Raw genomic sequence first — 57,235 nt, 5'->3', positions numbered from 1 at the left:
CCGCAAGCAGGCTCGCAGCCGCTACGGCGCGAAGAAGGAGAAGTAATGCCCCGCAATGGCCCCGCCCCGCGGCGCCCGGTGATGGTCGATCCGGTTTACGGTTCGCCGCTGGTCAGCCAGCTGGTGAGCAAGGTGCTGGTCGACGGCAAGAAGACCATCGCGCAGAACATCGTCTACTCGGCCCTGGAGGGCACCCGGGCCAAGACCGGTGTCGATCCGGTGCAGACGCTGAAGCGGGCCCTGGACAACGTGCGCCCCGCGCTCGAGGTGAAGAGCCGCCGGGTCGGTGGCGCCACCTACCAGGTGCCGATCGACGTGAAGCCGGGTCGGTCGACGACCCTGGCGTTGCGCTGGCTGATCACCTTCTCCCGGCAGCGGCGTGAGAAGACGATGTCCGAGCGGCTGATGAACGAACTGCTGGACGCCTCGAACGGCCTGGGAGCCGCGGTCAAGCGCCGCGAGGACACCCACAAGATGGCCGAGGCGAACCGCGCCTTCGCGCACTACCGCTGGTAACGAGGACTGCGGGTGCGGCCCGCCCGCCCGAGCTCGTCTCGGGCGGGGCCGCACCTACCGGCCGGTGAACCCGGCATCACCACCCCGCCCCCGAAGCCGGAAGCTTCTGAGGGGCATCGCATGTTTAGACACAGATAGAGGTTGAACGCTTTCGTGGCCGTCGACATCAAGACCGACCTGGGCAAGGTCCGCAACATCGGGATCATGGCCCACATCGATGCGGGCAAGACCACCACCACCGAGCGGATCTTGTTCTACACCGGCATCAACTACAAGATCGGTGAGGTCCACGACGGCGCGGCCACGATGGACTGGATGGAGCAGGAGCAGGAGCGCGGCATCACGATCACGTCCGCCGCGACGACCTGCCACTGGAAAGATCACCAGATCAACATCATCGACACCCCCGGTCACGTGGACTTCACCATCGAGGTCGAGCGCAACCTGCGCGTCCTCGACGGTGCCGTCGCCGTGTTCGACGGTGTCGCCGGCGTCGAGCCGCAGAGCCAGACCGTGTGGCGGCAGGCCAACCGGTACGGCGTGCCGCGGATCTGCTTCGTCAACAAGCTGGACCGGACCGGCGCGAGCTTCGAGTTCTGCGTGAAGACGATCAAGGAACGGCTCAACGCCGTCCCCGCCGTGATGCAGCTGCCGATCGGCGCCGAGGGCGACTTCATCGGCGTGATCGACCTGGTCAAGATGCAGGCCCTGACCTGGCGCGGCGAGACCGCGATCGGTGAGGACTACGAGATCGAAGAGATCCCGGCCGACCAGAAGGAGCAGGCGGAGCAGGCGCACGCCGAGCTGGTCGAGCTGGTCGCCGAGCACGACGACGAGCTGATGGAGGTCTACCTGGAGGGCGAGGAGCCCACCGCGGAGCAGCTCCAGCATGCCGTCCGGCGGGCCGTCCTGGCCAGCACGATCACCGCCGTGTTCTGTGGCTCGGCGTTCAAGAACAAGGGTGTCCAGCCGCTGCTCGACGCGGTGATCGCGTACCTGCCGGCCCCGCTCGACGTCCCGGCCATCGAGGGCTTCAAGCCCGGCGACGAGTCGGTCGTGATCGAGCGGCACCCGACCGACCAGGATCCGCTGTCGGCGCTGGCGTTCAAGATCGCCTCGGATCCGCACCTGGGCAAGCTGACGTACGTCCGGGTCTACTCCGGGCGGCTGGAAGCCGGCACCCAGGTGATGAACAGCACCAAGCTGCGCAAGGAGCGCATCGGCAAGGTGTATCAGATGCACGCCAACAAGCGTGAGGAGATCGCCTCGGTCGGTGCCGGCCAGATCGTCGCCGTGATGGGTCTGAAGGACACCACCACCGGCGAGACGCTGTCCGATCCGAACAACCTGGTCGTGCTGGAGTCGATGGACTTCCCGGCGCCGGTGATCGAGCAGGCGATCGAGCCGAAGACCAAGTCGGACCAGGAGAAGCTGGGTGTCGCCATCCAGCGGCTGGCCGAGGAGGATCCGACGTTCCGCGTGCACACCGACGAGGAGACCGGCCAGACGATCATCGCCGGCATGGGTGAGCTGCACCTCGAGGTGATGATCGACCGGATGAAGCGCGAGTTCAAGGTCGAGGCCAACATCGGTAAGCCCCAGGTGGCCTACCGGGAGACCCTGCGGCGCAAGGTCGAGAAGGTCGAATACCTGCACAAGAAGCAGTCCGGTGGTTCCGGTCAGTACGCGAAGGTGCTGATCGATCTCGAGCCGCAGGAAGCGGGTTCGGGCTACGAATTCGTGAACGCCGTGACCGGTGGCCGGATCCCGCGGGAATACATCCCCTCGGTGGATCAGGGCATCCAGGAGTCCATGCAGTTCGGCATCCTGGCCGGTTATCCGGTGGAGGACATCAAGGTCACCCTGACCGACGGTGCGTACCACGACGTCGACTCCTCGGAGCTGGCGTTCAAGATCGCCGGCTCGATGGTCTTCAAGGAGGCCGCACGGCGGGCCGACCCGGCGCTGCTGGAGCCGATGATGGCGGTCGAGGTGACCACTCCGGAGGACTACCTCGGCACCGTGATCGGCGACCTGAACGCCCGGCGCGGCCAGGTGCAGGAGATGAAGGAACAGCACGGCAACAAGGTTGTCGATGCGCTGGTGCCGCTGTCGGAGATGTTCGGTTACGTCGGTGATCTTCGTTCGAAGACCTCCGGCCAGGCGAGCTACACGATGGAGTTCCACTCCTACGCCGAGGTGCCCAAGACCATCTCCGAGGAGATCGTTCAGAAGTCCCGGGGCGAGTAGAACCTCGACCGGAATTCCTGTTCTGCGTGACGGTTTGACCTGAACGCTGAAAATCACAAAACTTAGGCCGGGCTGCGTCCGACCTAGCAGTCCACAAGAAAAATAGGCGCCCCGCGACCGCGTGGCGACAAACCCAGAAGGAGCCCAAGTGGCAAAGGCCAAGTTCGAGCGGACTAAGCCGCACGTCAACATCGGCACCATCGGGCACATCGACCACGGCAAGACCACGTTGACCGCGGCGATCTCGAAGGTGCTCCACGACCACGATCCCGTTGGCAACCCGAACACCGAAGCGTTCGAGAACATCGACAAGGCGCCGGAAGAGCGGCAGCGGGGCATCACGATCTCGATCACGCACATCGAGTACCAGACCGAGGCGCGTCACTACGCTCACGTCGACTGCCCCGGTCACGCCGACTACATCAAGAACATGATCACCGGTGCGGCCCAGATGGACGGCGCGATCCTCGTGGTCGCGGCGACCGACGGCCCGATGCCGCAGACCCGTGAGCACGTGCTGCTCGCGCGTCAGGTCGGTGTGCCGGCGATCGTCGTCGCGCTGAACAAGTGCGACATGGTCGACGACGAGGAGATCCTGGAGCTGGTCGAGCTCGAGGTTCGCGAGCTGCTGGAGAGCCAGGAGTTCGACGGCGACAACGCCCCCATCGTCAAGGTCGCGGCCTTCCCGGCGCTGAACGGCGACGAGAAGTGGGCCGGATCGATCCTCGAGCTGATGAAGGCCGTGGACGACTACATCCCGCAGCCCGAGCGTGACGTCGACAAGCCGTTCCTGATGCCGGTCGAGGATGTCTTCACGATCACCGGTCGTGGCACCGTTGTGACCGGCCGGATCGAGCGGGGCATCGTCAAGGTCAACGAGACCGTCGACATCATCGGCATCCGCGAGACCAAGCAGACCACCACGGTCACCGGTGTCGAGATGTTCCGCAAGCTCCTCGACGAGGGCCAGGCGGGCGAGAACGTCGGCCTGCTGCTTCGTGGCACCAAGCGCGAAGACGTCGAGCGCGGCATGGTGATCATCAAGCCGGGCACCACGACTCCGCACACGGAGTTCGAGGCGCGCGTCTACATCCTGAGCAAGGAGGAGGGCGGCCGTCACACGCCGTTCTTCAACAACTACCGCCCGCAGTTCTACTTCCGGACGACCGACGTCACCGGCGTCGTTCAGCTCCCGGAGGGCACCGACATGGTGATGCCGGGCGACAACACCGACATGGTCGTTCAGCTGATCCAGCCGATCGCCATGGAGGAAGAGCTGAAGTTCGCGATCCGCGAGGGTGGCCGCACCGTCGGCGCCGGCCGGGTCACCAAGATCCTGAAGTGATCATCTTCAGCTGATCAACTGATCATCGTCGAAGCCCCGGTCCGCAGCAGCGGGCCGGGGCTTCGTCATGTCCGGGCCACCTCGGCCACCTCGGGCTCGCGGGGACGGGACTCGGGCTTGGGTGCGTTTCTCTACCTGTGGCGAGAAATGCGCGCAGATCACCTGTTTCGCGGGTCTTTCCTCTACCTGTGACGACTAACGTCCGCCGGTCGATGATTCGACGGCGGTCGCGGCCCGACCCGGGAAGAGCCGCGCCCACTCCGCCGGAACCTTTCGCCGCGGAAGGTCGGCCCCTCTGCTGCCCAAGGTCTCGCTGATCCGCGCCAGCACCGCGGCGGGCTCGGTGTAGAACGCCCGCGCGGTGACAACGACCGACCGCCAGCCGGCGCGCTCCAGCTCTTCGCGTCTCAGGATGTCGGCGTTCCATTGGCCCGGATCGTCGGCATGGTGGCGGCCGTCGTACTCGATGATCACCATGTACGCCGGGTAGCAGATCTCGAACCGCCAGCGCCACGATCCATCGGGATAGCGAATGATCAGGTTGACCACCGGCTCGGGAAATCCGGCCAGCACGATCAACAGACGGACCCGGGTTTCCATCGGCGAGTCCACGCCGGTACGCACAAAGCGAGCGGCCCGTCGAGCGACCCGGGACCCTCGACCGGTCCAGTCGGCGGCGGCCTTGATCAACTTCTCGGGGGTGGTCAGCTCCCTCCGGACCAGCGAGTCGCCGAGGACCACCAGGTCGATCAGGCCCACTCTGGCCGACGCCAACTCCAGAAAGGTCTGCTCCGGACTCGAGACGAGGATCCCGTGCCGCGACCGCGGCGCCGCGTCGAACTGGATCCGGTGAGCCACGATTCCGCGGCGAATGCTCCGTGTCAGCGGCGTCGGGGCACTGAGGTGGGTGTCCGTCGTCGCCGGTGCCACCCCGCCCCAGAGCTGTGCTGCGGTGTGATGGCTGGCGTACGAACCCGGCGGCGCGATGTGCAGCGCGGCCATGGCACGGTGTCTGATGTCGAGGGGGACCCGCCGGTCGAGATAGATCCCGTGGAAGATGCGCCGATACTCTGGACCGGCCAACTCCTTCACGCTGATCTTGGCCGCCAGCGCCTCCGCCCGAGTGAACGGGCGCGCAGTTGTAAATGTCATCCCGACAGCCTGAACAAACTCGGCTCGCCGCGGAGCGCCGAACCGGGGTTGTCCACAACCCAGTTTGCACAACTTGCCTTCTGTCCACAGCCTTCCCGACGGTGCGCATCCCTACCTGTGCGGAGAAATCGCCCGGTGACCGGGCCGCGGGTTGGGGCGTTTCTCGCCACAGGTAGAGAAATTCGCCCGGATCAGGCCAGGTCGGTCGAACTTCTCGCCACAGGTAGAGAATTGCGTTCGGATCGGGCTCGGGCTGGTGCGTTTCTCGCCACAGGTAGAGAAACGCATCAGGCCCTGGTCGCGGACCGGGGAGGCGTTGCCCGGGGTCGGTCAGGCGCAGCGGCGGAAGTTGTCGATCCAGGCGTAGCCGCGGCCGGTGGTGCCGTCGGGCCAGGGTTGGACGGTCTCCGGGGCGAAAACGCTGTTGAAGAGCCAGGGGGCCTTGTCGGGACCCCAGTTCTCGGCCATCTCGGGCCCCTGCTTGTAGCCGTAGGTGCCGAGGGCGAAGCGGCCGGTGGCGCGGAACAGGGCGAGCTGGTTGCAGACGTAGTTCTTGCGGGATTCGTACCACGGGCTGGCGGCGAGGAAGTCGTTCCACTTGGCCTGCGGGAACGGGTTCGCGATGGCGGCCTCGACCACCTGCCAGACCTTGAGGTCCGAGGGCAGATCGTATTCGGCGAGGAAGGCGGCCGGGGCGGGGTCGGTCAGGTGCTTCTTCCAGTGGTGCACCAGCGAGAACTCCGTGGCGAGGAAGCGCTGGTCTGGGCGCAGCCGGGCCAGGACGTAGTCGACGAAGGGCTGGGAGTCCTCGATGTACGGCACGTGCGGGTGGATGTCGACGCCGAGGAGATCCGGCTCGCTCGCGGCGAACCGGACCCAGCGGTCGGTCGTCGGCGTCTGTTGCTCGGGCTTCTGCAGGTTGTTCAGTGCGCCCAGATAGAGCTGGGTCGGGCAGTCGGCGCCGCAGTGTCGGCGGCGATAGTCGATCACCTGCCGGGTGATCGTTTCGTAGAAGACGTTGAGGGTTTCGTTCCGGTCCTCCGGCCGGCTCTCGATGAACGGTTCGTTGCCGATGATCAAGATATCGACCCGGCCCAGCACCGCGGTCAGCAGCTTGGTCACGCGCTCCTGCTCCCGCGCCAGCTCGGGGCTGCCGGGTGCCGGGAATGCCTCGTTGTAGAAGGGAAACTTCATGCTCAGCACGGTGCCGTAGCCGCGCTCCCGGGCCATCATCAGCTTGCGGATCCCCGGACCGTCCTCGGGCGCCTGCGCGTCGGCCCACGGCATGGCGTAGAAGCCGCGCACCCACTCGGTCTGGCCGAGCTCCAACTCGTCGAACTCGAGCAGGGGCAGGCGTTCGTTGAAGTTCGCGCCGAGGGCTCCCTGGGGGTCGCGGGCCGCGGTCCTGGTCGGGTCGGTGCTCGGCTCGGCTCCGGCACTGCCGGCTCCGCCGAGGGCGGCGGCCATGATCAAGGTCATTCCGGCGATCAGGGCGGTGGTCCGTCGAGGTGTCGACATGGGCGTGCTCCTTTGCTCGCTTGAAGATCAAGAGGTACGGGCTCGGATCAGGGAGTGGCTTCCATCCGGCTGGCCGACGGGTTGTCCCGGACGTCATCCGTGTCGATCGGATACATGGAGGTCATCCAGTGGTGGAAGTTGTCGCCGCGATCGCGGAGCAGTCGGTAGAGCCGGGCGGTCAGCTCGGTGCGGAGGTCGGCGAAGGCCGGGTCCTCGTGCCGGTTGATCAGCTCGTCGGGGTCGGCGGCGAGATCGTAGAGCTCGTTCACCGAGTCGGGATTGATCACCAGCTTGTATCGCTCGGTGCGCAGCATCCGTTGTGGATAGGGGAAATGGTGCCCGTGGAACTCGCAGACGAGATCGTCGTCCCAGCGCGGCGACTCGCCCCGCACCAAGGGCACCAGGCTCCGCGAGTCGACCGCCGGCGTCGGGTCGCAGCCGGTCAGCTCGAGGATCGTCGCGGTGCAGTCGGTCAGGCTGACGAACTCGTCGCGGACCTGACCGGCCGGGGCACCGGGGATCTTGATCAACCCCGGCGTCCGATAGATGTCCTCATACATGGCGGGGCCCTTGTCGTGCAGCCGGTGGGCGCCGGTGAACTCGCCATGATCGGCGGTGAAGAAGATCGCCGTGTCATCGTCCAGCCCGAGCCGGTCGACCGCGTCCAGCACCCGGCCGAGTTGCTCGTCGATCATGGTCACGTAACCCCAGTAGGCGGCGATCAGCTTCCGGCTGTCCGCGGCCGCCATCGTGTCGAAGGCCCAATGGGCGCTGTAGTTGCGCTGCACCGGTGGCTTGCCGGCGAAGGTCTCCGCCGCCGACGCCGGCAACTCGATGGTCGCCGGATCGTAGAGATCGAAGTAGTGATCGGGCAGCACGTACGGCAGGTGCGGCCCGAAGAAGTTCAGCGCCAGATAGAACGGCTTCCCGTCGGTGTCATGATCAGCGGCGTACCGTTCCAGCAGTTCGATCGTCCGGGTCGCCAGGTAGGCCTCGAAGGTCGCTTCGACGGGCTGATGCAGGCGTGCGGCCAGCAGGTTGCCCGGCCGTCCGTTCGGCATCGTGCCGCGCATCTCGTCGGTGATCTTGTGCGGCGGCAGGTCGCGCTCGGCCAGATAGGCCAGGTAGTCGGCGTGATCGACCGGGTTGTGCCAGCCCGGCAGGTCGGGCCCGTCGAAGCCGAAGTCGGCCGCGGTGAGCCGGGTCCCGGTGTGCCACTTCCCGATCAGGCCGCAGTTGTAGCCGCGCTCGCGCAGCGCCCGGGAGAAGCTGAACGAGTCGGCCGGCAGGTCCTCCAGATAGCCGACGTTGCGCTCGGCGTTGGCCAGCAGCCGGTGTCGGAACGGCGCCTGGCCGGTGAGCAGGCTGGCCCGCGCCGGCGTGCAGATGGCGGTCGGGGTGTACCAGCGGTCGAACCGGGTCCCGCCGGCGGCGAGCCGGTCGAGGTTCGGCGTGCGGATCCGCTCGTTGCCGTAGCAGCCGAGGGTGTCGACCCGGTGCTGGTCGGTCATCAGGAACAGCACGTTGGCGGTCATGATGCATCCCGATCCGTGGCCTGATGATCATCATCGGCCGCCGTACCGGCAGCGGAGTCGGTGGGGTGCGGGTAGTTGGCCAGCAGCGGCGACGTGTGCAGCAGCGCCGCGACCGCACCGAGGGCGCCGTCCTCGTCGCCCAGCGTGGCCAGCCGCAGCTTCAGTTCGGTGCCCGCCATCGGCTGCAGCTCCCAGTTGATCATGGTCTGGGCCTGCGCCAGCAGCTGGGGCGCGAGCTGGGCGAGCTCCCCGCCGACCACGATCTCGGCCGGGTTGAGGGTGATCGCCATGGTGCCGAGCACCCGGCCGAGGGCCTCCCCGGCGTCCCGCAGCACCCGATCGACGAGCGGGTCGGCCTTGGCGACGGCGGTCCGCAGCTCGGCCAGTGAGGTGACCGGGGCGCCGAGCTCCTGACACCGGCCGAGGATCGCCGGCACGGAGGCGATGGTCTCCAGGCAGCCCCGCTTGCCGCAGCGACAGTCGGGACCGTCCAGCCGGACCGACACATGGCCCAGCTCGCCGGCGAAACCGGCCGCCCCGGTCACCAGACGGCCGCCGATCACCAGGCCGCCGCCGATGCCGTCGGACAGCCGGACGTAGACCAGATGATCGGTTTCGGCACCGCCCCAGACCGCCTCGGCCAGGCCGGCCAGCCGAGTGTTGTTGTCGATCATGATCGGCACCGCGTACTGCTCCCGCAGCCGGTTCCGGACGAACTCGCTCGGGGTCGTCTCCGGATGATCATCGGTGTCGAAGGTCGGCATCCGCGGCGAGAACGGCCCGGGAAAACCGACCCCGATGCCGTGCAGCCCGGCCAGCTCCACGTCGTCGCGTCGGCCGAGCTCGCCCAGCAGTTCGAGCGCCTCGGTGACCCGCGCCGGCCAGTCCGACTCGCTCGGATAGCGCCGGATCTCGGAGGCGACCAGCCGGTGCGCGGCGTCGACCACGACCAGGTGCACCCGCCGGTGCCCGAAGTCGATGCCGACCAGCTGACCGGCTCGCGGATTGAGCGCCAACCGGGTGGCCGGCCGGCCCCGGCCGACCGTCGCCGGCCTGGTGGTGGCATCGTCGCCGTCGACCGTGATGATCATGGAACGACCCAGCAGATCACTGGTGATGTCGGACATCGTCGTCCGCGAGATCCCCACCCGCCGCGCGAGCTCCGCCCGGCTCAGCGGCCCGAGGTCGCGCAGGGCGGCGATCACCTTCTCCTCGTGATCGCGGCGCATCGGATGCCCGCCGTCGTGGTTCTGCACCCGCTCACTGTAGGACACCGCACCATTTACGACAATCAAAAGTTCTAACGTTCCATGATTTATGTACAGGACATTGACAGATAGTCCGAGGGCGGCTTAGCGTCGGGGTCATTCGGCGTCGGTACGAGAACAAAGGGGTCCCCGATGAGCCAACTCCCAGCGGCCACCCGGACGAGGCTGAGCCGCCGCCGGCTGCTCGGGTCCGCCGCCGGTCTGGCCGGCGCGGCCGTGGCCGGTTCATTGCTGTCGGGCTGCACCGGTTCCGGCGAGCCGGCCCAGAGCCCGGGGCCGAGCGGCGGTGGCGCGGCGACCGGGACGGTGCAGTGGTGGGACCAGTTCCGCCCGTTGACCGCGCTGTTCACCAAGGACCTGTTCCAGCCGTACGCCGAACGGCATCCGGGCGTGACCGTCGAGCGGCGCGAGCTGGACGCGCCGGCCCTCGGGCAGGCGCTGCAACTGGCCCGGCGCAGCAAGCAGCCGCCGGACGTGCACTCCCTGGCCGGCCTGGACAGCAGCCCGGCCTCGCTGGTCGGCGCCGACTGGTTCCAGCCGATCGACGAGTTCGTCGATCTCGCCGGGTCGCCGATCGCCGATCAGTTGCTGGACGGGATCCATCGGTTCGACGGCCGGATCTACTCGTTCCCGGTCTTCAGCGGCCGGACCCACGACGCGTCGCCCTGGCTCAACACCGCCCAGCTCGAAGCGGCCGGGCTGGATCCGGCCGAATCGCCGGCGAGCTGGGACGACTTCCGGGCCGCGCTGCGCACCCTCAAGGCCAAGCTGCCCGAAGGCTCGTCCCCGATCGTGCTGCCGGGCAAGATCCCCGGCTACCTCGAGGCATTGATCACCCGATTCGCCATGGCGGCCGGAGCGGCCGGTGCGGTCGCCCCGCAGTCCGGCGAGTACGTCTTCCATGATCAACCGTTCCTGGACGCGTTCGAGTTCCTGATGTCGTTGCAGGCCGACGGGTTGGTGCATCCCGCGTCGGCGTCGATGGACACCCGTGACGCCCGGTCCCGCTGGGCCGCCGGCCAGGCGACGGTCTATCCCTGGGGTGCCTGGTTCATCGGCGGTCTGAAGGTCCAGGAGCCGGAGGCGGTCGAGCGCGGTGTCGGGGTCTGGCGGATCCCCACCCCGGGCGGCACACCGCCGGTGATCTACAGCGCCCCGCCCGGTGGCACCTTCTGGGTCTCGGCCCAGGCGAAGCTGCCGAAGCTCGGCGCCGACGTGATGTTCTCCATGCTCGACCCGGAGTTCATGAAGAAGCTGGCCGCCGCGATGGACCAGCCGCCGATCTTGGCCGACGTGGTCGCCGAGGCCGACGTCCACCCCGCGTACCGGACCAACATCGAGAATCTGGCCGAGGACGTGAAGCTCGCACCGCAACCTCAGGTACGCAATCCGGCGGTGGCCCAGGCCCTGGTGGAGATGCGCCCGGTCGACCCCAACCTCGGCACCATCGCCCAGGCGGTGCTGACCGGCGCCAACCGGGACTTTGCCGGCGCGCTGCGGACCCTGTCCGATGCGATGAGCAAGGAGCGGGAACGGGCGGTCAAGGCCGCAGCCGGGAAGGGCGCCGAGGTCAGCCTGGAGGACTGGGTGTTCGCCGACTGGAAGCCGGGAGAGGACTACCGGCAGTGACGATCGGCACCACCCCGCTGGCCGGCACCCGGACGGTCGCCGGCCCCGTCGCCGGCCGCACCGGTCGACGCCCGTTTCTGACCCGGCTGCGGCAGAGCTGGTGGATCTATCTGTTCCTGTTGCCGACCGTGCTCGGCTACGGCGCTTACACGGTCTATCCGCTGGTCGCGAGCTGGTGGTACGCGCTTCTGGACTGGCCCGGTTTCGCGCTCCGCGGCACTTTCATCGGGCTGGGCAACTTCGAGCGGCTGCTGGCCGACGACCTGTTCTGGAGCGCCTTCCGGAACTCGCTGGTGTTCATGATCATCGGCGTCCCGCTCCGGGTCGGTGGGGCGCTGCTGCTGGCCCTGGTGCTGAACAGTCGGCGGACCCCGTTCCGCGGCTTCTTCCGGACGTTGATCTTCCTGCCGGTGGTCACCACCGGCGCGATCATCGGGGTCGTCTTCACGCTGATCCTGGACGCGGGCGGCCCGGTCAACCTGGCGTTGATCAAGCTTGCGCTGCTGGAATCGCCGGTGAACTTCGCCGCCGACACCGACACCTCGCTGGTCACCGTCGTCGCCGTCTGGGTCTGGAAATGGCTCGGGATCACGATGATCTACTGGCTGGCCGCGCTGCAGACGATCCCGCCGGAGCTGGGGGAGGCGGCCCGGGTGGACCGGGCCGGTGCCGTGCGGGAGTTCTGGCACATCACCCTGCCGTTGCTCCGACCGTTCCTGGTGATCATCACCTTGATCGACATCATCGGCGCGCTGAACGTGTTCGACCTGGTCACCACCTTGACCGGCGGCGGGCCGGCGTACTCCTCGGAGGTGATCGAGTTGTTCATCTACCGCACCGCCTACGAAGCGACCGTGCCGCAGCTCGGCTACGCCTCCGCCGCCGCCGTCCTGTTCGGCCTGCTCACCGTGATCCTGGCCGTCGCCCAGGCCGCCGGCATCCGGGCCGTCCGGCGGAGGCAGGCATGAACCGTTGCCGTGGCCGCTGGCTGATCGGGCTGGGTTTGCTGATCTTCTGCGCGATCTGGATCTATCCGTTCATCTGGCTGGTCTCGGCCTCGCTGAAGCGGCAGCCGGAGATCTTCGGCAAGGGCCTGTCGTTGCTGCCGGAGCAGCCGGTCTGGGACAACTACGCCCGGGCCTGGGCCGAGGTCGGCTTCTCCGACTACATGATCAACACCGTGCTGATCACGATCGGGACCGTGGTGCTGATCGTGATCCGCAGCGCACTGGCCGGCTACGTCCTCGGCCGGTGTGACTTCCCCGGCAAGAAGGGATTGATCGCGGTGTTCCTGATCACCTTCTTTCTGCCCGAGGGCTACACGATCATCCCGGTCACTCAGCTGACCGATCAGCTCGGCCTGCTGAACACTCACCTGGGCGTGATCTTCGGCCTCGGTGCCGGCGGGCACGTGGCGGCGACGCTGCTCTACGCCGGCTACTTCCGCAGTCTGCCGAAGGAGCTGGAGGAATGTGCCCGGATCGACGGCGCCGGGCCGCTGACGATCTTCGCCCGGGTGTTCCTGCCGCTGGCCTGGCCGGTCACCGCGACGGTGATCATCCTGCAGTTCCTGGCCGCGTGGAACGCGTACCTGCTGCCGCTGGTGTTCACCCTGAGCCAGCCCGATCTGCGCACCCTCGCGGTCGGCATGACCGCCTTCATCGGCGAATACGGTACGGACTATCCGGGCCTGGCCGCCGCCGCTGTGATCTCCTTGGCGCCGGTGATCGGCGTCTTCATCGCCCTGCAACGCCAGTTCGTCGAGAGCGTGGCGGGGGCCGTCAAACAGTGACCGCATCAGAATCAACTCGAACGCTCCCAGGAGAGATGATCAACACCGTGACCGCCACCGGCCAGTCCCCCCTCGACACCGCCTCCCTCGACACCGCTGTCATCGACGTCGGCACCCGGCCACTCGACCGGCCGGTGGATCAGAACGTCTACGGCCACTTCCTGGAGCAGGCCTTCTACGGCAACATCGACGGCGGGGTCTTCGACGAGGGCTCCGAGTTGTCGATCACTGAACCCGGGCCGTTGCAGGGTTGTCGTACCGACGTGTTGGAGCACTGCCGGGCGCTCGGGGTGCCGGTGCTGCGCTGGCCCGGCGGCAACTTCACCTCGGCCTACTGGTGGCGCGACGGCGTCGGCCCGCGGGACGACCGGCCGCGCCGGCTCGAGTTGGCATGGGGCAACGAGGAGTCCAACCGGTTCGGCACTCCGGAGTTCCTGGCCTGGTCGGCCGCGGTGGGTGCGGAGCCGTATCTGGCCCACTCCTGCCGCAGCGTCGACGACGCCGTCCGCTGGGTCGAATACACCAACCACGCCGGCGACACCGAGCTGACCCGACTGCGGGCCGCCGACGGGCACCCGGATCCGTACCGGGTGCGCTACTGGGGGCTGGGCAACGAGGTCTACGGTCGCTGGCAGATGGGGCATCGCAGCCCGCAGCGCTACGTCGAGGACGCTGTTGAGCACGCGCGCTTCATGCGCAACGTCGATCCCAGCCTGAGCTTTATCGCGGTCGGCCACGAACGGGACTCCTGGCTGGAGCCGGTCGTCGCCGGGCTCGGCTCGGTCGCCGACTACTTCTCACTGCACCTGTACGGGTCGAGCCGGCATCTCGTCGACCCGAGTGCCGAGGAGTTCTCAGCCGTCGTCGGCCAGGCCCTGTTCTTCGAGCAGGCGATCGTCGAGTTCTCCCAGCAACTGCACGGTCTGGCCGCGCGGCACCGGATCGAGCGGCCGCTGGCGATCTCGATGGACGAGTGGAACATGCGGCACGTCGAGCCGCGGAGCTGGCCGGAGCCGCAGCCAGGCGAGGACGGCGGCATCGCGGCGCGCGAGCTGCCGGACCAGGAAGTCGATCATCCGACGCGGGTCAATCGGCACAGCCCGCGGACCCTGGCCGACGCCCTGTTCTACGCGGGGGTGTTCCACGCCTTCCATCGCGCGGCCCAGTTGCCGGCGCCGGTCACCATGGCCAACACGGTCAATCTGATCAACGCGAACGGCCTGATCAACGTACGCCCGAACGGTTCGGTGCGGACCGCGACCTATCACGTCTGGGACCTCTATCAGAACCACTTCGGCCACCGCCCGACGCCGAGCCGGACCCGCTGCGCCGCGACCTGGACCGACACCCGGCTGTCCGATGCCCACCGGCGGCCGGACGGCGGCTACTGGACCATGCCCCGGGCGGTGCCGGACCTGGACGTCTCCTCCGCGCTGACCGAGGACGGACGTCTGACCGTCGCGATGATCAACCGGTCGGCCGGCGCCGACGTCACCGCCCAGTTGAGCTTCGACGGCAAGATCGACTCGGTGCCGACCACCGCCGAGTGCCGGACCATCGGCGTCGGCGGCGCCGACCTGTTCGCGGTGAACATGATCGGCGGACCGGATCACGTCGCCCTCTCCGCGCCGGCGCGGGTCACCCTGGTCGACGGCCAGATCACCCTGCCCGCCCACTCGATCACCCTGCTCACCTTCCCCCGCTGACCCGGGCCTGGTGCGTTTCTCTACCTGTGGCGACAAATGCGCCGCGAAGCGCCCCGCGACTGGTCGTTTCTCGACACAGGTAGAGAAACGATCCCGATTTCGCCCGGAACCAGGGTCATTTGTCGCCACAGGTAGAGAAACGCACCAAAGCCCGGGTCAGTGGACGCGGGAGTGGAGGTAGTTCTCGAGGTTGGTGTAGCCGTCGCCGTTCAGGTCTGCCACGGTGGTCATCGAGGTTCCTCACTGCCGTCATCGGCCATGATCAGAAAACGGTTGCTCGTCGGGATGCAGTTCAGCATTCGTGATCGGTGATGGCCAATGGCCAAAGGTCCGGCCGGATCGGCTCCGAAACGGGGATCGTGACTTGACACCTTGATCATCGCTGCGGAAGTCTGGGAAGAAAGCGATTTCCAGAACGGGAGTACGGGTGATGGCCGACGCGCCGATCGATCGGCAGGCTCTGGTGCGGCGGCACCGGGTGGTGCTGCGGACCGCGGATCCGCGATCGCCGCTGACCGTCGGCAACGGGGAGTTCTGCTTCACCGCCGACCTGACCGGGCTGCAGAGCTTCCCCGACCACTACCCGGTCGGCCCGCGGGACCCGGAGGCGCGGGACGGGACGCTGCTGGGCACGATGAGCCACTGGGGTTGGCATGCGACCCCGGCCGCGGAGCCGTACCGGATCGAAGACGCGATGATCAGCTACCGGACCCCGCGCGGGCCGGTCCGCTACGTCGATCAGAGCGGGGCGGTGCAGGGTGGGACCGAGCACGGCACCAACGACCGGGATCTGTGGCTGCGGGCCAATCCGCACCGGCTGCACCTCGGGATGATCGGCCTGATCCGGACCGATCGTGTCCCGGCCGGTGAGCCGCTGCGTCCGGAAGAACTCGAGGACGCCGAACAGGTGCTGGACCTGTGGCGCGGCGAGCTGCGCAGCGCGTTCACGGTGGCCGGTCACCGGGTCTCGGTGATCACGGCCTGCGATCCGGACCGGGATCTGGTGGGCTTCCGGATCGAGTCGACCGCGCTGGCCGCCGGTGTGCTCGCGGTCCAGCTCAGTTTTCCGTACGGCAGCGAAGACTGGCACCGCTCCGCCGACTGGGAGACGCCGGACCGGCACCGCACCGAGTTGATCACCGAGCCCGACGGCTGGACCGCCCGGCGGTGGGTCGACGGCACCGCCTACCAGGTCCGGCTGGCCGCGACCGCCGGGGCGGCGCTGCGACCGACCGGCCGGCACGCGCTGCGGCTCGACCATGATCATTCCGGGGCGCTGGAGCTGCGCGCCTGGTTCACGCCGGGCCCGGTCGCCGGTCCGGTGCCCGAGTTCGCCGAGGTCGCGGAGCGCGGCGCCGAATCCTGGGCCGCCTTCTGGCGCAGCGGCGGCGCGGTCGACCTGTCCGGCACCGACGATCCGCGGGCCGCCGAGATCGAGCGTCGCGTCGTGCTCTCGCAGTATCTGACGGCGATCAGCGCGGGCTCGCTGCCGCCGGCCGAGACCGGGCTGATCTGCAACTCCTGGCGGGGCAAGTTTCATCTCGAGATGCACTGGTGGCACAGCGCGCACTTCCCGATGTGGGGTCGGCCGGAGCTGTTGCTGCGCAGCCTGCGCTGGTATCACGGCGCCCTGCCGGCGGCGCGCGAGCTGGCCGCGGTCCAGGGCTACGTCGGCGCCCGCTGGCCGAAACAGGTCGGGCCGGACGGCCGCGAGGCGCCGAGCTCGATCGGGCCGTTCCTGATCTGGCAACAGCCGCATCCGATCCATCTGGCCGAGCTCACCCACGCCGCGACCGGTGCCGATCCGGACCGGCAGCGGGCGGTGCTGGAGGAGTTCGCCGACATCGTCTTCGCCAGCGCCGAGTTCATGGCCGACCTGGCGGTGCCGACCGATCGCGGATACGAGCTCGGGCCGCCGCTGATCCCGGCCCAGGAGAGTTACGGCGGGATCCGGGCCCGACTGTGGAACCCCACCTACGAACTCGTCTACTGGCACTGGGCGCTCGACGTCGCGTGCCGCTGGCAGCAGCGGCTCGGCCGGTCGGTGCCGGCCCGCTGGCGCGAGGTCGCGGACAAGATCATCGCACCGGCGCCGCGGGACGGGATCTATCCGGCGATCGAGGTCGACCCGTACACGATCCGCACCGATCATCCGTCGATGCTCTGCGCCCTGGGCGTGCTGCCGCAGACGACCAAGATCGATCCGGTGATCATGGCGGCGACGCTGGACGACGTGCTGGCCGACTGGGACTGGTCCAGCACCTGGGGCTGGGACTATCCGGTGATCGCGATGTGCGCCGCCCGGCTCGGTCGACCGGACGCCGCGGTCGACGCCCTGCTCGCCGACCGGCACAAGAACGAGACCTTGATCAACGGGCACAACCGGCAGACCGACTCGTTGCCGCTGTATCTGCCCGGCAACGGAGGCCTGCTGGCCGCGGTGGCGCTGATGGCTGCCGGCTGGGATGGCGGCCCCGAGCGCGCCGCGCCGGGCTTCCCGGCCGGGTGGTCGGTCCGGACGGAGGGCCTGCTGGCCGCGTTCTGAGCTCCGCAAGATCAATTCACAGTATTCACAAAACTATGAATACTGTGTACGCTCGAGGAGTGAGTAACTCCATCGAGATCGCCGGCCTGTCCAAGGCCTACGGCGTCAGTATGGCCCTGGACGGCCTCGACCTGACCGTCCGATCGGGCGAAGTGCACGGCTTCCTCGGCCCCAACGGTGCCGGGAAGTCCACCACCATCAGGGTTCTGCTCGGTCTGATCCGGGCTGATCACGGGACGGTACGGCTCTTCGGCGGGGACCCGTGGCAGGACGCGACGGCGTTGCACGGGCGGCTCGCGTACGTGCCCGGGGATGTGGCGCTGTGGCCCAACCTGACCGGCGGTGAGGTGATCGATCTGCTCGGCCGGCTGCGCGGCGGGCTCGATCCGGGTCGCCGGGCCGAGCTGGTCCGGCGCTTCGACCTCGATCTGCGGAAGCGCTGCCGGACCTATTCCAAGGGCAATCGGCAGAAGGTCGCGCTGATCGCCGCGCTTGCGGCCAAGGTCGATCTGTTGATCTTGGACGAGCCGACCTCCGGGCTCGACCCGCTGATGGAGGCGGTGTTCACCGAGTGCATCCGGGAGGAGCGCGCCGCCGGCCGGACGGTGCTGCTGTCGTCGCACATCCTGTCCGAGGTGGAGGCGCTGTGCGACCGGGTCACGATCATCCGCTCCGGCCGCACCGTCGAGTCCGGCACGCTGGCCGAGCTGCGGCACCTGACCCGGACGACGGTCACCGCCGAGTTGACCGGCCCGCTGCCGGACCTGGACCGAATCGTCGGCGTGCACGAGGTCCGCCGCGACGGCACCATGATCAGCTGCCAGGTCGACCCGAACGGACTGAGCGAGTTGCTCGGCGTGCTGGCCGCCGCCGGGGTGCGCAGCCTGGTCAGCAGCCCGCCGAGCCTGGAAGACCTGTTCCTGCAGCACTACCGGACCGAACTCCCTGTGGGAGCGGCCCGATGACCGCGCCGGCGGTCCGCTCGGTGCGCCGGGGACCGGCGGACGGCGGGCTCGAGGGCACGGGCTTCGCGGTCCGGCTCGGCCTGCGGCGCAACCGGGGGCTGGTGATCGGCGCGGTGCTGTTCCTGGTGCTGCTCGGCATCGGCACCGCGCTGCAGTACGCGCGGACCTTCCCGACCGACACCGCCCGCCGGGAGTTCGCCGCGGAGGTGGGCGGCAACGCCGCCCTGACGGCGTTCACCGGCCAGTTGCAGGGCGACTCGCTCGGCGCCCTGGTGGTGTGGAAGATCGGCGACATCCTCTATCTGCTGGTGTCGCTGATCGCGATCCTGATCGTGATCCGGCAGACCCGGGCCGAGGAGGAGACCGGGCGACTGGAGTTGATCAGGGCGAGCACGGTCGGCCGGCACGCCTCCTGGCTGTCCGGGTTGATCATCGGCCTGATCGTGGTGGTCGCCGCGGCGGGTCTGATCGGGCTGGGCATGATCACGTTGGGCACCGACGTGGTCGGCAGCGTGGCGTTCGCCGCGGCGATCGCGTCGGCCGGCAGCGTGGCCACCGTGCTGGCGGTGATCACGGCGCAGCTGACCGAGCGGTCCCGCGGGGCCACCGTGATCGCGGCCGTGGTGCTCGGCCTGGCCTACCTGACCAGATTCGTCGCCGACGGCAGCGGGCTGCTCGGCCTGCGCTGGTTGTCCTTCACCGGGTGGAGCCATCTGGTGGCACCGTACGGTGACGAGCAGGGCCTGGTGCTGGTGCTGCCGTTGCTGGTCGGCGCGGCCGGCGTCGCGCTTGCGGCCCGGATGGCCGACCGGCGGGACCTCGGGTCGGGCGTGATCAGGCCCCGGCCGGGCCCGGATGCCGCGGCTCCCGGCCTCGCAGGCCCGTTCGGCCTGGCCTGGCGATTGCAGCGTGGCTTCCTGGCCGGCTGGCTGGCCGCCTGCGGCGCGCTGGCGCTCGCCACCGCGGGCGTCGCGGCGGGGATGCCGGAGCTCGCCGACCGCGGCGGCCCGCAGGTGACCGAGTTCCTCAACCGGTACGCGGATCATCCCGGCGCTTCGATCGCCGACACCTTCGTCTGGATGATCATCGTCTCGATCGCCGGCACGGTGGCGCTCTATCCGGTCCTGGTGCTGGCCCGGGTCCGGGCCGAGGAGAGCAACGGGCTGGCCGAGCTCACCCTGTCGACCACGATCAGCCGGCTGCGCTGGGCCGGCGCACACCTGATCATCGCCCTGGCCGGCACGGCGGTGATCATGACCGTCAGCGGGCTGGCGGCCGGGCTGAGCTACGGCGTCACCTCGGGCACCGGCCCGGTCCAGGTCGGCCGGGTGCTCGCGGCGGCGGCGATCCAGATCCCCGCGATCTGGGTGCTGGCAGGGGTGATCATGTTCGCCATCGGAGTGCTGCCGCGGATCGCGGTCGCCGTCGGCTGGGCCGCCTGGGTCTTCGTCAACGTGTTCGGCGAGAGCCTCGGCCCGATCATCGGGTTGCGTTATGCCGTCGCCAACGCGGTGATCCCGTTCGCCTATGTCAGCAAGATCATCACCGGTGCGACGCTGCAGCTGACCCCACTGATCGTGCTGGTGTTGATCACCGTGGCGCTGGCGACCGTCGGCCTGCTGGTGTTGCGTCGCCGGGATATCCGGCCGGCTTGAGGATAGGGTGCGGGCAACCGAACCGAGTGAGGGGAGATGGCGATGGCGACAGCGGGGGACGGTGCTCGGAACGAGTTCATCGAGGGCCTGGCCCTGGTGCTCGCCGGCTCCGGGCTGCAGCGGATGGCGGCCCGGATGCTCGCCGCGGTCCTGTCGTCGGAGTCGGGCAGCAGCACCGTGCCCGAACTGACCGAGACGTTGCAGGTGAGCCCGGCCGCGATCAGCGGGGCAGGCCGGGCACTGATCCAGTCCGGGTTCCTGATCAAGACCCGCAATCCCGGTGATCGACTGGATTCGTACTCGCTCGGCGGTGATCACTGGTACGAAGCGGTGATCTCCCGAAACCCGGTCTACGAACGGCTGGCCGCCGAACTCGAGCGCGGCGTCCGCGCGGTCGGTCCGAAAACCGCCCCCGGCCGTCGGCTGGCCGAGACCCGCGACTTCTTCGCCTTCATCGCCGAGCGGACGCCGGAGCTGGTGCGGGAATGGCAGCAGCTCCGGGACGCGCGCGACGGGGCCTGATCAGGGGGCGAGCAGGGCGACCGGGTAGCTCGCCAACAGCCGGCCCAGCTCGGCCCGGCCCGCGGGATGGTGCCGGCCGGTGAGCCGGTCGGTGACCGCCGTCGGCAACTCGACCGACGTCTCGGCCCAGCCGCCGAGCTCGGCCAGGCCGACCGGGAGTCGGGTGGCCAGAGTGATCGCGCCGCCGCGGTCGAAGCCGATCAGATGCCAGCCGGCCGGGCCGTCGGCGAACATCGGGCGGTAGCCGGTGAACCGGCCGGGCTCCGCGCGGCGCAGGGTCAGGGCGGCACGAGTGATCCAGAGCTTGGCCGCGCCGCTGTCGTCGATCGCCGGCGGCTGATCGAATCCGGCGAGCAGCCGGGCCCGCTCGGTGAAGTCGACCGGTCGGCGGTTGTCCGGATCGACCAGCGAGTCCTGCCACAGTTCCGTTCCCTGATAGACATCCGGGATGCCGGGGGCGGTCAACTGGAGCAGCTTCGCGGCCAGGGCGTTGGACCGGCCGGGCTCGATGATCATGGCCTCCAGCCGGTCCCAGGCCGCCCGGAGACCGGGGTCGTCGTAAGCCAGCTCGACCGCGGCCGCGACCCGGCTCTCGTACTCCTGGTCGACCCGGGTCCAGCCGGTCTCCTCGGCGGCCTCCCGGGCCGCCTTCTGCGCGTACGCCAGCAGCCGGTCCCGCTCGATCGGACCGGTCCCGGCCAGCGTCTGCGCCAGCAGATAGCCGAACCGCCGGTTCTCCAGGCCGGTGGCGTCGAGGAACGTCGCGGCGAACTCGGCCCAGTGCGTCCCCAGTTCGGGCAGTACCGCCAGCCGGGCCCGGACGTCCTCGCCGCGCTTGGTGTCGTGCGTCGACAACGACGTCATGGACCGCGGGGTCCACGTCTGCCGGTGCTCCTGCGCGGCGTGGAACTCCACGATCCGACTGCCGAAGGTGGCCGGATCACCGCCGACCTCATTGCCGCCGGCGAACCGGCTGTAGCGGTAGTAGGCGGTGTCCTCGACGCCCTTGGCCATCACCGCCCCGGCCAGTTGCTGCAGCCGTACCGACAGCTCGTCAGCGGGGTCGCGCAGCCGCGGCAGCAGCGCCGCCAGGGTCCGGGCCAGCTCCGGCCGGCGGCGGGCGGCGAGCACCACGGCGCGATCGAGCCGGTCGGCACCGATCGGCAGATAGGACCGATAGACGTCGTACGCGATCGCGATCTCGGCCAACGCGTCGCCCGCCTGCTCCAGCTCCGGGACCAGCCGAGCCAGCCGTCGCCGCTCGGCCCGGAACAGCGTGTCCGCGACCTGCCGCTTGCCGCGCTCGAGGTGCTCGGCGGCCGTCGCCTGGTCGCCGGTGAGCCGGCGATACAGGGCATCCAGCCAGTTCTCCTGATCATGGTCCAGCAACACCTGGTTGATCTCGGCCAGGGCGTCGTAGCCGGTGCTGCCGGCGACCGGCCACTCGGCCGGCAGTTGCTCGCCCGGCTCCAAGATCTTCTCCACCACGATCCACGCCTCGGGCGCCAGTCGGCGGAGTTGCTCGAGATAGCCGGTCGGATCGGCCAGCCCGTCCGGGTGATCGATCCGCAGCCCGTCGATCCCCTCGGTGACCCAGCCGGCGACCCGGGCGTGGGTGGCCCGGAAGACCTCCTCGTCCTCGACCCGGACTCCGGCCAGGGTGGTGATCGTGAAGAACCGCCGGTAGGTCAGTTCATGATCACCGCGGGACCAGTGGATCAGCCGGTAGTGCTGGCGATCATGAACGGCGGCCGGGTCGTCGCCGTCCTGCCAACTGTCCGGCGCCAGCGGGAAGCGGTGCTCGTAGTAGCGCAGTTCGCCGTCGACCAGCTCGAGCTCGCCCTCGTCGCCGAGCACCGGCAGCATGATCGGCCCCGCGGCCCAGTCGATGTCGAACCAGGCGGCGTACGCCGACGCCCGGCCCAGTCGCAGCACGTCCCACCAGGCCGGATTCTCGTGCGGCACGGCGATCCCGAGATGGTTGGGCACGATGTCGACGACGACGCCGAGGCCACGCCCACGGGCCGCGGCGAGCAGCGCCTGCCAACCCTCCTCGCCGCCCCGGGCCGGGTCGATCCGGGTCGGATCGGTGGTGTCGTAGCCATGATCGGAGCCGGTGGTCGACTTGAGCAGCGGCGACAGGTAGACCGCGCCGACGCCGAGGTCGGCCAGATAGTCGACCAGCCGGGCGGCATCATCGAGGGTGAAGCCGGGCCGGATCTGCAGGCGGTACGTCGAGCTCGGTGTCACTCCGCGAGCCTACGGGAATAGGCCCAAGCGCCGCCCGGTTGCGGTACTACGTGACTGATACCACGGTGAGTGAATCTGCTTCTCGCGACCGCGCCGACTTCTGGTTCGATCCTCTCTGTCCGTTCTGCTGGGTCACTTCGCGCTGGATCCTCGAGGTCGAGAAGGTCCGCGACATCGAGACCCATTTCCACGTGATGAGCCTGGCCGTCCTGAACGAGGACACCGAGGTCTCCGAGGACTACCGCCAGGGCGTGCAACGCGGCTGGTCCTACCAGCGGGTCGCCATCGCCGCCGCCCGGCTGAAGGGCGAGGAGATCCTCAGCCCGCTGTACACCGCGTACGGCACCCGGATCCACAAGCAGCAGAACAAGGACATCGAGTCGGTGATCGCGGAGTCGCTGGCGGAGGTCGGGCTGCCGGCCGACCTGGCCGAGGCCGCGAGCTCGACCGAATACGACAAGGAGATCCGGGCCAGCCACCACGAGGGCATGGACAAGGTCGGCAAGGGTGTCGGCACGCCGACGATCCACGTCAACGGCGTCGCCTTCTTCGGCCCGGTGATCACCCGGATCCCGCGCGGCGAGGAGGCCGGTGAACTCTGGGACGCCACGGTCAAGCTGGCGTCGCTCCCGTACTTCTTCGAAATCAAGCGCGAGCGCACCGAGTCGATCAACTTCGACTGACGAGGACGAGGGCGCGGGCCCGCCGCCCGGTGTGGCTGGCCCGCGGTAACTAGTCGAGTGTCTTGCTGTCTGAACCGTTCTTACGCCAGACCGATACGCCGGTCTTGCTGTCCGCAGTGAACGGAGATCGGTCCCAGCCGGCGAATCGATCCACCGGTTCAAGCCCTGCCATCTTGGCCATGACATCCAGTTCAGCGGGCCAGACTTAGCGATGTTGACTGCCTCGACTTCCGATCACCCTGTCACCGTCCACCGTGAAATGGTGCGACACCACACGCTGCGCGACGATGTCGTAGCTGTCGATGATCCACTTCGTGTCGGTGACGGTCCCGGCGACCAGCGTCTGCCCGAGGGGCAGCTCGCGCAGCTGCGGCACCCACAGGGAGATCACGAGGTGACCGCCCGGGCGAAGGTGCCGAGCAGCGTTCTGGAAACAGGCGATCTGCTCATCCTGGTAGACAAGGCACGAGATCGCGTTCGCGATGACGTACACGAGTCGGTAGTCCCGACCCGGGGCGTCAGCGCTCGCCATGCTCCCAACGGTTGCGGGAATCTCCTCGGCCGACACGGTGTCGTGGAGAACTTTGATCATGCCCGGCGATACGTCGATGCCAGCCACGGAGACGCCGCGGCGATACAAGGGAACGGCGATCCTCCCCGTACCGATTCCGAGCTCAAGCGCGGGTCCGTCGCCGGCCAGTGCAGCCAGAAAGTCAAGCAGGGGTGTCGTGTCATCAGTCTCGACCGCTGCGCTCGGATCCCAACTCAGCGCGTGGTTGTCCCAGAATCTGCGCTGCTCGGCGCTGGAATCCATCCTCAAGCCCTCGATCCGGTTGGAGCCGTAGGGCGATAGTCGCAGTCGGTGTCGGTCGAACGCCACCCCTTTGTGGATGCCTGTTTCCCGCCAGCGGCAGCTTCGCGGTCCGCGCGGTCGAGTTGGGCCTGGCGTTTCGAGTGGACGCGTTGGCCACGTCCGGTCGGGAAATTCGTGGCCGGAGCGTCCACTCGCGTACTCCGATGATCCGATGGTCTGGAATCTCGGCACCAGTGGACTTCGATTTGATCAAGCCGGCTCGGCCGAGCGATGAAGATCAGGGAGCGGTGCGGCCGAGGTTGATCAGCGTGTCGTAGGCCTGTTCCAGGGCCTCGTTCGGGCTGGCCAGCGAGGGGTCGGCGTCGTAGGTGGCGACGATCCGGCGCGCGCCCTCCGCGTACGGCACCCGGCAGACGTAGTGCGGCACGATCGCCTTCACCTTGCTGTTGTCGAAGACGACCGAGTGGGCCTTGTCGCCGACCAGACCCGGGCCGAGGCTCGGCACGAACCGCGCGATCGTCTCGGAGCTGACGTGCACGAGTTCCGGATCGCGCACCCCGGCGGCCGCGCCGATGGCCCGATAGACCTGATCCCAGGTCAGCGCCTGATCGGAGGTGATCGTGTAGCTCTCGCCGATGGTGCGTTGATCACCGAGCAGGCCGGTGAACGCGACGGCGAAGTCGGAGCTGTGGGTCAGCGTCCAGAGCGAGGTGCCGTCGCCGTGCACCAGCACCGGCTTCCCGGCCCGCATCCGGTCGATGTCGGCGTGGCCGCCCAGCAACGGGGTGCGCAGGTCGTCGTACGTGTGCGACGGCCGGATGATCGTGATCGGGAAGCCATCGTTGCGGTAAGCGTTGATCAACAGATCCTCGCCGGCGATCTTGTCCCGCGAATACTGCCAGAACGGGTTGTGCAGCGGCGTCGACTCGGTGATCGGCAGATTGCCGACGGGCTTCTGGTACGCCGACGCCGAGCTGATGAAGACGAACTGGCCGACCCGGCCGCGGAACAGCTCGATGTCGGCAGCGACGTGCTCGGGCAGGAACGCGATGAAGTCGACCACCACGTCGAACTCGCGATCACCGATCGCCGCCCGCACCGACTCCGCATCCCGGGCGTCGCCGCGCAGCACCTCGACGCCGTCCGGCAGCGGCCGGCTGGTGGTCGTGCCGCGGTTGAGGACGGTCAGGGCGATGCCGGCGTCGACGGCGCGGCGGGCACACCAGCTGCTGATCGTTCCGGTGCCGCCGAGGAACAGGACGGAAAGGCTCATGCGGACCATCTTCCTTGATCAGTTGAAGTTCAGCACGGTGCGATTGTCGATCTTGGACTCGTCCAGGGTGATCCCGAAACCGGGCTCGGTCGGCAACTCGAAGAAGCCGTCGACCGGCGCCGGCGGATCGAGCTCGAAGTGATGCCGGTTGGGCATGATCCGGACCAGGTATTCCGCCATCGGGCAGGCCGCCGGCGACTGGCTGGCGATCACGTGCAGGGCGGCGTGCAGACCGTGCCCGTGCGGGATCACCGGCACCCCGAACGTCTCGGCCAGGGCACAGATCCGGACCAACTCGGTGACGCCGCCGCACCATTCCGGGTCGGCCTGGACCGCGGCCAGGATCCCGTCGCTCAGGTACGGCAGCACGTCGGCCCGGTCGTACAAGTGCTCGCCGGTGGCCAGCGGCACCGTGGTCGCGGCCCGCAGCTCGGCGAACGCGGGCAGCCGGTTCGGCGGGAACGGCTCCTCCAGCCAGCGCGGCCGCAACTCCTCGACCCGCTGCGCCCAGGCCCGGGCGTGGGTCAGGTCGAAGCCGCCGAGCGCGTCGAACATGATGTCCGGCTCGTCGCCCACGGCCTCCCGGACGGTGCGGGCCAGCGCGACGTTGTTGGCCAGGCCCTCGGCCCCGTCGGCCGGCCCGTCGCCGAAGAACCACTTCTGCCCGGCATAGCCCTCGTCCCGCAGCGCCGTCGCGGTCTGCCGGACGACGTCGAGCTCGAGCGAGGTGCCCAGCGTGCTGGCGTACGCCGGGATGCGAGCCCGCGCCGGCCCGCCCAACAACTGCCACACCGGGGTGTCGAAGACCTTGCCGCGCAGGTCCCACAGGGCGTTGTCGATCGCGCTGATCGCCATCTTCAGCGCGCCGTGCCGGGCGTGCCGGTTGGACCGCTCCAGCCGGTCCCAGATGATCGAGGAGGCCAGCGCGTCCTGGCCGAGCACGACGTCGCGCAGCTGCTGCAGCAGCGGCCACACCACTTCGTCGTCGATCGGCCCGTAGAACCCGTCCACGCCGGCGTCGGTCCCGATCCGGAGATAGCGCGACTCGGCCGCGCCGGCCCGCGCCGCCGGCACCGAGGTGTAGCGCGGCGGCCGGCGATCGGCGTAGATCGCGGCGGCGTTGACCTGCCGCTGCCGCCCGCCCGGCGGTGGCTCCGGGCTCGGACCGGAGACGAGGTGGATTTCAACGGCGGTGACGAGCAGGCGGCGCACGGGGCTCCTTGTCTCGCCTGCGCGAGCGCTCAGATTCCGAAACGTGGCTGAGCGATTGCGCGAAGCGGAAATCGAGCGGATACTTCGTTCTCGTCGGGGGTGGGCAGCCGAGCTGGATCGACGCCACTCGGCCTCCGGCGACCCGACACCTGGATTCTTGTCGTCAGGGGGAGGAACGGACCATGCTGCGTCCCGCTAGCCAGGACGAGGACACCGCGGCTGATCATTCGCCGTCATCGCTGTCGCGCGGTCTGGCCCTGCTTGATCTGTTCTCCGAGCACGATGTCGAGCTCAGCATCAGCGAGATGGCTCGGCGCTCGGGGATCCCGAAGTCGACCACCCATCGGCTGGTCGGCGACCTGCAGCGCTGGGGTGCGCTGGAACGCGGGCTGCGCGGGATGCGGCTCGGGGTGCGGCTGTTCGAGCTGGGTCACCTGGTGCCGACGCACGCCAAGCTGCGGGAGCTGAGCATCCCGTACGCCCACAATCTCAACGAGGTCACCCACCTGACCTGCAACTTCGCCGTCCGCGAGGGCACGGAGATCATCTACATCGAGAAGATCTCCACCCCGGCGCTGCGGGTGACGCACTATCGGCCGGGTGGGCGGGCGCCGATGCACGCGACCGGGCTGGGCAAGGCGATCCTGGCGTTCAGCGATCCGACCTTCGTCGACTCGGTGCTGGCCGGCCCGCTGGAGGCCCGGACCCGGAAGACGATCACCCGGCCGGAGGTGCTCCGCCGCGAACTGGCGACGATCCGCGAGTCCAAGGTCGCCTTCGACAACGAGGAGTCCCGGCCCGGCCTGTTCTGCGTCGCGGCGCCGGTGTTCGCCCGCCGCCGTACCGTCGTCGGCGCCATCTCGGTCACCGGTGCCACCGCCCTGGCCCAGGCCCAGCACTTCGCCCCGGCCGTCCGGACCACCGCGATGGCCATCTCCCGCGCCCTCGACCACCCCCGCCCCCGCCGCTGAAGCCGAGTTGTCAGAACTGAGTTGTGCCATAGGGCTCCTCAGTTCTGACAAGTCGGCATTCAGTGGGTTTGGGACCAGCGGGCGCGCCAGGCGAGACGGTGCCGGGTCGGCGGCCAGGGCTTGGCGCGGAGTTCGGGCGGGAGCAGCGGGTCGTCGCGCATCGCCCGTTCGAGCGCGTCGGCGAGTCGGATCCGGCGCACCGCGACCGGCCAGGTGAGGTCGTCGGCCTCGACGGCCCGGGCCACGTCGTCGTAGCGGCGGATGATCGCCGCGGCCGGCCAGAGTTGCTCCCCGATGTCCCGGGGGTCGTCGAGGCCGCGCAGGTCGAGGGAGCGGGCCTCCGCCGTGACCAGGTGGGCCCGGGCCGACTCGTCGAGCAGGCCGGTCAGATCGTGCGGGCTGAGATACAGGCCGGTGGAGATCTTCGCGGCGCCGGCGGCGAGCAGATCACGGCGCAGGCCGTCGCGGAGGGCGCGGAGTCGCTCCGGAGCGCTGATCGCGATCAGTCGCCAGGCCCCGTCCCAGCGGACCTCGCCGTCGTCCTGAGCGGCGGCCAGATTGAGCGCGAGCTGATCGCGATCCAGCCTGATGCGGCCGGAGCGGGTGAGGGTGAGGGAGCCGGTACGGCCGCGGCCGTGCTGTTCGAGTTCGCCGGCGGTGATCATCCGCCGGATGGCCAGCCGGAGCGGCTGATCGGCGATGCCCACGGCGTTTGCCGCGTCGTACACCGAACGTAGGCCGGTCTCGCCCCGCAGCGGTACGAGGGTCTCGATCACGGTGCGTGGGGCGATCTGGGTGCTCATGCGGTCTCCTCCCTGACGGCTTCCTTGATTCTATCGTTTAGTCTACGAACGTGCACAGAACGAGAGTAAATCGGCCGGTGAAGGTGACGGTGGTGGCCATCGCCCTGTTGATCATCACGGGTACGGCCGTCGTGATCTTCGGCAACACGTACCGCTACGCGCAGCGTGAGGTCTCCATCCCGGTGGGCGCCGGACAGCTCAGCGGGGTGCTGATCACGCCGCGGGACGGCCGGCCCCGGGGGCTGGTCGTGATGGTGCACGGCGATGCCGCGGTCGAGGCGACGATGGACGGGCTGTACGGGCCGTGGTTCGAGGGCGCGGCGGATTCCGGCTGGGCCACGCTGTCCTGGAGCAAGCCCGGTGTGGGCGGGTCGGACGGGGACTGGCTGCGGCAGTCGATGGCGGATCGGGCCGCCGAGGTGTCGGCCGTCCTCGACTGGGCCCGCTCCCGACCGGAACTCCCGACCGGCCGGGTCGTGCTGTGGGGTGCCAGCCAGGCCGGCTGGGTGCTGCCGAAGGTCGTCGCCGCCCGGAGTGATCTTGACGGCGTGGTCGCGGTCGGTACGGCGATCAACTGGCTGCGGCAGGGTCGCTATCACCTCGAGGCGGGGCTCGCGGATGACGACGCCGGCCCGGCCGAGCGGGCGGCGGCGATCACTGACAGCGAGCGCACCGTCGCCCTGCTGGAACGGGGCGCCTCCCACGAGGAGTATCGGGCGGCGACCGCGGATCCCGACCCGATGCCGCCGGCCCGCTGGGGCTTCGTCGGCCGCAACTTCCGGTCCGACGCCACCGCGGACCTGAGCGCCGCGGCGAAGCGCGGGATCCCGTGGTCGCTGATGATCGGCGATCACGACCGCAACGTCGACGTCGCCGAGACCGAGCGGGTCTATCGCACGATCCTCGGGTCACAAGTGACGCCGCGGCGATTCGCTGCCGCCCACTCGATGGCGCGACCGGTGATGGAGGATTCGGCGCCGGTCGGGTTCGCCACCGGCGTGGTCTGGCCGCGGGCGCTGCTCGCTCCGCAGGTGATCGAGCACTACCGGGCCACCTTGGACGCTCTGCCCTGATCTAGGAGGGCGCTGAACAACGCTGACCACAGCGAGCGGCGCCCAGGCACGCACCGGGCTGCGTTGTCGTCGTCGCGGGTAGAACACCGCTACCCGACTCCTTCTCCGCCTTGCCCGGCACGCACCTGGACACCGCTCGCTACGGCCAGCGTTGTTCAGCACCCTCCTGGGCTTCAGCGGGGGGTGAAGGTGCGGGATTCGGGGTCGAAGCGGGCGGCGGGGGTTTCGAAGACCTGGGCGATGGCGCCGTTGGCGATCAGTTCCGTGGGGGTGCCGGCGCGGACCGTGCCGTCGTCGATCAGCCAGGCCTGACCGGCGGTACGCAGCGCCAGCTCGACCTCGTGGGTGGAGACGACGACGATCAGGCCCTGCTCGGCGGCCAATTCGTGCAGCAAGATCATCAGCTCCACCCGGGCACCGACGTCGAGGAACGAGGTCGGCTCGTCCAAGATCAACAGCTCCGGCTCGGTGATCAGCGCACGGGCCAGCAGCACCCGTTGTTGCTGGCCGTCGGACAGCTCGGCGAACCGGCGATGGGCCCAGGTCTGCGCCTGCAGCCGGGCCAGCACCCGGTCGACGATGGTCCGCTCCCGGCCGGTCAGCCAGCCGGTCAGCCGGGAATGCGGATAGCGGCCGAGCTGGGCCACCTCGCGGGCGGTCAGCAGCCCGGCGTCGATCCGGTCGGTGAGCACGACGGCGACCCGGCGAGCCCGGACCGGCGGCGGCATCCGTTCGATCGGCAGGCCGTCGAGGGTCGCGCTGCCGGCCAGCAGCGGCTGCAGCCCGACCACCGAGCGGAGCAGGGTCGATTTCCCGGCGCCGTTCGGCCCGAGCAGCGCGGTGACCGTACCGGAGCGGGCGGCGACCTCGATCCCGGCGGCCACGACGGCCGGACCGCCCGGTCGGCCGGGAAGCCGAGGGCCGATCCGGTCCAGCACGCCGTGCCGCCGGTAGCCGACGGCCACGCCGCTCAGCCGCAGCTCCCGATCAATCCGTCCCGGGTCGTCCATCAGACCGCTCCCGCCGACAACCGCCGGGACCGGAGCAGCACGACCAGCACGACCGGCACGCCGACCAGGGCCGAGACGACGTTGACCGGCAGCACCAGGTCGCCCGGCGGCAGCTGGGTGATCATGGAACAGGCCACCGAGATGATCACGCCGATCAGCAGTGACGCCGGCAGCAGCACCCGGTGATCAGAGGTGCCGATCACCAGCCGGGCGAGATGCGGCACCGCGATGCCGAGGAAGGCGATCGGTCCGCAGTAGGCGGTCACGGTGCCCGCGATGACCGCGGTTGCGGTGATCGCGAGGTAGCGGACGAGCCGGACCCGGACCCCCATCGTCCGGGCGTACCGCTCGCCGAGCAGCATCGCGTTCAGGCTCTGGCTGAGCAGCAGGATGATCACGCCGGCGGCGGCGATGATGATCACCATCAGGATCATGTCGTCCCGGGGCACGCCGCTGAACGAGCCGAGCCCCCAGGTGATGAACTGCTGCAGCCGGGCCGGCTCGGCGAACGCCAGCAGCAGCGAGGTCACCGCCCCCACCGCCGACGAGACCATCACGCCGATGATCAACAGCGAGACGACCGAGGAGATCCAGCGGCCGAAGAGCAAGATCAGCAACAGTACGGCCAGGGCCCCGATCGCGGCCGCCACCACCACGCCGAGCCGTCCGGTGCCGGTGATCGCGACGAACCCGGCGCCGAGCGTGCCGCCGCCGAGGGTGACCAGGGCGACCCCGAGGCTGGCGCCGGAGGAGATGCCGAGGACGTATGGATCGGCCAGCGGGTTCGCGAACAGGGTCTGCATCACCAACCCGGCCAGCGCCAACCCGGCCCCGGCCGCCGCCGCCGTGCCGACGCGCGGCATCCGGACCCGGTCCAACAACGTGGTCCACCCCGGATCCCCGGCATCACCGCTGAACAGGAATCGGATCACCGCCGGCACCGGAATGTTCGCCGTCCCCACCGCCGCCGCCACCGCCACGACGAGCACAGCCACCACCGCCAACCCGACCACCACCACCCACACCCCCCAAACCCGCCGACCCGTCACTAACGCACCGGTTTTTGCGGCGTGTCCGTGCACAAGTGACGTCTCGGGGTTACGGGTGGGCTCGGTCATGTCGGTCTCGGGTCGGGAGTCGGGGCCGGGAGGCCGGGCCTGGCCGGGTCTGGCGTGGTGGGTCGGGTCGGCAGAGTGGGCCGGGTCGGGAGCTGAGGCCGGGTGGCGCCGGCAGGACGAGTGGGGCCCGAATCGGGGGCGCGCTTCAGTCCACCGGTCCAGCGCCGAGCGTGACAGTTCCCGTCCGGACGGCCGGATTCGGCCCGGGCTTCGTCCAACTCGACCTGCCGCTCTCCGCTATCAAGTGCCGGGAGCCGCGATCGGGAGCCGATCCTGACCCCCGCCAAGTCATGCCGAGACGTCACTTGTGCACCGACACGCCGCAAAAACCGGTGCACTAGTGGCGGGTCGGCGGTCATGGGAGGCGTTGGTAGAAGGTGAAGGGGTGGTCGGGGAGGAGGTCGGGGTGGGTGATGGCGACCAGGTCGGCCAGGGTGAGGTCGGGGCGGAGGACGCCGAGCTCGAAGTAGTTGTTGCCGCCGGCTTCGTTCAGCTGCTTGCTCGGTGACCAGACCTGACCGGACTTGTAGGCGGCGAACTCGGCCAGCCGCGGCTCATCCGTGGTCGCCTCCTTCAGGGTCCGCCAGTTCGCGGTGTTGATCCAGATCGGCGCCTTGGCGGACTTGCCCAGCACCGCCTCCAGATCGGTGTTGATCGACCCGGTGGTCGGGTCGTCCTGCCACGGCCACCGGCCGCCGGCGTCCTTGATCAACTTCCCGGCGAAGCTGCCGCCGCCGGGGATCGACCAGACCCCCTGGTACGGCTGGCTGAGCAACAGATCGACCGGCTCGGCGTCGGCGACCAGTTGGCTGGTCTTGCGGTAGTCGTCGCGGATCTGGCCGAACACCTCGGCCGCCTTCGCCTCGGTCCCGGTCAGCGCGGCGAAGAACTTGATCCACTCGGCCCGGCCGAGCGGGTCGTTCTCCAGGAATTCGGCACCGGCCAGCACGCCGATGCCGGCGTCGCGCACGGTCGCGAAGGCGGGGGAGTCGAGCCCGTCGGTGATCACGACGTCGGGCTTGCCCGCGACGATCGCCTCGGCGTCGGGGGTGCCGGCGGCCGCGTATTCGATCACCTCGCCGCTGTCGGCGCGTTCCTTGGCGGCGGCGGAGGAGATGTACGCCTTGGCCGCGACACCGGTCAGCACGTCCAGTCGGCCGAGCGCCTCGAGCGACGGCAAATGTGTCGTCGACCCGGAGAACAGGCTGCGCACCGGCGTGGTGATCACCGGCGCGTCGGCGATCGCGCCGGTCAGCTCGGGCTTCGGTGCCCCACAGCGCAGGAAAACATAGCTTTCCGGCTTGCCGCCGATCACCGGCTGCTGCACCGTGATCACCTGATACGAGCCGTGGTAGTCGATCTTCAGATTCTTCGCGAACTCCAACTGCTGCTTGTCCGGGAAGTAGTCCGCGGCCGGGTCGAACGACTCGACGCAGCCGTCCGCGCCGACGCCGGGCGAGGCCGGGGCCGTGGTCGGCGGAGCCGGGGCGGCGCAACCGGCCACGCCGACCAGGGCGGTGATCAAGCCGGTGATCAACAGGGCGAGCAGCCGCCCGCGGATGCGGTGTGTCCTCACAGTGCCAGGCCTTCCGGACCTCGGCCGCGCGCGGCCGGATGGTGAATCCGACGGGCCGTCCCTCGCGGCGCCGGACGCCCGGATCGGCGACCCGGGCACCAGCGGCAGGTTTTCGGACTCGTGGATCCGGATCTCCTCGATCCGCCGGCGACCACCGCTTCCCAGACACCGCTCGATCGCTCGAGCCGGGCCCAGTGCGTCAGGTGCGGCCGCCGTCACCACTCACCGCTGCGGGGCAGTCCCGGACTCGCACCGGATTCCCTTTCCGCTGGCGCCGGTCAGTTTAACCCGGCGCCGCGTGGTCACGTGCGCCAACAGGGCCCGCTTCGATCAGCTCCGGCAGGTCCGGGGTCAGGAGGGTCGGCTCATGGCTCCGGGGAACGCGCGGCGGGCGGCGCTGATCTCCGCCGCCGGCCGCGGCCGGCCGAGAAGATGATCGCCGAGAAGATGATCAACGCGGCTTGGTCGCCCGGATGATCGCGGCGTGCATCTCGTCGGCCACCGGATGGGTGAACTCGACGCTGGCGTCGGTGAAGCCGGCGGCGGCCAGGCCGGACAGGTATTCCTGGCGGGACAGGGCACCGGCGATGCAGCCGACGTAGCTGCCGCGCTCGGCCCGGTCGGCCGGGCCGAGTTGATCTTCGGCGACGACGTCGCTGATGCCGATCCGGCCGCCGGGCCTGAGCACCCGGAACATCTCCGCGATCACCGCGGGCTTGTCCACCGACAAGTTGATCACGCAGTTGGAGATCACCACGTCGACCGCGGCATCGGGCAGCGGCACCTGCTCGATCGTGCCCCGGACGAACTCGACGTTGCCGACGCCGGCCTGCTCGGCGTTCTGCCGGGCCAGGGCGAGCATGTCGTCGGTCATGTCGACGCCGTACGCGAAGCCCCGCGGGCCGACCCGGCGCGCCGACAGCAACACGTCGATGCCGCCGCCGGAGCCGAGGTCGAGCACCGTCTCGCCCTCGGCCAGCTCGGCCACCGCCGTCGGGTTGCCGCAGCCGAGGCTGGCCTCGACCGCCGCCACCGGCAGCTGATCCCGCTCGGCCACCGCATAGCGGGTGGCGCCGAAGCTCGGGTCGGTCTCGGTCGCGTCGCCGCAACAGCTCCCGCGCTTGCCGCTGGTGACCTGCTGGGCCGCCGCGGCATAGCGCTCGCGCACCTGCTCTCGTACCTGATCCGGGTTGGTCATGATCGTTTCACCGTCCAATACATTGAAGATCATCGATGCGTAACAGTAATCACCATCCATCGATGATTGTCAATACGTTGCTAGACTGGCGGTCATGGTGACCACCACGCAGTGCTGCTCGCCCGTGACCGGGCAGGTGATGACGGCCACGGAGGCCGAGGGCCTGGCCGGCTCGCTCAAGGCGATCGCCGACCCGACCCGGCTCCGGCTGATCTCCCTGCTCGCCGCCCAGCCGGACAGCGAGGCGTGCGTCTGCGATCTCACCGACCCGGTCGGCCTGTCCCAGCCGACGGTCTCGCACCACCTGAAGATCCTGGTCGACGCCGGGATCCTCACCCGCGAGCAGCGCGGCAAGTGGGCCTACTACCGCCTGGTCGACGGCGCGCTGGCCGGGATCGCCCGGCCACTGCTCCCGGCCGGCTGAGCCCGGTGGTTCCGGGCTGAGGCTCGGGCCGCGGTCACCAGCCGCCGCCGCCCCCGCCACCGACGCCGCCACCGGCCCCGCCGCCGAAGCCGCTGCCGCCGCCGGACCCGGCGGTCGAGGCGGTCATCGCCGCACTGGTCGCGCTGGAGAAGGAGTCCAGGCTGCTGGTGAAGCCGCCGGCGCCGTAGAAGGCCGCCACGCCGAGGTACGGCCCCGAATACCAGGTCGGCTCCGGCACATCGTGACCCCGGGCCGCGAGGTCGGCGAAGATCTTGGCCCAGCGCTCGGCGACCCCGAAGACGATCGCGTACGGCAGGTAGCGGGAGAAGAGGTCCTCGCCCTCCTCGAACCGCAACTGGTCCGCCTCGGCGGTCTCCAGATAGAGCCGGAATCCCTTGGCCTGGTCGAGCGCGGCGGTGCCGGTCGCGGTCCGGGCCGGCATCCGGCCGGCGAAGACGAAGCCCGCGATGCCGAGCAGGATCACGCCCAGGCCGACGATGCCCCAGCCGACGGTGATCGCCAGTGCGATGGTCGCGCCGATGCCGACCAGCACGGTCAGGATGGCCGCGCCGTACCACTTGGCCCGGACCGAATCCGGATTGGCGGCGAACCAGCCACGCCGGTCGGTCACCTCGGCCATCAGCTTCGTCGGGACGGCGGCGGTGCGCAGCCCGGTGGCCGCGCCGGACATCCGGGTCGGCGTCCCCCCGGTGAACAGCCCGTCCAGCGCGGCCCGCTCGTACGGGTGCAGGTCGTCGGCGTCGCGGAGCCGTTCCAGCTCCCAGTCCTTGCCGCCCGGCAGCTTCACCTTCGCGGCCGGGTCGGCCGGCACCTCGGTGATCCGCAGATAGCCGCGGACGGCGAGGTCGATCACGGTCGCCGTGACATCGCGCGGCTGGGCCCGTTCGTCGAGCAGCGCTCCGATCTCGCCCGGCCGGGCGTCGTCCGGCGGCGTGAACCGGACCGCGACCGGACCGCCGGAGCCGCCGCGGACCGTCGCCCCCTCGCCCTCGGTCGGCGCCAGCCCCGGAGTGAGCCCGGCGTAGCGCTCATCCCGGCCGCGACGGCGCGCCAGCGTGAGCAGCCCACCGGTGCCGAGCACGACGACGGCGGCACCGATGCCGACGGTCACCGGGTTGGCGCTGAACGTGTTGCCCAGGTTGCGGCGCTGGGTCAGGATCGGCTCGGCGCCGACGAAGCTGCCGCCCGGCCAGCCGGCGACGATCGTCATCGCGTCGCCCTCGGCGACCTCGGCGGCGGTGAAGGTCGCCCCACGGCCCGACGGGTTGGCCGGGCACTGCTGCTCGGAGCCGGGGTCGCCGAAGACACAGCTGCTCCGGTCGAGATCGGCCGGCCCGTTGACGGCGATCGTGATGTTGCGCAGCGGCACGTCCCAGTTGCTGATCACGTTCCAGTTCAGCTCGTCCAGGCCCGACCCGGTGGCGCGCGGGTTGATCAGGCCGCGGATCGTGTAGTCGACCCGGTACGTCTGCAGCCCGCTGACCTCTTTGTTCTCGTCGCCGATCTTGACCGCCAGCAACCCGTTGTCGGTCTCGGTGTCGACCTTGGTCGGAGCGCCGGTCGGGCTGGTCACCGCGCCGATCTCGATCGGGAAGCTGCGCCAGTGCTCCGAGTCGCCCGGGATCGCCTGCCGCGAAGGCAGGATCAGGTACGGCCCGTGGCCCTCCTCGTTGCCGAAGTCGAAGTCGAACTCGAGGTTGATCTTGGCCGTGCCGTCGGCGGCGAGGTCGACGTTCATCGCGTACCGGGTGATCGCCCAGTTGTCCCCCTCGGCCCGCGCCGGCAGCGCGAGCAGCAACAGGCCGGAGAGCGTCGCCACGAGGACGGCGACGGCACGGACGAGGGTTCCGGGTGCTCGTTTCACCCTGCCCACGATAGTGCGGCCCGCGCTCATCGGCGGTCATGACAGTTGTCATGGGGAGTTGCTGACAATGCTGCTGGGTCGGTCGACGGCGGCGGGAGCACACTGAACTACGTGAACCTTGATCTTGAGCAACAGCCGGCGCGAACTCCCACGTCGTCGGGCGGCGCGCTGGCGTTGACCGGCGTCCGGAAGACCTTCGGCCAGGTGCAGGCGGTCCGCGGGGTCGACCTGCGGATCGAGCCCGGCGAGATCGTGGCCGTGCTCGGCCCGAACGGCGCCGGCAAGTCGACCCTGAACGAAATGATCTTGGGTCTGGTCCCGCCCACGGCGGGCTCGGTCCAGGTCTTCGGCGTCGATCCGACCCAGGCTGTGCAGCAGGGGCGGGTCGGCGCGATGCTGCAGGCCGGCGCCCTGCTCTCCGACTGTACGGTGCGCCAGTTGCTGGGGCTGATGCACGGGCTGTTTCCGGATCCGTTGCCGCTGGGTGAGGTGATCGAACGGGCCGAGTTGTCGGAATTCCTGAAGACCAAGACCGACCGGCTGTCCGGCGGCCAGGCGCAGCGGGTCCGCTACGCCCTCGCGCTGCTGCCCGATCCGGATCTGATGATCTTGGACGAACCGACGGTGGCGATGGACGTCGAGCTGCGGCGCCGGTTCTGGACTTCGATGCACGACTTCGCCTCCACCGGCCGGACCGTGCTCTTCGCCACCCACTACCTGGAGGAGGCCGATCAGTCCGCGGACCGGATCGTGGTGCTGTCCGCCGGGTCCGTGGTCGCGGACGGCTCCGGCGATGTGATCAAGGCCAAGGTCAGCGGCAAGATCATCAGCGTCGCGGCCGACGACTCGCTCGACGTTCGGCTGATCCGCGATCTGCCGGGCGTGCTCCAGGTGACCTCGCTCGGTGCCCGGCTCGCCATCCACTGCGACGATTCCGACCTCGCGCTCCGGGCCCTGCTGGACCGGGTGCCGCAGGTCCGGGAGATCGAGATCACCTCGGCCACCCTCGAAGAGGCGTTTCTGGCCCTCACCAAGGAAGGGGCAGCATGACCGCCGCCACTCTGCCGGTCACGGCCGGCTCGAACGACCGCCGGCGCCGGTTCCTGCCGGTGCTGCACTACACCGTGCACAGCACGTTCCTGACCGCCAAGAATGTCGGCTTCGTGGTCTTCTCGTTCAGCCTGCCGGTGATCATGTACGTGCTCTTCTCGCAGATGTTCGGCTCGGCGCAGGCGCCGAGCGGAGTCAACTACTCGGCGCTGATCATGGTCTCGATGGGCAGCTACGGCGCCCTCGGTGCGGCGATGAGCGGCGGCGCCTATCTGGCGGTGGAGCGGAAGTCGGGGTGGTTCCGCCAGCTCGGCCTGACCGCGCTGCCGCCCCGTTCGTTCCTCTGGGCCAAGTCGGCGGTGATCATGATCCTGGTGCTGCCGTCGATCCTGCTGGTGTTCGCGGCCGGCTTCCTGATCGGCGGCGTTCGGGCCCCGATCGGTGACTGGCTGGCCTCGGTCGGGCTGATCTGGCTCGGGCTGATCCCGGTCGCCGTGCTCGGCATCGTGGTCGGCGTCTGGGTCAAGACCGAGGCGGTCGGCGGTGTCACCACCATGCTGTTGCTGGTGCTGGCCATGCTCGGCGGTCTGTGGATGCCGATCGAGATGATGCCGTCCGCGCTGCAGGCGATCGCACCGGCGCTGCCGTCCTACTGGGTCGGTGCTCTCGGCCGCTATCCGTTCCTGCCCGCCGGCACACCGTTCCCCTGGGTCGGGCTCGCGGTCCTCGCCGGCTGGGCCGTGGTCATGACCGTCGCGGGCGGGCTGGGCTATCGTCGGGCTGTCGCGACCAGCAAGCGGTGAGGCTCGGCTCGAGCGAGAACCACCAGCGCACGGGGGTGGGCTGCGGGTGACCGGGGACAGCGAGTCGATACAAGGACGTGCGATGGCCAGGAACAGTTTCTTCAGGGCGATGGCTGGGTCGCAGTCGTTCGGCGCCGGGGAAGATCCCAATGCCGCCCCGGGGGCCCGACGGGACTGCGAGCCGGCCCGCCGGTGGACGCTGCGCCGGGCCTGGCAGAACGGCCTCTGGATGTATCTGCTCGGGCTGACCTTCCTGCTCGTCCCGGTGATCACGATGGTGCAGCAGAACGATCCGAACCTGTTCTGGATGTCACTCCTGCTCGGTGGCCTGGCGCTGCTCTATCTGTTGACGCCCTGGGTCCTCGATCTGCCGATCTGGTTGCGGGTGATCTTCCTGGTGGTCTTCGTGATCGTGCTGCTGGTGATGATCCCGTTCATGGAGTATCGGCTGGTCTACTACGGGATCTACGTCACCATCCTGCTCGCCACCCTGATGCCGTGGCGGATCTCCCGGGCCACGATCCCGTTCGTCGTGGTGCTGATCGTGGGCACCGGTGCGTTGTTCCAGGACATGGCGGCGGTGATCATCGGAGCGACCGCGATGGTGATCGGGTTCTCGATCGCGCTCGGGATCGAGAACTCGCGGATCGAGCGGCGGCTGATGCTGGCCGAGCAGCGGGTCGCCGGCCTCGCCGTGGTCGCCGAACGGGAACGGATCAGTCGCGATCTGCACGACATCCTCGGCCACTCGCTGACCGCGATCTCGATCAAGGCGGGTCTGGCCCGGCGGCTGCTGACCGCCGACCCGGCGGCGGTCGGGCCGCAGATCGCCGAGGTCGAGCAGCTGGCCCGGCAGGTGCTGACCGACCTGCGCAGCACGGTGTCGGGGATCCGCGAGGTCCGGCTGGCGACCGAGCTGGCCAGCTCCCGGTCGGTGCTGGCCGCGGCCGGGATCAAGCCCGAGCTGCCGATCGCCGTGCCGCTGCTGCCGGACCCGATCAGCGAGCTGTTCGGCTATGTCGTCCGCGAGGCGGTGACCAACGTGGTCCGGCACAGCGAGGCGAGCCGGTGCGTGATCCTGCTCGACTCGGATCGGATCCGGGTCGTCGACGACGGCATCGGACACCGCAGTGGCCGGCTCGGTTCCGGGCTGACCGGGCTGACCGAACGGGTCCGGGCCGCCGGCGGCCGGCTCACCATCGAGCCCGTCCCCGGTGGCGGTACGACGATCATCGCCGATCTCCGGTCGCCGGACGCCCCGGCCCGGGAGACCACATTGCCGCAGGAGGTCCGTACATGATCAAGGTCTTGGTGGCCGACGACCAAGCGCTGATCCGGCAGGCGTTCACCGCCCTGCTGCGGCTGGAGTCCGACATCGAGGTGACCGGTCAGGCCGCCGACAGTGCCGAGGTGTTGCGCCTGGTCGGGCTCGAACGGCCGGACGTGATCTTGATGGACGTGCAGATGCCCGGACCGGACGGTGCCGGCGAGGACGGCATCACCGCCACGGCGAAGATCACCGCCGAGCATCCCGCGGTCAAGGTGATCATCCTGACCACCTTCGGCCGCCCCGGCTACCTGCGCCGGGCGATGGAGGCCGGTGCGGTCGGCTTCATGATCAAGGACTCGCCGGCCGAGCAACTGGTGGACGGGATCCGGCGGGTGATGCGGGGCCTGCGGATCGTCGACCCGACGCTGGCGGCGGACAGCCTCAGCCTCGGCGCGTCACCGCTCACCGACCGGGAACGGGAGGTGCTGGCGGCGGCGGCCCGGGGTGGATCCACCGCGGCGATCGCGACTTCGGTGCACCTGACGGAGGGAACCGTACGCAATCATCTGTCCGCCGTGATGGGCAAGCTCGGCGCCGGCACCCGCGCCGAAGCGGTCCGGATCGCCACCGAGTCGGGGTGGCTGGACTGAGCCGGATCCCGCTAATCTGTGGCCGCGGGTGAGCCGACTCACCCGGTCTGTCGGATTCGTGGGCGCGCGAGGTCTGCTGGCAGTGCGCGCCGGAGATGCGGCGCAGCCGCAGGGGGTTTGACCGTGCACGGCACCAGCCGGGTGGCGATCGTGGCCGCCCTCCTCGCCGCTGTCGCGCTGACCGCGTGCGGCACGACGGTCCGGGTCAACGGAGCTCAGGTGGACAGCAAGGTGCCGTTCCTGACCATGCTCGAGTCGGCCTGGCTGAACACGTCGGCGACCGACAAGTACTCCCAGCGGGCCGCGGAGACACACTGCTGGCTGCTCCGCGAGCCCGACTCCGGGACGCTGCAGCCGAAGGCGCTGTGCGGCCCGATCCGGCACCTTCGCGACGACGGCAAGCCGGGCGTCTTCGACGAGGTCGAGTTCACCCCGCAGCTGGTCGGCGACCAGGAGGTCACCGTCGATCCGGACTCGATCGAGCTGGGCGCCACCGGGGTCGAGCCACCGGCCGACCTCGAGCTCTACCGCCCGGACGGCGCGAAGCCGGTCGCCGCCGATCAGGTGCCGCAGCCGGCGGCGCCGAAGGCCGAGCCGGGGGTCGTCGCGCGCGGTGACGACGGGCAGATCGCGATGGCCGGATCGCCCAAGGCCGGGACGATCCTGGCGCCGGGCCACAAGGTCTCGGTGACCCGGTTCGGGCCGGTGGATCGGCTGTACGCCGAGGGTGAGATCCCGTTCTACGGGCCGGCGGACAACGAGGAGTTCCGGGCCCTGACGATCACCATCGAGCCGCAGGAGTTCAGCGACCGGTACACCGACACCTCGGCCACGTACTCGATCCGATCGGAAGGCCGGACCACCGACCTGAAGACGTTCTTCGAGATCGACGGCGGCTGGGGGAACCAGAAGGCCGACACGAAGACGATCATCGTCTCGGTGCCGAAGGGCAAGGATGCCGAGCTGGTGGTCGGCGTCGGCGGTCTCGATCAGACGATCTCGGTCCGCACCGGCGAGCGCACCTCCACGATCGCGGCGGCCAACTACCGGGACAAGACCGAGTTCGGCATCAACAAGCAGTTCGCCACCCAGACCGTCAAGGAGGGGACCTTCCGGTTCCAGCACGGCGTGACCTTCACCAAGGCGGCGCTGACCGCGTTCGACGGCGACAAGGGTTGGGCGCCGGCGGGCCAGATGTGGCTCAAGCTCTACTGGGACAACCGGACGTCGCAGAAGACCGGCGACCATGGCTTCATGTACGAGGACCCGACGTTCGATCTGGCCAAGACGCTGCAGATCACCGACGCCGACGGCAAGCCGGCCAAGATCATTTCGGGCGTGCCGGTGTCGGAGAACTACTCCAACGAGCCGTCGGTGCTGGTGCAGCTTCCGGAGACGGCGAAGGGGATCAAGGTGAGCTACGCGCCGCAGGGCACCTTCGCGGCCGACGAGTACGGCGCGCAGGACAAGAGTGTCGATCCGAAAAGTGGATCGTTCGCGTTCGAGCCGCTGACCTTCGAGGTGACGTTCTCGTGACCGGCCGCAAGCAGCTCAAGATCAAGTCCGGGCCGTCGCGGGCGGCGGCACTGGCGTTGGCCGTGCTCGCGATCTTCACCCTGACGGCGTGCGGCACGACGGTGCGGGTCAACGGGACCGAGGTGGACAACAAGGTGCCGTTCCTCGCCACCCTGGAACAGGCCTGGCGGGCCGACATCGCCGATGACCAGCACCTGCGGACCGCCGACCAGACCGGGTGCTGGCTGCTCCGAGCGCCCGACTCGGGCGAGTTGCAGCCGCGCGCGTTGTGCGGGCCGGTCCGGCACCTCCGCGACCTCGGGAAGCCGGGGGTCTTCGACGCGCTCGACTTCGAGCCGCGGCCGGGGGACCAGGGCGAGGTCGTCCTCGATCCGGACACGATCAGCCGGAACGAGACCGGTGTCGAGCCGCCGCCGGGCCTGGAGCTCTACCGCCCCGACGGCCTGAAGCCGGTCGCCGCCGATCAGGTCCCGGCGCCGCCGATCCCGAAGGCCGATCCGGGCCGGGTCGACGCCGGCGCCTCGTTCCAGGTCGAGAACGGGACCAAGCCCGAGAAAGGGGTGATCATCGCCCCGGGATTCCGGCTGACCGTCGACGAGGTCGGCACCATGGCGAGGTTCCCGAGCACGGGCGACGATGCGTTCTACGAGCCGGCGGACGGCGAGGAGGTGCGGGCGATCCGGCTGACCCGGCAGCCCGACCCCGACTTCGAGGCCGGTTCGGCCGACGTCTCGACCAGCTACGCGCTGCGCACGGAGACCGGGACCACGGAGCTGGATCCCGTGCTGGACAAGGTCTGGATCCTGAGCGGCAACGGGCCGATGACGATCATGGCCTCGGTGCCGAAGGGCGCCGATCCGAATCTGGTGATCAAGGTCGGGGGCCTGGAGCAGACGCTCTCCCTGCGCACCGGGGAGCGGACCTCGGACACGGCGCCGGCGGCCTACCGGGAGAAGACCTCGTTCCCGGTGGCCGGGAAGTATGCGGGCCGACACACCCAGGGCGATCTCGACGTCGCGCACGAGATCACCTTCACCGACGCCTCGGTGGCCGCCTTCGACGAGAACCGCGGCTGGGCGCCGGCGGGCAAGATGTGGTTCTACCTCGGCTGGGAGGGTCGGCGTCAGCACGACGGCTCGGGTCGCTACCTGCTCAGCTACGATGTCGGTCGATCGTTCGGGCTCAAGGACTCCGCGGGAGGGCAGATCGCAATCAGCGAAGGGAACCCGTTGGACCGGAGTTCCTACAACGACGGACTGATCGTCGCGCTGGCCCCGGCCGAGACCAAGTCGGTCACGATCAACTACTCCCCGCGGGGAACATTCAAGCCCGGCGGTGCCTACGAGCTGTCGCCGCGGTCGGGCTCGTTCGCGTTCCCGGCCAAGTCCTTCGTGATCAACTTCTCCTGAGGGGGCGACGTCAGATGGGTCGAGTGATCGTTTTCGGTTCGCTGAGCCAGGATCTGCACCTGGCCATGCCGCGCCATCCGGGGCCGGGCGAGACGGTGATGTCCGGCGACATCGAATACCGGTTCGGTGGCAAGGGCGCCAACCAGGCCGTCGCGGCGGCCGGAGCCGGGGCCGCGGCGATGTTCATCGGCCGGGTCGGCGACGACCCGCACGGCCAGGAGTACGTGCGGCGACTGGGTCGCTACGGCGTCGACACCAGCCGGCTGTCGGTCGATCCGGCGGCGCCGACCGGGACGGCGATCATCTACCTCGATCAACAGGGCGAGAACATGATCGTCGTCGCCCCCGGAGCCAACGCCCGGGTCGACCACGGTGATCTTGACCGGCTGGACGACTGCGGGCCGGGTGACGTGCTGATGGTGCAGCTCGAGTTGGACCTCGAGGTCGTCGCCGAGGCGGTGCGCAAGGCGAGCCGGCAGGGTGCTCGGGTGATCATCAACCTCGCCCCGTACGCGGAGCTGCCGGCCGACGTGCTCGACCTCGCCGATCCGGTGATCGCCAACGAGCACGAGGCGCGGCTGCTGGCCGAGTCGGGCCGCTCGCCGCGGTCGCTGTTGATCACGCTCGGCACCGAGGGGTCGCGCTGGAGTGAGCTCAGCGTGCCGACCGCTCGGGTCGAAGTGGTGGACACCACCGGCGCCGGCGACGCCTACTGCGGCACGCTGGCGGCCCGGCTCTGTCTCGGCGACGAGCCGGCCGAGGCGATGCGGGTGGCCAGCGACGCGGCGAGCCGCAACGTCACCCACCCCGGTGCCCAGCCGCCCCTGCCCTGACGGTCGGCTGCCCTGAACAGCGGGTTGCCCCGATCGTCGGCCGTGCATGATCATGGAGTGCAAATTGATCACGACGCTCCGGCGGTGACCGGAGCACGAAGGCGGTGGCGACGATGGGCCTGCAATCGCTGGCGGGGAAGCGGGTCCTGGTCACCGGCGGGGCCGGCCTGATCGGTCGGGCCACGGTCGCCCTGCTCAATGATCACGGAGCCCTGGTGACCACGTTGTCGATCAACGAGGAGCCGGAGCTGAGCGCCGACCGGGTGCTGGTCGGTGACACCCGGCTCGAGCCCGATGTGGCCGACGCGCTGGACGGGGTCGAGGCCGTGGTGCACCTGGCTGCCCTGCCCCATCCGCGGGCCGGCACCCCGTACCAGGTGCATTCGACCAACGTCGTCTCGACCTTCAACGTGCTCGCCCAGGCCGGCGCGCTCGGCATCCGGCGGGCGGTGATCGCCAGCAGCATCAACGCCTTCGGCATCCCGATGAACTCCCACGACGTCGCCCCGGCCTACTTCCCGATCGACGCCACGATCCCGGCCGACCTCGACGACTGGTATTCGCTGTCCAAGGCCACCGATGAACTGACCGCGGGGATGGCGCAGCGGCGGTGGGGGATCGACGTGGTCGCGTTCCGGTTTCCGCACGTGAACCGGCACGAGGTGCTGACCCGGATGAGCGAGGAGCACCGGCGGGATCCGGGCCGCGGGATGCGCGAAGCCTGGAGCTACCTCGACGTCCGCGACGCCGCCCGGGCGATCCTGCTGGGCCTCACCGTCGAGCTGACCGGGACGCACCGGCTGTTCCTGGCGGCGGACCAGACCTTGGCCTCCTACCCGACCGAAGCGCTGCTCGACGCCTATGCGCCCGGGGTGCCGCGGCTGCGCCGGTTCATCGGCCGCGAGGTCCCGATGGACCTCGGCCCGGTCCGCACCCTGCTCGGCTTCCGCGCCGAGCACGAGCTCGACCTACCCACCCTCCCGCTGCCTGCTGAAGCTGGCCCGTCCGTTCCCTGAGCCCGTCGAAGGGCAGACCTGGTTCACGGTGCGGCGTACCGCTCGACCAGGTCGGCGCCGATCCGCCCTAGTTCCAGCCGTACGGCCTCGGGCTCGAGCACTTCGACCGCCGGCCCGAACCCGGCGAGCTGCTCGGCCACCGACCGCACCGTGTGCGCCGCCACCACCGCCCGGACCGTCCCGCTCGCTGCGCTGCCATCGTCGAGCCGCAGATGCGGGCCGAAATGATCTTGCAGTACGGGCAGTAGCCATTCCTGGACCAGGACGGTGGCGGTGACGGTCGACCGCTGCCGCTCCGAGTGTTCCGCGATCTCCCGCCAGGCCTGCCCGAGATCGAAGTCGGCCGGCCGCTCGGCCGGCTGATCGGTCACCGCGACGCCGCTCATCCGGTCCAGCCGGAAGGTCCGCCGACCGCGCTCGGTGCCGGCGACCAGATACCAGAGGTCACCCTTGGCCACCACGCCCCAGGGATCGACCAGCCGCTCCGCCGGCTCGCCGGTCCGGCCGCGGTAGCCGAACCGGACCTTGCGCCGGCGGACCACCGCGCGCTGCAGCAGCCCGGCCGGTTCCGGCCGGGCGCGCGGGAGCTCGCCCCAGCCGGCCGGATCGACGGTGACCGCGTCGGCGGCCAGTTCGGCGTCGGCGCGAAAGGTCGCGGGCAGGGCCCGGACCAGCTTCCGCAGCGTCGATCTGACCTCGGGCCCGAGCGAGGCCGCCGGGCCGAGCAGCAGGAACAGCGCCTGTGCCTCGGACTCGGTCAGGCCGCTGAGATCGGTCCGGGCCCCGCCGACCAGGGACCAGCCGCCGCCCCGGCCCGGCTGCGGATAGACCGGCACCCCGGCGCCGGACAGCGCCTCCAGGTCCCGGCGCGCGGTGGCCACCGAGACCTCCAGCTCCTCGGCCACCTGCGCGGCCGTGACCCGTCCCCGGGACTGGATCAACAGCAGGGTGGCCACCAGACGATCGGCTCGCATGGTTTCAGCTTTCCAAACAAAGTGATCAGTTGGTGAGCACTTTAGCCGACAGGATGGTGATCAAGATCAAGAAACAGCCAGAGAGGAACCATCATGTTTCGCGGATTCGCCACCACCACCTTCTTCGCCGACGACATCGAGGAAGCCGCCCGCTGGTACGCCGAGCTGCTCGGCATCGAGCCCTACTACCGCTTCCCCGAGCCGCCGGAGAAGCCGGCCTACCTCGAGTTCCGGATCGGCGACTCGGAGGACGAGCTCGGCTTCATCGATCGCCGCTACGCCAAGAACCAGGACCGGACTCCCGGCGGTGCCGTCGTCTACTGGCACGTCGATGATCTGGAAGGCACCCTGCAGCGGCTGAAGGAGCACGGCGCCACCGAATACCAGCCGCTGACCGAGCGCGGGTCGGGCTTCAACACCGCTCAGGTGGTCGACCCGTTCGGCAACATCCTCGGCGTGATGAACAACCCGCACTACCTCGAGGTGACGGGCCACCAGTCGTAGCACCGATGGCATTGCGGGGCCCGGGTCGTCCAAGGTAGTGACAGGGCCGATCCGCGGCCCCGAGGTGAGGACGAACGATGATCATCGCGAGCCATTTCATCACCCTGGACGGAGTCTTCGAGTCGCCCGAGCAGTGGCATCCGGCCTTCGTGTCCGACGAGTTGTACGCGGTGTTGCTCGAACAACTGGCCCGCGCCGACGGGCTGTTGTTGGGGCGGCGGTGCTATGACGAGTTCGCCGCCTACTGGCCGCTGCAGGGCGACGAGGTCCCGGTCGCGAATGAGACCAACGCCGCGCACAAGTACGTCGTCTCCAGCCGGCCCGACCTGCCCTGGGGGCCGGCGGAGGTGCTGCCCGACGGCCCGGCCGGCGCCGCCCGCGAACTCGACCGGCGCGGCGCAACCGGCTGGGCCACCGGCGGTGAGCTGACCCGGTCGCTGCTGGCCGCCGGGCTGGTCGACGAGCTGCAGTTCTACCTGGACCCGATCGTGCTGGGCCAGGGCCGGCAGCTGTGGCAGGGCGAGGTCGGCCAGTCGCGGTTCGACCTGGTCGGGCACCGCGCACTGCCGCACGGGGTGCTGCACCTGACGTATCGGGCGTCCGGCGTGGGCGCGTGACCACGCCGCCGGAGGCCGGAGCTGATCGGCGGCGCGCCCTCGAGGACTATCTGGCCGAGCATCGGCCGCGGCTGCAACTGCACTGCTACCGGATGGTCGGGTCGTTGCAGGACGCCGAGGACCTGACCCAGGAGGCAGCCCTGCGGGCCTGGCGGTCGGTCGACCGCTTCGACGGCCGGTCCGGGCTCGGCACCTGGCTGTACCGGATCGCCACCAACGTCTGTCTTGATCATCTTCGGGCCCGGCACCGGGAGCGCCGGCCGTCCGTCCCCGCTGCCGGCTTCGCCGCGGTGCCGCCGCAGGCCGCGGTGCCGTGGCTGCAGCCGTACCCGATCGGTGATCTTGGTCCCGGGAATGCCGGCGCGCCGGCGGCGGCCCCGGGACCGGAGGAGCGGACGGTCGCCCGGGACACGATCCGGCTGGCCTTCGTCGCGGCGATCCAGTATCTGCCGCCCCGGCAGCGGGCAGCACTGCTGCTCCGGGACTGTCTGGGCTGGTCCGTGCGGATGTGTGCCGACACGCTCGAGGTCTCCACGGCGGCGATCAACAGTTCGCTGCAACGGGCCCGGGCCACGCTGCGCCGGGTGCTGGCCCGGGACCCGTACGACTGGCACGATCCCGGCCCGACGACCGCGCTGGTCGACGCCTACGTCACGGCGATCGAAAGCGGCGACAGCGCCGCAATCCGGGCGCTGCTGGCCGCGGAGGTCCGGGTCAGCCACAGCCCGGGCGCCGGCGGCAACCTGACCGCCGCGGTGGTCTGGTACGCCGGAGCGGACACCGTCGTGCGGGCCTGGCAGCCGATCATGACCGCCCCCGACCGCCCGGAAATCACCCTGCGCCCGGTCTCGATCAACGGCATCCTCGGCCTCGCCTCCTGGACCAGAACCGCCCCCGACCAGCCGTACCACCCCTTCGGACTCACCGCCCTCACAGTGGCCAACGGCCAAATCACCGAAGTAGCCACCTTCCCCGCCACCCTCTTCCCCTCCTTCAACCTCCCCCCAACCCCGAGTTGTCAGAACTAGGGGACGCCAGAGCGTGCCCTAGTTCTGACAAGTCGGGGTTACTGGTAGAGGACGGCGGCGATCTTGGGGTCGTCGATGTTGGTCTTGTCGTACCAGTACGAGCCGGTGTCGATCACCTTCTCCACCTGCTGGCCCTCGATCGCCTTCACCGCCGACTCGACCGTGGCGCGGCCGATGCCGATCGGGTCCTGGGTGATCGCGCCGGCCATCACGCCGGTCTTGATCGCGTCGATCTGGGCCTTGCCGGAGTCGAAGCCGACGATGGTGATCTTGCCCGGGGCGAGGTTGAGCTCGCCGACGGCGTTGACGATGCCGATCGCCGAGCCCTCGTTGGTTCCGTAGAGACCCTTGAGGTCCGGGTTGGCGGCGATCAGGGATTTGGCGATGTCGGAGGACTTCAGATGATCACCGTCGCCGTACTGGGTGTCGATGATCTGGATCTCCGGATACTTCTCCTTCATCCGGTTGATGAAGCCGTCCCGCCGCTCGACCGCGGTCGAGTTCACCTGGCTGTGCGCGACGATCGCGATCTTGCCCGTGCCGCCGATCAGCTCGGCCAGGTGATCGGCGGCGATCGCGCCGGCGGCCATGCTGTCGGTCTTGGAGATGTTCAGCGGCACGTCGGAATCGCAGCCGGCGTCGAACTCGACCACCGGAATGCCGGCCTGCTTGGCGGCGTCCATCAGGGGGATGCACGCCTTCGGGTCGAGCGCGGCGAAGCCGATCGCGCCCGGCTTGCGGTCGATCGCGGTCTGAAACATCTGTAGTTGGGCGTCGACCTCGGTCTCCGCGGCCGGGCCGTCAAAGGTCAGTTTGTAGCCCAGCTCGTCCGCCTTCTCCTGCGCGCCCTGCTTCACCGCCTGCCAGAACTGATGCTGGAAGCCCTTGGAGATCAGGGCGATCGACTTCTTGTCACCGCCGCCCTGGTCGCCGCCGCCCTCGGTGACTGTCGAGCCGGTGGTGCAGCCGGTGAGTGCGAGCAGGAAGGCGGCCAGGCCGGCCACCACGGTTCGTTGCAGCTTCATCGATCAACTCCTTTGTCTTCCATGGATCAGGCTGTGCTGCTGCGTCGCTGGCGCAGGGAGTCGGTGAACACGGCGATCAAGATCACCAGGCCGACGACGACGTTCTGCCACTCGGGCTGGATGGCGAGGATCCGCAGGCCGTTGATCAGCACCGACATGATCAACGCGCCGATCAGAGTGCCGACGATCGAGCCGCGGCCGCCGAGCAGCGAGGTGCCGCCGATGATCACCGCGGCGATCGCCTGCAGCTCGTAGCCGACGCCGAGCTGCGGCTGGGCCGAATTGAGCCGGGCGGCGATCACCACGCCGGCGACGCCGGTGAACAGGCCGGCCAGGCTGTAGATCGCGATCTTCCAGGCCCGGGTGTTGATGCCGGACAGCCGGGTCGCCTCCTCATTGCTGCCGATCGCGTACGTGTAGCGGCCGAGGATCGTCTGGCTCAGGATCACCCAGGCGAGCGCGGCCATGGCGAACAGGATCACCACCGCCATCGGCAGCGCGACCCCGGGGATCGCCACCGCCAGCGCGATCTCCTTGAAGCCCGACACCCCCAGGAAGTAGATCGGTCGCACCCCGGACAGCACCAGGGCCAGGCCCTGGGCGACCAACATCATCGCCAGCGTCGCGATGAACGGCGGCAGCCGGAGGAAGGCGATGTTGACCCCGTTCAGGAAGCCCATCAGCGCCCCGGTCAGGATGCCGCCGGCGACGCCGAGCGGCAGCGGCAGCCCGGCGTTGACGATCAACAGGCCGGTCACCACCGAGCAGAGCGTCATGCCGGTGCCGATGGACAGGTCGATGCCGCCGGTGATGATCACGAACGTGGTGCCCAGGGCCAGGATCCCGATCACTGCGGTGGACAGCAGGATGCCGACGATGTTGGTGACGGTGAAGAAGTTGCCGCTGGCGACGGAGAAGAAGATCACCAGCACGATCAGGGTGGCGAAGGCGAGCAGCTGCTGCAGACCGCGGCGCAGCACGGCCAGGCCGGACGAGGACGAAGGCGCGGGCGGCGGCGGAGTGGGCGGTGCCTCGGATTGGACGCTCACCGGAGATCCTCCTTCTGGGCCGGCGCCGGCTCAGCGGCGATGGCCTCGATCGTCGTCGGTCCGTGAAACCTGGTGGCCAGCGCCATGATCGACTCCGAGTCGGCGTCGGCGTTGTCCAGGATGCCGGTGATCCGGCCGGCCGCCATCACGGCGATCCGGTGCGAGACCCGCAGCACCTCCGGCAGCTCTGACGAGATCACGATGATCGACTTCCCCTGCTCGGCCAGCTCGCTCAACAACGCGTAGATCTCCTCCTTGGCCCCGACGTCGATGCCACGGGTCGGCTCGTCGAAGATCAGCACGTCGCAGTCGCGGGCCAGCCATTTGGCGATCACGATCTTCTGCTGGTTGCCGCCGGACAGGTTCATGGTCGCGGTGTCGATCGAGGGGGTCTTGATCCGCAACAGGTCGACGTACCGCCGCGACGTGCGCCGGCCCCGGCCGGCCTGGACGAAGCCGATCCGGCTGGTGTAGTCGCGGAGCGAGGCGAGCAGGATGTTGGAGTTCACGGTCCGCTCGAGCAGCAGGCCGAACCGCTTCCGGTCCTCGGAGAGATAGCCGATGCCGTGCCGGACCGCGTCGGCCGGGTGTGCGATCCGGACCGGCCGGCCGCCGACCAGGATCTGGCCGCGGCTGTGCCGGTCCGCGCCGATGATCGCCCGGGCGGTCTCGGTCCGGCCGGCGCCGACCAGGCCGGCGAAGCCGAGGATCTCGCCCCGCCGGAGCGTGAAGGAGACGTCCCGGAGCAGCCGCGGGGTGGTCAACCCGATCACTTCGAGCGCGATCTCCTCGCTCCGCGGCGCGGGGTCGGGACGGCCGGCGGCGGACAGCGTCCGGCCGACCATCTCGGAGATGATCATCGCGTCCTCGACCTCGTCCATCCGGTGATCGGCGACGTGGTGCCCGTCCCGGAGGATGGTGACCCGGTCGGCGATCCGGCGCAGCTCCTCCATCCGGTGCGAGATGTAGATGATGCCGACGCCGCGCTCGGCCAGCGTGCGGATCAGCCCGAACAGCACGTCGGTCTCGGCCGCCGACAGGGCCGAGGTCGGCTCGTCCATGATCAACACCCGGGTGGCCGGGAACGACATCGCCTTGGCGATCTCCACCATCTGCTGCTGAGCCACCGTGAGCGAGTCGACCGTCGCCCGCGGGTCGAGCACGATCCCGGTCTGGTGCAGCAGTTGGACGGTCCGGTTGATCAACCCGCGTTCGCTGGTGAACAACCCGCCGATCCGGGGCTCGCGGCCGATGTAGATGTTCTGGGCGACGGTGAGCTGCGGCATCAGGTTCATCTCCTGATGGATGATGCTGATCCCCAGCTGCTGCGCGGCCCGCGGGCTGTTGATCATGACCGGTCGTCCGTCCAGCATGATCGTCCCGGCGTCGGCGGGGTGGATGCCGGACAAGATCTTCATCAGTGTCGACTTGCCGGCACCGTTCTCGCCGACCAGGGCCAGCACCTCGCCGGCGGCCAGCTCGAACGACACGTCGGCCAGCGCCTGGACCCCCGGGAAACTCTTCGAGATCGATCCGACCTCGAGCAGTCGACTCATGGAAACCTCACCACCTGCAGCGTCGGCGCGGCACATCGTGTGCCAACGTATCAACGACCCGCCTTCCCGGTCCCGGGGGCAACGCCAGCGAAGGAGACTCCATGCTGAAGAACATCGACCCGCTGCTGACCGGCCGGCTGCTGAAGCTGCTCGACCAGCTCGGCCACGGTGACGTGTTCGCCCTGGTGGATCGCAACTTCCCGGCCTATCGCTATGACCGGCCGGTGATCGATCTGCGCGCCGCCACCACCGAGACCGCGGCGAAGGCCCTGTTCAGCGTGTTGCCACTCGACTCCTACGTCGAGCATCCGATCCGCCGGATGGAGATCGACGATCAGCCGGACGAGGTCAACGAGGCCGCCGCCGCAGTGCAGCAGGCCGCCGACGCCGCCGAGGGAAGGACGGTCTCGATCCAGTCCGTGGAGCGGTTCGAGTTCTACCGCCAGGCCACCGAGGCCCGCTTCCTGGTCCAGACCGGCGAAACCATCCCCTACGCCTGCTACCTGCTGAAGAAGGGCGTCATCTAATCCCGCCGACCCGCCACTTGTGCACGCGCTTCTGCGGCGTGTCGGGGCACAAGTGACGTCTCGTCAGGGTGGCGTCGAGTGCCCGTACCCCTCAGTGTTGGGTACGAGAGCCCGCGCAGACCCGTCCCCCGAGAGGAGACCGCGATGCACGACCACGCGGCCCAGCACCAGCCGGCCGATCTCAGCACCCTGACCACCGAGCTGTCGGCCGAGGCCGCGGACGTCACGGCCCGCCGCGCCTCCCGTACCGTCATCTCCGGCACCGCCCAGCGGGTGACGCTGACCGCCCTGCTGGCCGGCGCCGAGCTGGGGGAGCACGCCTCGCCGCATCCGGCTTCCCTGCAGGTGCTGCACGGCGAGATCGAGCTGCACCTCGGTGAGCGGGTGATCAAGGTCCGGGCGAGCGAACTGCTCGCGGTGCCGCCGCAACGGCACAGCCTGCGGGCCGTCACCGACGCGGCGATCCTGCTCACCGTCGCGGTCGGCTGACCGCTCGGCCGAGCCGGCCGAATAGAGTGCGTTCGTGATCACCGACGGTTCGCCCACTCCGGTGACCAACCCGGGCTCGGAACGGGTGTTCACGCTGATCCTCACCCAGGGCCCGATCTCCCGGGTCGCGATCGCCCGCCGCACCGGCCTGTCCCAGGCGGCTGTGACCAAGGTGGCCAAGCCGCTGCTCGCCGCCGGCTATCTGGAGGAGTCGGCCGACCGGGAACGGACCGGTCCGGGCGCCGGGCGGCCGGCCAGCCCGTTGCAGATCCGGGCCGACCGGGAGTTCTTCGTCGGCATCAAGATCACCAGATATCACCTGATCGGGGTGCTGACCGACCTGCGCGCCGACGTGCTGGCCCGGCTCACCTGGGACCTCGCCGACCTCGACCCGGCCGCCATCGTGCGGCAACTCGCGGCGATGGTCGCCTGGCTCCGCGACGCCGAGCCCACCTTCCGCGAACGCAGCCGCTGCCTCGGCGTCGCTGTCTCCGGCGACGTCGATCGCCGCCGCGGCAACGTCGGCTACTCGCCGTTCCTGGAGTGGCACGACGTGCCGCTGGCCCGGTTGATCACCGAGGCCACCGGGCTGACCGTCACGATCGAGAACGACGTCAAGGCCCTCGCCGTCGGCGAGCACTGGTTCGGCGCGGGGGTCGGTGTCCGCGACTTCGGGGTGGTCACGCTGGGCCAGGGCATCGGCAGCGCCCTGGTGATCGACGACCGGCTGGTCAGCGGTGCGTACGGCGTCGCGGGGGAGCTCGGCCACACCCCCGTCGGCGGCGAGGAACCCCGCTGCCGCTGCGGTGGCCGCGGCTGCCTCGAGGCGATCGCCGCGTCGGAGCTCCTGACCGAGGCCGTACGGGAAGCGACCGGTGACGCCAGTCTCGGCTTCCCGAACGCCGTCCGGCTGGCACAATCCGGGCAGCCCGACGCGCAGGCGATCTTCCAGCACGCCGCCCGCGCCGTCGGTCGCGGCGTAGCCACCCTGGCCAACCTGACCGGGCCGGAGCGGGTGATCATCAGCGCCGACAATCCGGATCTGGTCGGCTTCGCCGAGTTCCACGCCGAGGTGCGCCGGTCTTTCACCGAGCAGGCCTTCGGGTCGGTGGTGAACTGCGAGCTGGTCTTCGTCCACCGCCCGCTGGAGGCCTGGGCCCGGGCCGCGGCGACGGTCGCGATGCAGTCCCTGCTCACGCTCTGATCTTCTGCGGCGGAAGTTCGGGCCGGGCAGCGGCAACCCAGAAATCTAATACTTGACTCGGTTCATTAATTGCTCCTAGCATGGACGGACCGCCTGCACCTGATCACGGCCGGATCGACAGGCATCCCTCGGTAAGCGCTCTCCCGTCCTGCGCAGATCATCCGAAGTGAGAGGTCCCAACGATGAGACAACCACGCCCGATTCCAGCCGCCGCCACCACCACCGCCGCAGCCTCAACGGCCATCTCCCGCCGCCGGATGCTCGGCCTGACGACCGCCGCCGGCGCGGCCCTACCGCTGCTTTCGGCCTGCGGCAGCGCTGAGCTCCAGCCGCTGCCGAAGCCGCCGGAGAACGCGGCCTATCCGCTGGCGAAGGCGGAGGAGTTCTTCAAGTCCCTGGAGTGGCCGACCACCGACGTGGCCGAGCCGACGGGGCCGACGACGGTGACGTTGGCGATCACCGCGTCGGAGGACGCCGAGATCCGGCACCAGCAGTTTGCGTACTTCTTCCGCGAGCTGCATCCCACCATCGAGATCAAGCGCGAGGTCACCTCGTTCGGCGACTATCTGACCAAGTATCTGACCTCGGCGGCCGGCGGATCGCTGCCCGATCTGATGTATTGCCACTATTCCTGGGCGCAGAACTTGATCAAGAACGGCGTCCTGGCGCCGATCGACAGCTACATCGCGAAGACGCCGGAGTTCAAGCTCGACGACTTCTCCGAGCAGGCCTACAGCTACTGGGTCCGCGACGGCGAGCACTTCGGCATCCCGTCGGACTCGGCGCCCAAGATGCTCTTCTACAACAAGGAGATCTTCGACCGCGCCGGCATCGAGCCACCCGGCGAGAGTTGGACCTGGGATCACCTGTATCGGGTCGCCGCCGAACTGACCTCCGGCAGCGGGGTCAACAAGGTGTACGGCTACACGGCGATGCCGCAGATGAAGGCCGACCTGACGCCGGTCCATCTGCTGCCGTACGGCGGCCGCTTCCTCAGCGAGGACGAGCGGAGCGTGCAGGTGCAGGAGCAGCCGGCCTACGACGCGCTCGCGCCCTGGGTCGAGCTGCAGGTCAAGCATCAGGCGGTGCCGAGCCTGGCCGAGATGCAGGCGTTGGAGGACGCCGATCCGTTCCGGACCAACCATGCCGCGATGTCGGTCAACGGACTGTGGATCGTGCCGGCGCTGCAACGGCTGCAGGGCAAGGACAAGTTCGACTGGGCCGTGACTCATGTGCCGAAGGGCCCGGCCGGCCGGTTCTCGCCGCTGGTCGGCAGTGCGTACGGGATCACGTCCAAGGCGAGAAATCCGGAGGCGGCCTGGATCGTGCTGAACGCGCTGATGTCGCCGGCCGGTCAGCGCTACTTCAACCTGACGCCGCCGGCACGGCTGTCGACGTTCGAGCAGAACCTGGCCGATCTCCAACTGCCCAAGGAGATTGCCGAGGTCGGCAAGGCGGCGATCACTGACTATGCCGGGTCCGACGGGGTGCTGCGCGGGGTCGGGACCAAGAAGGTCGAGGACACCGCGAAGGTCACCTGGGACGAGGTCCGGGCCGGGGCGATGCCGCTCGCCGACGGCCTGGCCAAGATCAACACCGAGCTGACACCGATCCTGCAGGAAGCCGGATGACAACCGTCGCCGCCGGCCGGACCCGCAACGTCGGGCACGGCCGGTCGCGACTCGCCCGCCGGGAGGGACGGCGGTTCCAACTGTTCGCGCTGCCCTGGGTGATCGGCTTCGTCTTCTTCTCCGGCGGTCCGATCCTGGTGTCGTTCGTGATCAGCTTCACCCGCTGGGAGTTGCTGGGCACGCCGAAGTTCGTCGGCCTGGACAACTACCTGAAGCTGTTGGCCGATCCGAATTTCGGGATCGCGGTCCGCAACACCGCCTACTTCGGCGCGGCTTCGGCCCTCTGCGGAGTGATCTTCAACTTCGTGCTGGCGCTGATGCTCAACCTGAAGGTGGCCGGGCAGTCGATCTTCCGGACCGTGATCTACCTTCCGTCGGTGCTGTCCGGCATCGCCACCGCGCTGCTCTGGGTCAATCTGCTGCACCCGGACTACGGCCTGGTCAACCGGCTGCTCGGGCTGGTCGGAATCACCGGTCCGGGCTGGCTGCTCGATCCGAACTGGGCCATCCCCGGGCTGGTGATCATGTCGGTCTGGACCACCGGCAACGCGATGGTGATCTTCCTGGCCGGGCTGCAGGGGATCCCGGCGCACCTGTACGAGGTCGCCCAGCTCGACGGGGCCGGCTGGTGGCGCCGATTCCGGCACGTCACCGTCCCGATGATGTCGCCGATCATCTTCTTCAACCTGATCGTCGGCTTCATCGGCAGCCTGCAGGCCTACTCGTTGATCTTGTTCATGACCGACGGCGGGCCCAACAACGCGACCCTGGTGCTCGGCCTCTACGTCTTCCGCTACGCGTTCCAGTACTTCGAGATGGGGTATGCCTCGACCATCGCCTGGGCGCTGTTCTTCCTGATCATGATCTTCACCGCGATCCAGTTCGTGCTCGCCCGCCGCTGGGTGCACTACGAGCACAAGTAGGAGCCTGCGATGACCACCCACTCCGTCGAAGCGCGCTGGACTCCGGCCACCACCCGGCACCGGGCCCGGGTCCGGACCGAACGGATCCAGTGGGCCGGCGCGTACGTGATCCTGGTGCTGACCAGCGCCGCCTTCCTGTTGCCGCTGCTCTGGATGATCTCGACCTCGTTGAAGTCGGAGAGCGCGGTGATCAGGACGCCGCCCGAGTTCTTCCCCGACGCCGTGCACCCGGAGAACTATCCGCAGGCCTGGTCGGCGATGCCGTTCAACGTGTTCCTGCTCAACAGCATCATCGTCACCGCGCTGTCCATGATCGGCAACCTGGTCTCCTGCATCCTGCCGGCCTATGCCTTCGCCCGGTTGCGAGCGCGGCTGCGCGGGCCGATGTTCCTGGCACTGCTGGCGACCATGATGATTCCGGCCCAGGTGACCCTGGTGCCGAAGTATCTGCTG

The 57,235-nt window shown here is 69.4% G+C and carries 51 protein-coding genes and 1 riboswitch (2 of these 52 only partly in view); of the genes, 33 read left to right on the top strand and 18 right to left on the bottom strand.

Annotated elements, in window-relative coordinates; translation table 11 throughout:
• The 4 genes from rpsL to tuf form a co-directional block, all read left to right on the top strand.
• Positions 1–46: the final stretch of a 30S ribosomal protein S12 gene (gene rpsL / locus FNH24_RS09640; protein WP_152361955.1), read on the top strand. 326 nt of this gene lie to the left of the window's left edge; only the last 46 of its 372 coding nucleotides appear in the window; the start codon falls outside the window, past its left edge; it ends in the stop codon at positions 44–46.
• On the top strand, positions 46–516 hold the full coding sequence (gene rpsG, locus FNH24_RS09635; RefSeq protein ID WP_152361954.1) for a 30S ribosomal protein S7: 471 nt from the start codon (positions 46–48) through the stop codon (positions 514–516). Before rpsL ends, rpsG begins: the two co-directional genes overlap by 1 nt.
• Before the next feature lie 153 nt (positions 517–669).
• Positions 670–2,766, top strand: coding sequence for an elongation factor G (fusA, locus tag FNH24_RS09630; RefSeq protein WP_152361953.1), 2,097 nt, complete (start codon positions 670–672; stop codon positions 2,764–2,766).
• Positions 2,767–2,914: 148 nt separating this feature from the next.
• Positions 2,915–4,111, top strand: coding sequence for an elongation factor Tu (gene tuf, locus FNH24_RS09625; protein WP_152361952.1), 1,197 nt, complete (start codon positions 2,915–2,917; stop codon positions 4,109–4,111).
• A 195-nt stretch (positions 4,112–4,306) separates the two neighbouring features.
• Here tuf and FNH24_RS09620 read toward each other — a convergent pair whose 3' ends face one another.
• From FNH24_RS09620 to FNH24_RS09605, 4 genes are all read right to left on the bottom strand, one after another.
• Positions 4,307–5,263 (bottom strand): hypothetical protein, encoded by a 957-nt coding sequence (locus tag FNH24_RS09620; protein WP_152361951.1) that lies wholly within the window; start codon positions 5,261–5,263, stop codon positions 4,307–4,309.
• A gap of 330 nt (positions 5,264–5,593) precedes the next feature.
• Positions 5,594–6,781 (bottom strand): hypothetical protein, encoded by a 1,188-nt coding sequence (locus tag FNH24_RS09615; protein ID WP_217428130.1) that lies wholly within the window; start codon positions 6,779–6,781, stop codon positions 5,594–5,596.
• A gap of 47 nt (positions 6,782–6,828) precedes the next feature.
• The gene (locus tag FNH24_RS09610; RefSeq protein ID WP_152361950.1) at positions 6,829–8,316 is read right to left on the bottom strand and encodes a sulfatase family protein; all 1,488 of its coding nucleotides are present in this window, start codon (positions 8,314–8,316) and stop codon (positions 6,829–6,831) included.
• The gene (locus FNH24_RS09605) at positions 8,313–9,572 is read right to left on the bottom strand and encodes an ROK family transcriptional regulator (protein ID WP_217428129.1); all 1,260 of its coding nucleotides are present in this window, start codon (positions 9,570–9,572) and stop codon (positions 8,313–8,315) included. Before FNH24_RS09605 ends, FNH24_RS09610 begins: the two co-directional genes overlap by 4 nt.
• 144 nt (positions 9,573–9,716) lie before the next feature.
• On the opposite strand from FNH24_RS09605, the gene FNH24_RS09600 reads away from it, so the two are divergent.
• The 8 genes from FNH24_RS09600 (at position 9,717) to FNH24_RS09565 (ending at position 20,398) form a co-directional block, all read left to right on the top strand.
• Positions 9,717–11,213 (top strand): ABC transporter substrate-binding protein, encoded by a 1,497-nt coding sequence (locus tag FNH24_RS09600; RefSeq protein WP_152361949.1) that lies wholly within the window; start codon positions 9,717–9,719, stop codon positions 11,211–11,213.
• Positions 11,210–12,181, top strand: coding sequence for a carbohydrate ABC transporter permease (locus tag FNH24_RS09595; protein ID WP_217428128.1), 972 nt, complete (start codon positions 11,210–11,212; stop codon positions 12,179–12,181). Before FNH24_RS09600 ends, FNH24_RS09595 begins: the two co-directional genes overlap by 4 nt.
• Positions 12,178–13,005, top strand: coding sequence for a carbohydrate ABC transporter permease (locus tag FNH24_RS09590; RefSeq protein ID WP_152361948.1), 828 nt, complete (start codon positions 12,178–12,180; stop codon positions 13,003–13,005). The genes FNH24_RS09595 and FNH24_RS09590 overlap by 4 nt, the downstream gene beginning before the upstream one ends.
• A 35-nt stretch (positions 13,006–13,040) precedes the next feature.
• On the top strand, positions 13,041–14,711 hold the full coding sequence (locus FNH24_RS09585; protein ID WP_152361947.1) for an alpha-L-arabinofuranosidase C-terminal domain-containing protein: 1,671 nt from the start codon (positions 13,041–13,043) through the stop codon (positions 14,709–14,711).
• A 430-nt stretch (positions 14,712–15,141) separates the two neighbouring features.
• Positions 15,142–17,256, top strand: coding sequence for a hypothetical protein (locus FNH24_RS09580; RefSeq protein ID WP_152361946.1), 2,115 nt, complete (start codon positions 15,142–15,144; stop codon positions 17,254–17,256).
• A 59-nt stretch (positions 17,257–17,315) separates the two neighbouring features.
• Positions 17,316–18,221, top strand: coding sequence for an ABC transporter ATP-binding protein (locus FNH24_RS09575; protein WP_152361945.1), 906 nt, complete (start codon positions 17,316–17,318; stop codon positions 18,219–18,221).
• Positions 18,218–19,876: an ABC transporter permease gene (locus FNH24_RS09570; RefSeq protein WP_152361944.1), complete on the top strand. Its 1,659-nt coding sequence runs from the start codon at positions 18,218–18,220 to the stop codon at positions 19,874–19,876. Before FNH24_RS09575 ends, FNH24_RS09570 begins: the two co-directional genes overlap by 4 nt.
• Positions 19,877–19,918: 42 nt before the next feature.
• Positions 19,919–20,398 (top strand): GbsR/MarR family transcriptional regulator, encoded by a 480-nt coding sequence (locus tag FNH24_RS09565; protein WP_161606067.1) that lies wholly within the window; start codon positions 19,919–19,921, stop codon positions 20,396–20,398.
• On the opposite strand, the gene treY is transcribed toward FNH24_RS09565, so the two are convergent.
• The gene (gene treY, locus FNH24_RS09560) at positions 20,399–22,648 is read right to left on the bottom strand and encodes a malto-oligosyltrehalose synthase (RefSeq protein WP_152361942.1); all 2,250 of its coding nucleotides are present in this window, start codon (positions 22,646–22,648) and stop codon (positions 20,399–20,401) included.
• Positions 22,649–22,713: 65 nt separating this feature from the next.
• Here treY and FNH24_RS09555 point away from each other — a divergent pair, with 65 nt between their 5' ends.
• Positions 22,714–23,331 (top strand): mycothiol-dependent nitroreductase Rv2466c family protein, encoded by a 618-nt coding sequence (locus tag FNH24_RS09555; RefSeq protein WP_152361941.1) that lies wholly within the window; start codon positions 22,714–22,716, stop codon positions 23,329–23,331.
• A gap of 205 nt (positions 23,332–23,536) precedes the next feature.
• Here the strand turns inward: FNH24_RS09555 and FNH24_RS09550 are convergent, their stop codons facing one another.
• The 3 genes from FNH24_RS09550 to FNH24_RS09540 form a co-directional block, all read right to left on the bottom strand.
• Positions 23,537–24,145 (bottom strand): class I SAM-dependent DNA methyltransferase, encoded by a 609-nt coding sequence (locus FNH24_RS09550; RefSeq protein ID WP_217428127.1) that lies wholly within the window; start codon positions 24,143–24,145, stop codon positions 23,537–23,539.
• Between the two features lie 277 nt (positions 24,146–24,422).
• The gene (locus FNH24_RS09545; RefSeq protein ID WP_217428126.1) at positions 24,423–25,418 is read right to left on the bottom strand and encodes an SDR family oxidoreductase; all 996 of its coding nucleotides are present in this window, start codon (positions 25,416–25,418) and stop codon (positions 24,423–24,425) included.
• Positions 25,419–25,436: 18 nt separating this feature from the next.
• Positions 25,437–26,630: an enolase C-terminal domain-like protein gene (locus FNH24_RS09540; RefSeq protein WP_152361939.1), complete on the bottom strand. Its 1,194-nt coding sequence runs from the start codon at positions 26,628–26,630 to the stop codon at positions 25,437–25,439.
• A 182-nt stretch (positions 26,631–26,812) separates the two neighbouring features.
• Here FNH24_RS09540 and FNH24_RS09535 point away from each other — a divergent pair, with 182 nt between their 5' ends.
• Positions 26,813–27,601, top strand: coding sequence for an IclR family transcriptional regulator (locus tag FNH24_RS09535; protein WP_152361938.1), 789 nt, complete (start codon positions 26,813–26,815; stop codon positions 27,599–27,601).
• A 59-nt stretch (positions 27,602–27,660) separates the two neighbouring features.
• On the opposite strand, the gene FNH24_RS09530 is transcribed toward FNH24_RS09535, so the two are convergent.
• Entirely contained in the window at positions 27,661–28,404 is a 744-nt protein-coding gene (locus FNH24_RS09530) for a PaaX family transcriptional regulator (protein WP_152361937.1), read from the bottom strand.
• A gap of 92 nt (positions 28,405–28,496) precedes the next feature.
• On the opposite strand from FNH24_RS09530, the gene FNH24_RS09525 reads away from it, so the two are divergent.
• A complete protein-coding gene (locus FNH24_RS09525) occupies positions 28,497–29,477 on the top strand; it encodes an alpha/beta hydrolase family protein (protein ID WP_217428125.1) in 981 nt (326 codons plus the stop codon).
• Between the two features lie 173 nt (positions 29,478–29,650).
• On the opposite strand, the gene FNH24_RS09520 is transcribed toward FNH24_RS09525, so the two are convergent.
• The 4 genes from FNH24_RS09520 to arsM form a co-directional block, all read right to left on the bottom strand.
• The gene (locus FNH24_RS09520; RefSeq protein ID WP_152361936.1) at positions 29,651–30,487 is read right to left on the bottom strand and encodes an ABC transporter ATP-binding protein; all 837 of its coding nucleotides are present in this window, start codon (positions 30,485–30,487) and stop codon (positions 29,651–29,653) included.
• Positions 30,487–31,503 carry a FecCD family ABC transporter permease gene (locus FNH24_RS09515; RefSeq protein ID WP_217428124.1) on the bottom strand — a complete coding sequence of 339 codons (1,017 nt, stop codon included), beginning with the start codon at positions 31,501–31,503 and terminating at the stop codon, positions 30,487–30,489. Before FNH24_RS09515 ends, FNH24_RS09520 begins: the two co-directional genes overlap by 1 nt.
• Positions 31,504–31,960: 457 nt before the next feature.
• The gene (locus tag FNH24_RS09510; RefSeq protein WP_217428123.1) at positions 31,961–33,181 is read right to left on the bottom strand and encodes an ABC transporter substrate-binding protein; all 1,221 of its coding nucleotides are present in this window, start codon (positions 33,179–33,181) and stop codon (positions 31,961–31,963) included.
• Positions 33,182–33,287: 106 nt separating this feature from the next.
• Positions 33,288–33,444, bottom strand: a riboswitch (cobalamin riboswitch).
• Between the two features lie 188 nt (positions 33,445–33,632).
• Positions 33,633–34,412, bottom strand: coding sequence for an arsenite methyltransferase (gene arsM / locus FNH24_RS09505; protein WP_246186822.1), 780 nt, complete (start codon positions 34,410–34,412; stop codon positions 33,633–33,635).
• A gap of 61 nt (positions 34,413–34,473) precedes the next feature.
• On the opposite strand from arsM, the gene FNH24_RS09500 reads away from it, so the two are divergent.
• Complete coding sequence (locus FNH24_RS09500; RefSeq protein WP_152361934.1) at positions 34,474–34,803, top strand: ArsR/SmtB family transcription factor; 330 nt, start codon at positions 34,474–34,476, stop codon at positions 34,801–34,803.
• 34 nt (positions 34,804–34,837) lie between these two features.
• On the opposite strand, the gene FNH24_RS31930 is transcribed toward FNH24_RS09500, so the two are convergent.
• Positions 34,838–36,688 (bottom strand): DUF2207 domain-containing protein, encoded by a 1,851-nt coding sequence (locus FNH24_RS31930; RefSeq protein ID WP_217428122.1) that lies wholly within the window; start codon positions 36,686–36,688, stop codon positions 34,838–34,840.
• Between the two features lie 111 nt (positions 36,689–36,799).
• Between FNH24_RS31930 and FNH24_RS09490 the strand changes: the two genes are divergently transcribed.
• The 8 genes from FNH24_RS09490 to FNH24_RS09455 all read left to right on the top strand — a co-directional run bounded on the left by FNH24_RS09490 (position 36,800) and on the right by FNH24_RS09455 (position 45,255).
• Complete coding sequence (locus tag FNH24_RS09490) at positions 36,800–37,738, top strand: ABC transporter ATP-binding protein (RefSeq protein ID WP_152361933.1); 939 nt, start codon at positions 36,800–36,802, stop codon at positions 37,736–37,738.
• Positions 37,735–38,541 (top strand): ABC transporter permease, encoded by an 807-nt coding sequence (locus tag FNH24_RS09485; RefSeq protein ID WP_152361932.1) that lies wholly within the window; start codon positions 37,735–37,737, stop codon positions 38,539–38,541. The genes FNH24_RS09490 and FNH24_RS09485 overlap by 4 nt, the downstream gene beginning before the upstream one ends.
• A 109-nt stretch (positions 38,542–38,650) precedes the next feature.
• Positions 38,651–39,841 (top strand): sensor histidine kinase, encoded by a 1,191-nt coding sequence (locus FNH24_RS09480; RefSeq protein WP_161606066.1) that lies wholly within the window; start codon positions 38,651–38,653, stop codon positions 39,839–39,841.
• On the top strand, positions 39,838–40,461 hold the full coding sequence (locus FNH24_RS09475; protein WP_152361930.1) for a response regulator transcription factor: 624 nt from the start codon (positions 39,838–39,840) through the stop codon (positions 40,459–40,461). The genes FNH24_RS09480 and FNH24_RS09475 overlap by 4 nt, the downstream gene beginning before the upstream one ends.
• Before the next feature lie 123 nt (positions 40,462–40,584).
• Positions 40,585–41,997, top strand: a complete 1,413-nt coding sequence (locus FNH24_RS09470) for a hypothetical protein (RefSeq protein ID WP_152361929.1) — start codon at positions 40,585–40,587, stop codon at positions 41,995–41,997.
• Complete coding sequence (locus FNH24_RS09465; RefSeq protein ID WP_152361928.1) at positions 41,994–43,406, top strand: hypothetical protein; 1,413 nt, start codon at positions 41,994–41,996, stop codon at positions 43,404–43,406. Before FNH24_RS09470 ends, FNH24_RS09465 begins: the two co-directional genes overlap by 4 nt.
• Before the next feature lie 23 nt (positions 43,407–43,429).
• Positions 43,430–44,239 (top strand): ribokinase, encoded by an 810-nt coding sequence (locus FNH24_RS09460; RefSeq protein WP_217428121.1) that lies wholly within the window; start codon positions 43,430–43,432, stop codon positions 44,237–44,239.
• Positions 44,240–44,352: 113 nt separating this feature from the next.
• A complete protein-coding gene (locus FNH24_RS09455) occupies positions 44,353–45,255 on the top strand; it encodes an NAD-dependent epimerase/dehydratase family protein (protein WP_152361926.1) in 903 nt (300 codons plus the stop codon).
• Between the two features lie 23 nt (positions 45,256–45,278).
• Here the strand turns inward: FNH24_RS09455 and FNH24_RS09450 are convergent, their stop codons facing one another.
• The gene (locus tag FNH24_RS09450) at positions 45,279–46,229 is read right to left on the bottom strand and encodes a helix-turn-helix transcriptional regulator (RefSeq protein ID WP_152361925.1); all 951 of its coding nucleotides are present in this window, start codon (positions 46,227–46,229) and stop codon (positions 45,279–45,281) included.
• A 93-nt stretch (positions 46,230–46,322) separates the two neighbouring features.
• On the opposite strand from FNH24_RS09450, the gene FNH24_RS09445 reads away from it, so the two are divergent.
• The 3 genes from FNH24_RS09445 (at position 46,323) to FNH24_RS09435 (ending at position 48,378) form a co-directional block, all read left to right on the top strand.
• On the top strand, positions 46,323–46,733 hold the full coding sequence (locus FNH24_RS09445; RefSeq protein WP_152361924.1) for a VOC family protein: 411 nt from the start codon (positions 46,323–46,325) through the stop codon (positions 46,731–46,733).
• Positions 46,734–46,810: 77 nt separating this feature from the next.
• Positions 46,811–47,350 (top strand): dihydrofolate reductase family protein, encoded by a 540-nt coding sequence (locus FNH24_RS09440; protein ID WP_152361923.1) that lies wholly within the window; start codon positions 46,811–46,813, stop codon positions 47,348–47,350.
• Entirely contained in the window at positions 47,347–48,378 is a 1,032-nt protein-coding gene (locus FNH24_RS09435) for an RNA polymerase subunit sigma-70 (protein ID WP_161606065.1), read from the top strand. Before FNH24_RS09440 ends, FNH24_RS09435 begins: the two co-directional genes overlap by 4 nt.
• A 38-nt stretch (positions 48,379–48,416) precedes the next feature.
• On the opposite strand, the gene FNH24_RS09430 is transcribed toward FNH24_RS09435, so the two are convergent.
• Genes FNH24_RS09430 through FNH24_RS09420 form a run of 3 tightly spaced genes read right to left on the bottom strand, consistent with a single transcriptional unit; the run spans position 48,417 to position 52,008 of the window.
• Positions 48,417–49,403: an ABC transporter substrate-binding protein gene (locus FNH24_RS09430; protein WP_152361921.1), complete on the bottom strand. Its 987-nt coding sequence runs from the start codon at positions 49,401–49,403 to the stop codon at positions 48,417–48,419.
• 26 nt (positions 49,404–49,429) lie between these two features.
• Complete coding sequence (locus FNH24_RS09425) at positions 49,430–50,452, bottom strand: ABC transporter permease (RefSeq protein ID WP_217428120.1); 1,023 nt, start codon at positions 50,450–50,452, stop codon at positions 49,430–49,432.
• Positions 50,449–52,008, bottom strand: a complete 1,560-nt coding sequence (locus tag FNH24_RS09420; protein WP_152361920.1) for a sugar ABC transporter ATP-binding protein — start codon at positions 52,006–52,008, stop codon at positions 50,449–50,451. The genes FNH24_RS09425 and FNH24_RS09420 overlap by 4 nt, the downstream gene beginning before the upstream one ends.
• A gap of 101 nt (positions 52,009–52,109) precedes the next feature.
• Between FNH24_RS09420 and FNH24_RS09415 the strand changes: the two genes are divergently transcribed.
• The 6 genes from FNH24_RS09415 to FNH24_RS09390 all read left to right on the top strand — a co-directional run.
• The gene (locus FNH24_RS09415) at positions 52,110–52,535 is read left to right on the top strand and encodes an RbsD/FucU family protein (protein ID WP_152361919.1); all 426 of its coding nucleotides are present in this window, start codon (positions 52,110–52,112) and stop codon (positions 52,533–52,535) included.
• Between the two features lie 144 nt (positions 52,536–52,679).
• A complete protein-coding gene (locus tag FNH24_RS09410; protein WP_217428119.1) occupies positions 52,680–53,024 on the top strand; it encodes a cupin domain-containing protein in 345 nt (114 codons plus the stop codon).
• A gap of 34 nt (positions 53,025–53,058) precedes the next feature.
• Positions 53,059–54,228, top strand: coding sequence for an ROK family transcriptional regulator (locus FNH24_RS09405; protein WP_217428118.1), 1,170 nt, complete (start codon positions 53,059–53,061; stop codon positions 54,226–54,228).
• A 182-nt stretch (positions 54,229–54,410) separates the two neighbouring features.
• Positions 54,411–55,859 carry an ABC transporter substrate-binding protein gene (locus FNH24_RS09400; RefSeq protein ID WP_152361918.1) on the top strand — a complete coding sequence of 483 codons (1,449 nt, stop codon included), beginning with the start codon at positions 54,411–54,413 and terminating at the stop codon, positions 55,857–55,859.
• Entirely contained in the window at positions 55,856–56,782 is a 927-nt protein-coding gene (locus FNH24_RS09395; RefSeq protein WP_152361917.1) for a carbohydrate ABC transporter permease, read from the top strand. Before FNH24_RS09400 ends, FNH24_RS09395 begins: the two co-directional genes overlap by 4 nt.
• Before the next feature lie 9 nt (positions 56,783–56,791).
• A protein-coding gene (locus FNH24_RS09390) for a carbohydrate ABC transporter permease (protein WP_152361916.1) crosses the window boundary here: on the top strand, positions 56,792–57,235 show its 5' end (the start). The gene runs 447 nt beyond the window's last position; 444 of the gene's 891 nt are visible here — the first part of the coding sequence; it begins with the start codon at positions 56,792–56,794; its stop codon lies beyond the right edge, outside the window.

The organism is Microlunatus speluncae (assembly GCF_009299835.1).
Lineage (GTDB): Bacteria > Actinomycetota > Actinomycetes > Propionibacteriales > Propionibacteriaceae > Microlunatus > Microlunatus speluncae.
This window is presented reverse-complemented; position numbering and strand designations above follow the sequence as displayed.

What these genes read in the sequence shown, in the direction of transcription:
- FNH24_RS09585 (WP_152361947.1), top strand. Translation starts at nt 13,041, where the DNA reads ATGATCAACACCGTGACCGCCACCGGCCAGTCCCCCCTCGACACCGCC.
- FNH24_RS09610 (WP_152361950.1), bottom strand. Translation starts at nt 8,316, where the DNA reads ATGACCGCCAACGTGCTGTTCCTGATGACCGACCAGCACCGGGTCGAC.
- FNH24_RS09590 (WP_152361948.1), top strand. Translation starts at nt 12,178, where the DNA reads ATGAACCGTTGCCGTGGCCGCTGGCTGATCGGGCTGGGTTTGCTGATC.
- FNH24_RS09475 (WP_152361930.1), top strand. Translation starts at nt 39,838, where the DNA reads ATGATCAAGGTCTTGGTGGCCGACGACCAAGCGCTGATCCGGCAGGCG.
- FNH24_RS09530 (WP_152361937.1), bottom strand. Translation starts at nt 28,404, where the DNA reads ATGAGCACCCAGATCGCCCCACGCACCGTGATCGAGACCCTCGTACCG.
- arsM (WP_246186822.1), bottom strand. Translation starts at nt 34,412, where the DNA reads ATGATCTTCAATGTATTGGACGGTGAAACGATCATGACCAACCCGGAT.
- FNH24_RS09445 (WP_152361924.1), top strand. Translation starts at nt 46,323, where the DNA reads ATGTTTCGCGGATTCGCCACCACCACCTTCTTCGCCGACGACATCGAG.
- FNH24_RS09545 (WP_217428126.1), bottom strand. Translation starts at nt 25,418, where the DNA reads ATGAGCCTTTCCGTCCTGTTCCTCGGCGGCACCGGAACGATCAGCAGC.
- FNH24_RS09410 (WP_217428119.1), top strand. Translation starts at nt 52,680, where the DNA reads ATGCACGACCACGCGGCCCAGCACCAGCCGGCCGATCTCAGCACCCTG.
- FNH24_RS09395 (WP_152361917.1), top strand. Translation starts at nt 55,856, where the DNA reads ATGACAACCGTCGCCGCCGGCCGGACCCGCAACGTCGGGCACGGCCGG.
- FNH24_RS09400 (WP_152361918.1), top strand. Translation starts at nt 54,411, where the DNA reads ATGAGACAACCACGCCCGATTCCAGCCGCCGCCACCACCACCGCCGCA.
- FNH24_RS09480 (WP_161606066.1), top strand. Translation starts at nt 38,651, where the DNA reads ATGGCTGGGTCGCAGTCGTTCGGCGCCGGGGAAGATCCCAATGCCGCC.
- FNH24_RS09600 (WP_152361949.1), top strand. Translation starts at nt 9,717, where the DNA reads ATGAGCCAACTCCCAGCGGCCACCCGGACGAGGCTGAGCCGCCGCCGG.
- FNH24_RS09620 (WP_152361951.1), bottom strand. Translation starts at nt 5,263, where the DNA reads ATGACATTTACAACTGCGCGCCCGTTCACTCGGGCGGAGGCGCTGGCG.
- FNH24_RS09440 (WP_152361923.1), top strand. Translation starts at nt 46,811, where the DNA reads ATGATCATCGCGAGCCATTTCATCACCCTGGACGGAGTCTTCGAGTCG.
- FNH24_RS09570 (WP_152361944.1), top strand. Translation starts at nt 18,218, where the DNA reads ATGACCGCGCCGGCGGTCCGCTCGGTGCGCCGGGGACCGGCGGACGGC.
- FNH24_RS09455 (WP_152361926.1), top strand. Translation starts at nt 44,353, where the DNA reads ATGGGCCTGCAATCGCTGGCGGGGAAGCGGGTCCTGGTCACCGGCGGG.
- FNH24_RS09580 (WP_152361946.1), top strand. Translation starts at nt 15,142, where the DNA reads ATGGCCGACGCGCCGATCGATCGGCAGGCTCTGGTGCGGCGGCACCGG.
- FNH24_RS09550 (WP_217428127.1), bottom strand. Translation starts at nt 24,145, where the DNA reads ATGGATTCCAGCGCCGAGCAGCGCAGATTCTGGGACAACCACGCGCTG.
- rpsG (WP_152361954.1), top strand. Translation starts at nt 46, where the DNA reads ATGCCCCGCAATGGCCCCGCCCCGCGGCGCCCGGTGATGGTCGATCCG.
- FNH24_RS09450 (WP_152361925.1), bottom strand. Translation starts at nt 46,229, where the DNA reads ATGCGAGCCGATCGTCTGGTGGCCACCCTGCTGTTGATCCAGTCCCGG.
- FNH24_RS09420 (WP_152361920.1), bottom strand. Translation starts at nt 52,008, where the DNA reads ATGAGTCGACTGCTCGAGGTCGGATCGATCTCGAAGAGTTTCCCGGGG.
- FNH24_RS09415 (WP_152361919.1), top strand. Translation starts at nt 52,110, where the DNA reads ATGCTGAAGAACATCGACCCGCTGCTGACCGGCCGGCTGCTGAAGCTG.
- FNH24_RS09520 (WP_152361936.1), bottom strand. Translation starts at nt 30,487, where the DNA reads ATGGACGACCCGGGACGGATTGATCGGGAGCTGCGGCTGAGCGGCGTG.
- FNH24_RS09535 (WP_152361938.1), top strand. Translation starts at nt 26,813, where the DNA reads ATGCTGCGTCCCGCTAGCCAGGACGAGGACACCGCGGCTGATCATTCG.
- FNH24_RS09430 (WP_152361921.1), bottom strand. Translation starts at nt 49,403, where the DNA reads ATGAAGCTGCAACGAACCGTGGTGGCCGGCCTGGCCGCCTTCCTGCTC.
- FNH24_RS09500 (WP_152361934.1), top strand. Translation starts at nt 34,474, where the DNA reads ATGGTGACCACCACGCAGTGCTGCTCGCCCGTGACCGGGCAGGTGATG.
- FNH24_RS09565 (WP_161606067.1), top strand. Translation starts at nt 19,919, where the DNA reads ATGGCGACAGCGGGGGACGGTGCTCGGAACGAGTTCATCGAGGGCCTG.
- FNH24_RS09615 (WP_217428130.1), bottom strand. Translation starts at nt 6,781, where the DNA reads ATGTCGACACCTCGACGGACCACCGCCCTGATCGCCGGAATGACCTTG.
- FNH24_RS09485 (WP_152361932.1), top strand. Translation starts at nt 37,735, where the DNA reads ATGACCGCCGCCACTCTGCCGGTCACGGCCGGCTCGAACGACCGCCGG.